Source organism: Prevotella sp. CAG:592 (assembly GCF_000436015.1).
Lineage (GTDB): Bacteria > Bacteroidota > Bacteroidia > Bacteroidales > Bacteroidaceae > Prevotella > Prevotella pectinovora.
In genome coordinates, this window is record NZ_FR892581.1 from 1 (window position 1) to 55,719 (window position 55,719).

The window sequence follows — 55,719 nt, forward strand, 5'->3', positions numbered from 1 at the left end:
TGGGGAATGAAACCCCACATTAGGGGGTGATGTTCCCCACGCTGTGGGGGAAAAATCAAGGTCAGGAAATATAGTTTGAAACTTGCCAAATGTAAGGAACAGGTTTATTCATTTCATACTATAAAACGATAACCGAAGAATGGTATATTGTGTATTTACTCACTTGTCAACAGTAAAAGATTAGGCTTAATGGAATAAAATCGCTAACTTTGCGTTTGGAAACAATAATAAGAAAGGAAACGATTATGAAGATTTTGCAGAGTTCAGTGTTCCGTGCCATCTGTGCCATTGTTGTTGGCGGAATGCTAATCAAGAATCCGGACAGTACGGTGAAAGGCATTACGATAGCCATCGGTGTGCTTTTCCTCATCTCCGGCGTCATATCATGCGTTGTGTATTTCAATGCCCGTATGCACAGTGCCGACAATGAGGTTTACGATTCCAACGGCAGACTCCTCGTCGGCGGCAGACCGGCATTCCCTATCGTTGGATTGGGCAGCGTGATTCTCGGTTTCGTATTGGCGCTTATGCCGGGAGCTTTCGTCACATCGCTGATGTATGTGCTCAGCGGCATATTGCTGCTCGGAGCCCTCAATCAGTTTCTTGTGCTTATCCAGGCCCGCAAGTTCGCACGTCTGCCGATGTGGTATTGGGTGTGCCCTTCGCTGATATTGCTCACTGGTATATTTGTTATGGTGAAGCCGATGGAGTCGGCAGGACTGCCATTGCTTATCATCGGATGGTGTCTGCTGTTTTATGGCGTGTCAGAGTGTATCAGTGCGTTCAAGATACATCAATACCGTCGTATGCTGTCGAAAAGCGACAAGGCAAGTGACGGTGAAAAAGAATAAACCCGAATCGGTCGTTAGGGCTTGCTTGGATTTTGATTTTTAGAAGAGTGGATTTAGTTTGACTTTTAATGAGTAATAGCGAGCTATTGCGAATTAAAAACAAGCAAAAGACGCCTTATAAAAAACAAAAGACTGCAAGCAGCATTAAAAAATACAATAAACGGCCTAATGACCGATTTGGGATAAATGAATACAGCGTCAGTTCTTTGCTGCCTGCTTCTTGTTTATGATCCTTGTCATCACCATATTTATGGCGATGAAGAGGATAATGTCGATAAGCACGATCAGCGAGATGCATACGTATGGAATCATTGCCAGATTGATGATGATGTATGCCAGCTGCAGTGAGAGTATCGAAACGAGAGTCTGATGCTGGTTCAGACCGATGGCAAGGAACTTGTGGTGTATGTGTCTCTTGTCAGGATTGAAAATCGGCGTGTGGTGTTTCATTCTTACGATTATCACGCGGAACACATCGAAGGTGGGCACTATCATCAGACTGTATGCAAAGGCGAGACACACTTTCTCGTATGGCATATCGCTGCAGAACAGCGTGATGTCGTATTTGCCGCATGGAATGAGGTCGGGACGGCTCATTGCAAATTTGATGGTGAAGAAGCTGAGCATGAAGCCGATGGTGAGGCTTCCCGAATCGCCCATGAAAATCTTCAGTCCCTTTTCTGGATTGCCGAAGATGTTGTAGTACATGTAGGCCAACAGGATTCCCATCAGTCCGGCGATGAGAATGCAGTAGATATACAGTTCTATGCAATAGAAACCATAGAGGAATCCTCCCAATGCTATGAATGCGAGCCCTGCTGCCAGTCCGTCGATGCCGTCGATGAGGTTCATGGCGTTGTCGATGAATGCTATGCAGAGCACCGTGAGAGGGAATCCCACGGCGAACGGGATCTCATAGATGCCGCAGAATCCGTATAGATTGTTGATATATAGGCCTGAGATTGGCAGCAGACTGGCTGCTATGATCTGGAACATGAACTTTATCTTGGCCTGTACTCCCACGATGTCGTCAACTATGCCCACGGCATATATTATCAGCAGACTTATCATGCAACTTGCCGTCCATTGGTTTATCACGATTTTCTGGTCGCCCGTGATGTTCTCGTAGGTGAGCAGCATTATGATTGCTGCCAGCAGCATGCTTGGCAGGAAGGAAATTCCGCCGAGTCGGGGGATCGCCGCATGGTGGACCTTGCGTTCGTCGGGAATGTCGTAGAGCTTGTTCCTTCTGCAGAAGTTCAGAATGAATGGTATGAAGCAGAAGCCCGTGAGCATGCTTATGAGAAATGTGCCTATTAGCAGTAATGATATCGTGTTCATTGTTATATTTAAGTCTGTATTTATCCTGTGACGCGCTTGGCCGGCAGCGAAAGCCACACTATGGCGAGCGTCAATTTTTAGTATTATAACACTGAAATTCGGTTAATATTGTATAAGTAATGTCTTTTTTCTGTACTTTGTGTTACAAATCCAATGATAGAACGTCGAAAAGATATGCACCTCAGGGTGTATTGGTATTGTAAATTACAGAATAACAACATTTTCAGAAACATTATGGATATGAAACCATTATTGCCGGCTATACTTTTTGCCGTCTCTCTCGATGCTGCTTTTGCGTCAGGTGTCAGAGACGATGAAACAAAAGTTGGCTCCGGACAGGCATATGCATCAGCTGTTGCCATTTCAGACTTGATGGAAAACGGCGACATAGTTAGGTTGAGTCAGGTGGGCGCCAAGGCTATGCCGGCAGACATCGCTCCGCTGGGCAAGCTTCCGTTCAAGATGAAACAGGTAAAACGGCCAGTGTTCAAGTCAAACCGTATGATAATCAGCGATGGCGACAAGGATTCAGCAGGCAAGGTGACCAAGGCTTTGAATGCCAAGATTGCTCAACTGTCGGCAATGGGCGGCGGACGACTCATCGTGCCTGAAGGCAGATGGCTGACGGGTAGGGTAGAGCTGCAGAGCAACGTGGAGCTTTATCTTGCCGAAGGTGCTCGTCTGGAGTTTTCGGCATCGATAGCCGATTATCAGCCAGCAGTATTCACCCGCCATGAGGGTATAGAAGTTGTGGGAGCAGGAGCTTTCATCTATGCCAACGGAGCGAAGAACATCGCTCTGACAGGACATGGCGTGGTGTCCGGTCCGCCGATGGATGTGGAGATGAGGACTCTGCGCAACGGCAACAGTGTGGTGGAGAAAGATGTGGACTATCGGCTGCCAGTGGCAGAGAGACTCTGCGACGGACTCGACGGCCGCACCTTTTACCGTCCGAAGTCGTTTGCGCCAATCAACTGCAAGAATGTGCTCGTAGAGGGAGTCACCTTTGAACGCAGCGTGTTGTGGAACATCAATCCCATATATTGTGATAATGTCATAATACGCGGTGTCACTGTGAATTCCGTGGGAGTTCCAAGTGGCGACGGCATCGACATCTCGTCGTGTAAGAACGTGCTGATAGAGTATTCCACTCTCAGTTGCGGCGACGACTGCTTCACGCTGAAGAGCGGAAGGGCAGAAGACGGCTTGAGAGTGGGCAGACCTACAGAGAACGTCGTCATCAGATATTGTCTTGCCGAGAAGGGACATGGCGGCATAACCTGTGGCAGCGAGACGGCGGCAGGAATAAAGAATGTGTATCTGCATCATTGTGTGTTCAACGGCACACGCACAGGCTTCAGATTCAAAACGAGACGCAATCGAGGCGGTGGAATATGGGACATCGCCTACGACAATGTGCGGCTCATCGACGTGGCAGAAGCATTCACATGGGACCTCCTCGGTTCGCGCATGTATATGGGGGAATTGGCACAACGCAATCCGCCTCTTGCCGTCACTGCGCTCACTCCAGTGGTGAAAGACATCACGATAAGGAATTTCATCATCGAGTCTGCCGACCGCATGATGAGTATGAACACCATACCCGAAGTGCCTACAACGGGAGTGCTGCTGGAGAATGGAGTGGTGAGGACCAACCGCATCTTCAAGACGCTCAACGATGTCGGTTCGTTGACGCTGAGAAACATCACTATACAGGCTACCGACAACAACATCAATATCGACAACAGCCGTGGCATAACCTTTGACAACGTTACATTCTACGTGCCAGGCGATTCGCTGAGATACAACATCAAAGGCGGCAAGGCAGAGAAGCCTGTATTGAAATGAAACAGATAGAAACCAATAACGTTTGAGCAATGAGAAAAATATCATCAGTAATGTTGCTTCTGTTGTTCTGTATGGCAGTGTCAGCCGGTGGTTACGACATGGCGAAGAGGGATTCCATCCTCTCCGTCATTACAGGTGCACATATGCCAAAGAAGAAAGTGAACATTTTGAAATACGGCGCTAAGGGCGACGGAAAGAAAGATTGTCTGCCTGCATTCAAAAAGGCTATGGCGCAGTCGAAGAAGAATGGCGGACTGCACATTGTGGTGCCTGCAGGCACATACTATTTGCAGGGACCTATACATTTTGAGAGCAATACCTGTCTGGAACTATCCGAAGGTGCCATATTGCGCTTTTCGCCAGATCCGCAGTTTTATCTCCCTATGGTGAAGACCAGTTGGGAGGGGACATTCCTTCAGAATTACTCTCCGTTCATATATGGCTATGGTCTGCATGACATATCCATTATCGGCAAGGGAACAATTGATGGCAATGCTTCAACCACCTTTGCCACATGGCGCAAAAAACAGAAACCAGCGCAGCAACTGTCGCGGAATATGAACCATAAGGAGACTCCCGTCCCTGAACGCAACTTCGGTGAAGGATCGTGGCTACGTCCGCAGCTGATACAGTTTTTCGGATGTACCAACATTACGCTTGCCGACTTCTTTGTCACCAATTCTCCGTTCTGGTGTATTCATCTGCTCAAGAGCGAGAACATCATATGCCGATCGCTGCGTTATGACGCCAAGCTTGTGAACAATGACGGTATAGACCCGGAGATGTCGCGAAATATACTTGTCGAAGACGTATCGTTCAATAATGGCGACGACAATGTGGCGATAAAGAGCGGACGCGACAATGACGGATGGGCGGCGGCTTCTCCGTCAGAGAACATTATTATCCGCCGCTGCCGTTTCAAGGGATTGCATGCTGTGGTGATAGGCAGCGAGATGTCGGCAGGAGTGAGAAACGTATTTGTGGAAGACTGCACCTATGCCGGATATTGCAAACGCGGCATCTTCGTGAAAACGAATCCCAACCGCGGCGGATTTGTGGAAGGGCTTTATGTCAGGAACTGTGAATTCGGCGAGGTGGAAGACCTTTTCTATGTCACGAGCATGTATGCCGGTGAGGGAATGGACGATACCCACTTCTCTGTTGTCAGAAACATCTTCGTTGACGGACTTCGATGCGACAAGGCTCGCATTGGCGGTATTATATTGCAGGGTACAGAGGCAAAGCCGATATCAGATGTCGTGTTTCGGAATGTGGATATAAAGGAAGTGAAAAACGCCCTCAGCATGGATAATACAGAGGGCGTTATGTTCGCGGGCTGTCATCTGGGCGGAAAGGCTGGTGTGCCAACACAGGTGACGGCAAAAGACAAGATTTTCAATTAGTTGACGAGTTGACGAGTAGACAAGCAGACAATGATATTGTCCTTTGATATAAATATGACAATCTGGGAATATCCTTGTTCGCTTGTCTGCTTGGTAATTCGTTTTATCAGAATCTGAACTGCAGCTGGACGTCTGCCATATTATAGTTGTGCTTGTTCAGTGTGCGGTCGTTTACGAAAACATATTCGGCGGTGACTCCAATGTTCTTAGAGAACTTGTAGTCGGCGCCGATTTCATACATGGTCTTCGACTTGTCCCATTCGCCGTTGCGGCGATACATGTTGTAGCGTGCCTTCACATGGGCTTTCTTCTTCTTGATAGGGGCGATGGCGAGTGCATACACACCATCGGCCTTGCTGCCATAGCCGTTGAGCGTAAGGTCTGCGTTCTTCTCGTTGTCGGAAGTCTTGAAACCTTCACCCGTGCTGTGGATATATTCAGAACGGAAAGTCCAGTCGCTCTTGGTCACGTATTCCGCACTCACGGCATATCGGTGTTGCGGCAGGCTTTTTGTCACGCTGTGTTTCTGTCCCGCCTCATCGGTATAGCTCCATTTGCGGGCATAAGAACCCTCCAGGCCGAACACTCCGATGCGCATTCCCTCTACAGGCATCACCCACACGCCGCCAGCCACTGTTTTCTGCTGGTCAACGTCCTTGCGGTTTATTCCCTGACCGTTGAACACTCCTGCCTGATAGTGGAACAGAGGTCTGCCTTTGCCGACATTCAGAAAATCACCCTGCAACTGTATACCGATGTCGCGACCGTTGCTCGACTGCTGTCCTGACCGGTCGGAGAATCCAGACAGGCAGCTCACATTCTGGCTGTAGCTCATAAAGCCCTGGTCGATAGGGTGCATGGGGTTCTCAAAGGTGAATGGCAATTTGAACTGTCCTGCCTTTACTCTCAGGAATGGATATTTCTGCCATTCTGCAAATAGGTCAACGAGGCGTGGCGATGTGCCGTTGTTCGTCGTGTTGCCATTTATCTGCATCTGGGCCTTCCAGTAGAAGTCACCTTTCAACCGCCCGTCAAGAGACACTCTCACCAGGCGCAGGTCGAAAGTGTTCGACTTGTTGCCCTGTTGGCCGGAGTATTGGTATTCCACGAGACCGTAGCCCGACAGTTTGATGTTACTGAACCATGGCGTTTGTTTCGTTTCTTGAGCAAACGTCGTTGCCGCCATCATAAGGGCGGCTGCCAAAGTAAGTTTTCTCATATCTTATTTTATCTTGTGTTTTTTTCTGGGTATTTCTGTTATGTATGGTCATGTTGATCTTGCCATATTTCCGCCTTTCCTGGATAGTCAAATACCAACATTATGTCACTACAAGTGCGCAAAGGTACTTCATTTTCTCTTACTGACCAAGGTTTGTCGTCTGAATTGGTTCTTTGTAAATACACTTTGTCAATCATTCTGTGTCGTCCTGACGTATGTTCAGGAATATGAAATAGCATAACCCAAAACGGTCATTAGGACGTTTACCTTTATTTTTTTATGACTGCTTGCAGTCTTTTGCTTTTTATAAGCGTCTTTTGTCTGTTTTTTAATTCGCAATAGCTCGCTATTACTCATTAAAAGTCAAACAAAATCCACTCTTCTAAAATATCAAAATACAAGCAAGCCATAATGGTCGATTTGGGATAAAGACGTCGCTTTGTGATGGTTTTGTTTTCTTTCTAAAAAGACAAGCCGGAATGATGATGGTCCTTTGATTTCCATCATCACTCCGACTCATTGTAGTTTGTTATTCAGCTCCGTATAGAAGTGTATAGACTTTTTATGCAAGAATTGCATCTGCAAGTGCTTCGAGGGCAGGGATGTCACCCTCTTTCATCACGCCGCGCAGTGTTACAAGGTCGCCCTTTATCGTGATGTTTTTCATCTCTTCGAGCATCTGCTTCATCACTCTGCCTGCACTCGGTGCCCAGCTGCCGTTCTCGATAATGGAAACCTCGCGCTTCTGCCAAGCCTTGATTTTGAGATGATGCAGGAAGTCGAACATCGGAGGGAAGAGACCGGCGTCGTAGCTAGATGCTGCGAGTATCACCTTGCCATATTTGAATGCGTCTTCGATGGCTTCAGCAAGGTCGTCGCGGCATAGATCGGTGATAGCCACCTTCTTGCAGCCCTTAGCCCGCAGTATGTCGGCGAGTTTCTCAGCTGCCGCTTTTGTGCATCCGTGTATTGAGGCGTGAGCGATAAGAACACCTTCTGCTTCCACTCCATAACTGCTCCATATGGTGTAGAGACGCAGTGCCTCCTGCATCTTCTCACCGCTGAGAAATGGTCCGTGTAGTGGCAGAATCATATTTATGTCGAGCTGCGATGCTTTCTTGAGCAGTGTGGAAACAGGACCTCCGTATTTTCCGCAGATATTGAAGTAGTAGCGGCGTGCCTCACAAGCCCAGTCGTCCGGGTCGGCATCCATGACACCGAATTTGCCGAATCCATCGGCAGCGAACAATACCTTGTCGAGAGCATCATATGTCACCATCACTTCAGGCCAGTGTACCATCGGTGCCATAACGAAATGCAATGTGTGTTTGCCAAGTTCAAGAGTGTCGCCTTCTTTGACGGCGATAACGCAGTCGTCCACATTCAGTTCCGGGAAGAAAAGCGGAATCATGGTCTTTGCTTTTGCTGAGCATACGATCTTTATTTCAGGGTACATCGCCTTCACCTCAGCTATGCCGCTAGCATGGTCTGGTTCGAGATGCTGCACTACGAGATAGTCTGGTTTGCGACCGTCGAGGCCTTCTGTCAGGTTCTTTTTCCATTCCTCCATAGTGCGCTTGTCAGAGGTGTCCATGATAGCCACTTTCTCATCCATGATGAGGAAAGAGTTGTAGCACATGCCCTCTGGTACGTTATACTGCGACTCAAAGAGTCGAATGTCGGCATCATCGCAACCGATATAATAAATGGTGTCTGTAACTTTTTTCATGTTTATATTATTATTGTTTTTATTTCTATAAGGTGGATAATATTCTTTTTGCCTCTTCTGCAGACAATCCTGTAGCGACGGTAATCATGTTTATATCTGCTCCTATGGCCTTCAGTCGCTTTACTGTTTCGATTTTTTCTTTCTCTATACCTTCCGCACGTCCTTCCGCACGTCCTTCCGCACGTCCTTCATTGGGGCAGTGGAAAATTTATTACTTCAATTTAGAAACTTCATCGAGTGACATTCCCGTCATTTCTGCAACAAGTTCAGCAGAAATACCCTTGAGAAGCATTTTTTTCGCAACCTCTACAATTCCTTCTGCACGTCCTTCTGCACGTCCTTCCGCCAATCCGTCTTGCTTGGCACCTTCAAGAACGGATAATGTGTCACGATATTTCCTGAGACCAACATCATATTTCATTCGCTCCTGTCTCGAAAGGGAGGCGACGTCAGCAATCTGTTCCAGTCTCTTGAAAACCGAACTTTTGGCTGCCCAAGGTAATCTTGTCAATGTCTCCATATTCTTCAGTACATATATCCATTTGTCAAAATCTGTATCACACTCGTCGGCTTCCTTGGTGAATAAAGGGAGCTGCATGAAAGTCATCCTCATCTTATCTGAGAATAGCTTGTTGTTTCCCTTGTCTGCCAATCCTATATCCGACCGGAACTTCTTGTCAAAGTCCATCGGGCAAAAATTCAGAAAGGCTACAAGATACACCGCATCGATGTTGTATTTCCAGTCTGTTCCCCTTTCTCCTTGTCTTGCTATGGCTTCACATACATAATAGATGCTCCGGTTCTTGAAATAAGGCTGTGACTTGTTTTGCATTTCCACGATGATGTTTTCTCCTTTTTCCGTTTGGCAGTATATGTCGTATATAAGCGAACGGTCGTCTTCGAAGAGGGCTGGTTGTTCTTTATCGAGGAATGTAATGTTTGTTATGCGTTCTTCGCCGAGCAGCAGACTGTTGAGAAAATCAATAATCAGCGGCTTGGATATCTCTTGTCCGAAAATCCTTTTGAATCCTATGTCTGTAAAAGGGTTGATGAATTTTGCCATAATGAGACATTTAATGAAGTTTATTTGCAAAGATAATGCTTTTTATTAAATCTGCAATTATCTTTGCTCTTTTATGAAAGGAATTTGTTGTTTTTTGAATGTGGCGTATTGGTCATCCACATCCTTCGCTCTTCTGGTTCCATCTTTTCTATGGCATATCGTAGAGTGGTACGAGGCATTGTCTCGTGGTGCTCAGACAGAAATCCACGTAGCACTTCGATATTCCTTTTCCCCACTTCTCTTAACATCCATCCCGTAGCTTTGTGTATGAGGTCGTGTGGATGGTGGAGCAGTTTTTTGGCAATGCGCAAGGTGTCGCCAAACTGTCCTTCCTTTATCAGAGCTGCGGTAGATACTATGGATATACGCTGTTCCCACAGGTTTGAACTTGCCGACAGCGTGTCGAGAATGTTGCGATCAGGCATCGTGCCGTCGGGTAGGGGATGGAGGAGAAACGTTCCGATGATATAGCTGCAAGATAGGTCAACAAGGTCCCAATTGTTGGCTTGTATGGCATGGAGCAGATAGAAATCGGCAATCTCTTTCCTGCGGTCAGGTTGACCAGTGCCGTTCCTTTTCGGTAATGCAGCCTTCATCTCTTCAACGAGCAGAAGGAATCCGCAGAGTCTAACCTCATGCCACTCTGAATAGAGCAACTTCTCTATTTCGCTTAGTGTCATGCTGAGTCGTGCCTCTTTCACAACGAGTCGTGTCTGCGGCACTTTCAGTCCGAGGAAGCTGTCTCCCTCTCCATATTCTCCTTTGCCGGTCTTGAAAAACCGTTGCAGAATCTCTCGTTGCTTTTCGTTCTCCATGCCGCGCATGGCTTCAATGATATCTTTGGCTGTAATCATGTTTTTTCCTTCTGTGTAAATAAAAAGAAGCCGCTGAAACTCAGCGACTTCTTGTAGTAGATAATGGAGTGGAGCTGGAGGGATTCGAACCCTCGTCCAAACAGGGAAACCATACGTTTTCTACATGCTTATCTTGGACTTCATTTTCGAGCTGTGGCAAGACCCAAGCCACCAACCGCAGCCTTATCCTCTAAAATCTCATTACGTTGGCGAGGCACAACGCAACTATTTCCGATTTAACCGCACCGCTTTACCAAAGAGCCTCGGAACAACGGCCTTTGAGCGATGTCTCGTCCTGCTACCTGGTAGCGGGATAAAGCCAGTAATCTACTGTACTTCGATTAGGCAGCGAGAGCGTAGTTGTTTTCGCCAGATAAATTGTTGACTGTCGAGATTAAGGAGCCGGCAGACTGCGCTCCGCATGCTTACGTACCATTCCTACCCGCTGTCAAATCCAGTCAACCCCTAAGTGTTGTACATTACTGAAATACAACGTTTTGTGTACTGAGAAATCCTTTTTGTGGACAATATGTGGACATAAATCCTTGATTATCATCCCCATTTCAAGTGATTTCCTTCTGCAAAGATAGCGCAAATGCCTGAAACCACAAAATATAACAGCAATAATTTGCATGTGTGTGGACAACTTTTCATTGCGATTCTTTATGAAAGATGTCGGTAAGCGTATCTGCGATGCAGTCTTGTACACGTTCATTTGTCATTATATACCTTTAACGGGTTAGAAAAGTGTCATAGTATCATTTTCCGGCTTGTCAAAGAATCTAAAGTTCACTAACTCAACGAGTTGACTTGATGATACTTTTCTGGATTCTTTACAGAAAAGTATCATTGAAGTATCATCGAAGTCTCATCGGGGCATTAATGGCTTTTTATAGAAAAAACTATGGATTTTCATCGAAACATCAATCGGTTTTTCTATCGAAAACCACTCAAATTCCACTCAAATTCCATCGACACGTCATCATAGATAAAGTGTTTTGCATATCCATTACGAGCGTATTCATTCTATTAAAGTTTTTGTTACTGTTTTTGCAGGAAACGTGCCCACTTGGGGCAAGCAGCGTGCCCCACTTGAGTAAGCAGCGTTCCCCTATTGGGCAAGCATCGTGCCCATTTTTGTGTCTTTTTGATTTGTTTTTCAGGAAGGCTCGTTGTCTCATTATTATGGCTAATCCACAAGTTGGGCGACAACCGTTCCGATATGCAGATTATGACACTTGTAATTTTCCCAAATGTGATGTTTTGTTACGGCAAGGTTGATTCCTTGCAAAAGATAAGACGCATGTTGCGCCAATTTTTAAATAAAATATAGTACCTTTGCAAAAATTATGCAATAAAAGAGCCGTTTGTCGGTTTTAAAGAAAATAAGAAATAAGTAAATAAACAAAGTGAGTAATCAAAATACAGAAGAGGTGAGCGGTTTCGAAGGCAGCCATGACGCGATGGGCTGTGTTCAGCGAACCGTCAAGCGCCTGTTTGACATAGTCTTCTCTCTTGCCGGCATGATAATCCTCTCGCCGGTCTATCTGGTGATAGCCATCATGCTGAAGAGACAGAAAAACGGTCCTGCTATATTTTCGCAGGAGCGCATCGGATATAGAGGGAAGCCGTTTACCATTTACAAGTTCCGCACCATGAGCGAGCCTGAGAAGGAGCCTCAGCTTGTGGCGAAAAGCAGCATAGGGCAGTCCACAAAGACTGAGTTGTTCTTGCGTGAGCATCATCTCGACGAATTGCCCCAGCTCTGGAATGTGCTGAAGGGCGACATGTCGTTTGTAGGTCCCCGTCCGGAGCGCCGGTTTTATATCGACAAGATTATGGCCAACGACCCCAGCTATGTGCTCATCTATGAGATGAGGCCCGGACTGACGTCGGAAGCCACCCTCTATAATGGCTATACCGATACTATGGAAAAGATGCTGATCCGTCTGCATATGGATACCGACTATCTGAAGCGCAGGTCGCTGGCTCTTGATGCCAGCATCATTGCCAAGACGTTCATCAGCATCGTGAGCGGAAAAAAGTTCTAACATAAAATACATCAGAAAAACCAAATAGAAACAAATTCTTCATTATGAAAAGATTCATCATAGCAATTTTAATGTCCGTGCTCATTCCGATGAGCATCATGGCGCAGTCGTCAATGACCGATGACCAGGTTATGAAATTCATCGTAAAGGAGCACAATGCCGGAACCCCTCAGTCTCAGATCGTTACGAAACTCATGCAGAATGGCGTTAACATCGAGCAGATACGTCGTGTGAAAAAGAAATATGAGCGTGCCGCCAAGGACCAGGGATTGGGACAGGTGTCGAGCACTACCGGAAGCAAGAACGACACAAGATTGAGGTCGAACGGCAAGAAGAAAGCCAACGGCGATGCCAAAGATGATGAATATCTTGACGACAAGAAGTCGCAGTATGACTCGCAGAACCGTTTGAAGGACGGTCGCGTTAAAGACAAGCGCAGCTATGTGTTTGACGATACCAACGATGAGTGGAACGACATGCGCGACGAGCTCGACGAGTTTGTGCCCGATACGGCAGCCCTTCTTGAGAAGCTCATGATGGAGAAGACCAAGAGAAAGGTGTTCGGACGCAACATCTTCAACAACAAGAACTTGTCTTTTGAACCGAATATGAACATTGCCACACCGCAGAACTATCGTCTCGGTCCTGGCGATGCCGTGTTCATCGATATCTACGGAGCTTCACAGAAGACCATTGAGTGCACGGTATCACCGGACGGATTCGTTACGATAGACGGATATGGACCGGTGGAAGTCAGCGGACTTACGGTGAGTCAGGCGAACGCCAAATTGCGCTCCACTTTGGGATCGAGATACAGCAGCTCGCATATCAAGCTCACCGTTGGTGAGACCCGCTCGATAATGGTCAACGTCATGGGAGAGGTGAAAGCTCCTGGCACATACACTCTGTCAGCCTTCGCCACCGTGTTCCATGCCCTTTATATGGCAGGAGGAACAAACGACCTCGGTACACTTCGTAACATCAAGGTCTATCGCAACAACCGCCTTGTCACCGTAGTGGATATCTATGACTATATGCTCAACGGCAAACTGACGGGTAATGTGCGCCTTGCCGACAACGATGTCATTGTGGTCGGTCCGTACGACTGCCTGGTGAATCTTACCGGTAAGGTGAAGCGCCCAATGTGGTATGAGATGAAGAAGAACGAAAGCGTCGGCTCATTGCTGAAATATGCCGGTGGCTTCACTGGCGATGCCTATACTAAGTCGGTTAGAGTGGTGAGAAAGACCGGAAAGGAATATTCAGTATATAATGTGGACGAGTTCGACATGAGCTCATTCCAGGTGAGCGACGAAGACTCGGTAAGCGTAGACTCAATCCTCGACAGATATTCAAACATGGTCGAGATAAAGGGTGCCGTGTTCCGTCCAGGTATGTATCAGGTAGGCGGCGAGATAAACAGCGTGCGTAGTTTGCTGGAGCATGCCGACGGTCTCAGAGAGGAGGCGTTCACCGCACGTGCCGTGATGCACCGCATGAAGAAAGACCGCTCTCTGGAAGTGGTGCCGGTTGATGTGGAAGGCATCCTTGACGGTAAGGTAGCCGATGTGCCGTTGCAGCCTAACGATGTTTTGTTCATCCCTACGAAGCAGGAGATGATGGAAGAACAGACCATAACGATACACGGAGAGGTGAACTATCCTGGCATCTATAAATACGCATCCAATGAGACGCTTGAGGACTTCGTGCTTCAGGCAGGAGGTCTGAAGAACTCCGCTTCCACTGTGAAGGTCGATGTGGCGCGCCGCGTGATGAATCCAAAGGCGCTTACCAACGACTCCATCTCAGCTTATACATACAGTTTCGCATTGAAAGACGGCTTCGTGATCGACGGTACTCCAGGCTTCCACCTTATGCCATTCGACGAGGTGTATGTGCGTAAGAGTCCGGGCTTCTCAAAACAGCAGAATGTCGTTGTTGACGGTGAGGTGATGTTCAGCGGTACATATACGTTGCAAAGAAAGAACACCCGTCTGAGCGACGTCATCAAGGCGGCAGGCGGAGTGAACGACCGCGGATATGCAGCCGGTGCTACACTCGTAAGAAAGATCAACGAGAGTGAGCGCAAGCGTCTGGAGGCAGCCCGCAAGATGGCCCTTGAGCAGTATGAGCAGGTGGCTGCCGAGGAGGCAGCAAAGACCGGCAAGAGTGTTGATATCACAAACAGTGAGCGTATCAAGAAATTCCAGATCGATGACACCTATTCAGTAGGTATCGAGCTCGACAAGGCTATTGCCAACCCAGGCAGCGATGCCGACATCGTGCTTCGCGAAGGCGACCGCATCGTTGTTCCGCAGTACACCGGAACGGTGAAGATCAACGGTGAGGTGATGTATCCAAACACCGTAGGTTTTGTTAAGGGCAAGAAGGCAAGCTATTATATTGACCAGGCCGGTGGTTTCAACAACAAGGCAAAGAGAGGCCAGACCTACATTATATATATGAATGGTATGGTGGCAAAGGTTTCCCACAACGCCAAGCCGATGCCTGGTTGTGAGATTGTGGTTCCAGCTAAGGCTACCACCAAGATGAGCATCGCCGAGACGATGACCATCGGTACGTCGGTAGCGTCTATCGCCACGATGATCGCTACTTTGGCTAACATATTATAAAGGAAATACGATGTGATACGGCCCTGTCACGATAAGTGTCAATGGGCCGTATTGCTGATATAGACAATTATGACTTAATCCACTATTGAGTGGAAGACTTCGATAGACTGAAAAGCGAATGGCAAACGATAGGAACATAGTTCTGAAGAAAAACATACTGATGTCGGCGGTGCTGAAGATGGTGGGACTGGCAACGTCTCTCCTCATAGTGCCTATTACCATCGGCTATCTCGACAAGGAAGTCTATGGAGTATGGATGACCATGACGTCGGTATTGTTCTGGATAGGAACCTTCGATATCGGTCTGGGCAACGGAATGCGAAACTATCTCACCGAGGCAATCTCGAAGCAAGACTTTTCGTTGGCCAGAAAATACATCTGCACCACATTCTCATTGCTCACCGTCATCGCCCTGGCGTTGGGAGTGATAGGACTGCTGCCCTTGTCGCAGCTTGACTATTGCAGCTTCTTCAATACCCATGCTGTGAGCGGAGAAAGTCTTCGCAATGCAACGCTCGTGGCAATAGGTTTCACGCTCGGCAATTTCGTCTTGAAGAATGTGGGCTTCATCTTCGTTGCCATGCAGAAATATGCAGTCAACGACCTCCTCACCGTGTCGGGCAACGTCATCTCGATGGTGATAATATTCATACTTACCAAGGTGACGTCGGGCAATCTCATGTATGTCGTCCTTGCATACACGGCAACGACATGTGTCGTCTTTGCCCTTGCCACAATCCCCCTGTTCTTGCGATATCCCGAACTCCGCCCCGCCGCCAACGACTTTGACAAGAGTCTCGGCAGACAGATTGTGGGCAAGGGAATGGGATTCTTTGTGATTCAGGTGAGCAGCTGTCTTGTCATTTTCGGTGCTGCCAACGTGTTCATAGCCCAGAACTGCGGACCGACGAATGTCACGACATACAACATCGCATACAAGTTTTTCAACCTTCTGATAATAGCCTATACCATCATCCTCTCACCAATGTGGAATGCCTATACCGACGCCTACGTGAAGGGAGACATGGCATGGATAAACGCCACTTTCAACAGAGCGTTGAAGTTCTGGGCGCTTTCCGTCGCCGGCGGAGCGTGCATGCTGGCAGTCAGCGGAGTGTTCTATCATCTGTGGGTTGGCGACAAAGTGGAGGTGCCGCTCTCCATCTCGCTGTGCACATTCGTATATGTGTGTGCCTTCAATCTCAACAACTGTGCAACGTATCTTATCAACGGACTCAACAAGATAAGAGTGCAGATACTGACATCCGTAGTCTTCACCATCCTTTATGTGGCGATGGTCAAGTTCACTGATATGGGACTGAGCGTAGAGAGTATAGTCCTGAGCATGGCAACATGCTATCTCGCCATGGCGCTTATACACATCTATCAGTGCCGCTTGCTGATCAGGCAGAAGGCAACGGGAATATGGGACAGATGACAATAAAAAGATAACAATAAAACAACAGATATAGTAGATGAGCAATAAGATAAGTGTAATCACCGTGGTCTACAACGATGTGAAGCACATCCGTGAGACGATGGAGAGCTTCTTCTCGCAGACGTGGGAAGAAAAGGAATATATCGTCATTGACGGTGGCAGCACTGACGGCACGGCAGAGGTGATAAAGGAGTATGCTGACCGCTTGGCATATTGGTGCTCAGAGAAAGACGCCGGTGTCTATGATGCCATGAACAAAGGCGTGCAGCATGCCAACGGCGACTGGGTGAATATCCTGAACTGCGGCGACTATTATTTCTCAGACCATTCGCTTGCCGACGCCATCCGGAATTGTGATGCCGGGAATGCCGACATCATATATGGCGACAGCATGAAACTGCGCCAGGGACACGTATTCCCTTTCCCCTCCTCAAGCAATGTGGCAGGTCTCGAATACAGACCTGTCTATCGTCACGGTTCATCACTCGTGAGAACGCAGATACACAAGGAAAACCTGTTCGCTCTTGACAAGAAGAAAGATTATGGTTTCGCTCTCGACTGGTATCTCATCTATACCCTATACAAGAAGAAATACAGGTTTGTCAGAACTGACGCCATAATAGAAGTCTTCGATGAAGAAGGAATGTCAAACCATCCCGTCAGGGGAGAATATCTGAACTACAAGATATCCATCAGCGACGGCTTCAGGATTGGCAAGCTCGTAAGCTTCCTGACAAAGGTGATGAAAATATGGCTTGTTGGAAGTCCCGTATATTCAGGAATGAGGAAATTCGTTCTCGGACCTCTCACCAATTCCATCCTGCCCAGCCTCCCGTGGTGTGTGCGCAGGTTTGCCATGAGAAAGCTCGGCATGAAGATAGGCAAAGGGACCTATGTGGACAGCCGCTGCTATATAATGAACCTCAACAAACTGTCTATAGGAAAGGATTCACATATAAACCGCATGGTGACACTCGATGCCCGTGGCGGACTGACCATCGGCGACAGCGTGTCGGTGTCGCATGGAGTGATGATTATGACAGGCAGCCATGATGTGCAGTCACGCCATTTCCCGGTGAAGTTCTATCCCATCGAGATAGGCGACTTCGTCTGGATAGGTTGTGGAGCTATGGTTCTGCAGAATGTGAAGATAGGCAAGGGGGCAGTAGTTTCGGCAGGAGCCGTAGTCACCAAGGATGTCCCGCCATATACCATCGTCGGTGGAGTGCCGGCTAAGGTAATAGGCCACAGGACCGAAGACCTGGAATACCGCTGCACGCCATAAACAGGCAGGGGGTAGGACAGTAGACAATGATTAAGAAGTAAATGAAATACAAGATAAAATGTCAGATACAAAACGCGTGAAGGAAATCGACGTGCTTTCGCTTTTGAAGAAAGTGGCGTCGAGGAAAAAGGAAATGATAATCTTCGTTTCCGTATTCTTTGTTATTGGAGTTATCGTGGCTTTGGAACAGCAGAAGAGATACACCTCTTATGTGGTGTTGGCTCCAGAGGCCACAAGTATGGGTATGTCGCAGAACCTCAGCGACATTGCCGGAGCCATAGGTATGGATATCGGTGGCGGTAAATCATCCGTCGATGCCATCTATCCCGACATCTATCCCGATGTCTTCGCATCCACAGACTTCGTGGTGAAGCTCTTCGATATTCCCGTCAAGGTGAAGGGACAGAAGAAGACATACTACAACCACATCCTGCAGGACACCAAGATACCATTCTGGGACTATCCCAAGTTGTGGCTCATCAAGATGTTCGGTAAGAAAGACACCATACCGAGCACCAATGTCGTTAACCCACATTGTCTGACAAAGATCCAGAGCGAGGTCTGCGAGGCAATAGTCGGAAGCATCGGTTGCCAGATCAACAAGGGTACCAATGTGATAACCCTTTCCGTTACCGACACCGACGCTCGTGTGGCTGCCTGCATGGCAGACTCCGTGAAGACCAGACTGCAGAACTACATCACGCTCTACCGTACGAAGAAGGCAAGACAAGACCTGGCTTACTCACAGCAGATCAATGCAGAGGCAAAGGCAGCCTATGAAAAGTCGCGTCAGAAATACGCATCATTCGCCGATGCCAACTCAGAAGTCGTGCTCATGTCGTATCAGTCTAAACTCGAGGACCTGGAGAACGATATGCAGCTGAAGTTCAACAACTATTCGCAGACCGCCCAGCAGGTGCAGAAGGCACAGGCGAAGATACAGGAGAACACTCCGGCGTTCACCGTGATTCAGAATGCCACCGTGCCATTGAAGTCGTCGAGCATGCCGCGAACGCTTATGGTCATCATATTCGTGTTTGTAGGAGTTATAGCAGACGCCCTCTGGGTGTTGGTGTTGAGTCAGGCTTTTGGCAAGAAGAAATAAAGAAAGGTAATACATATAGATGGAGTTCGCTTATCCTTATCTGCTGTTGGTCATGATCTATGGTTCTCTTGCCGTATATGCCCATTTCAACAGCGAGTCACAAATGAAGACAATGTGTGTGAACATATTGTCAGTTGTCGTATTTGTGTTCTTCTTCGGACTCAGAGGATTCGTGGCCTACGACTGGACCTCATATTATCCCGAGTATCAGAGTCTGACCGACTTGCGCACCTTGTTCACGCTTCCGTTGAACAAATGGACGTGGGAGCCGGGCTTCATGATATTCGGAGTGATATGCAAGACCATATATCCCAACTATTTCTTCTTCCAGTTTCTGTGTATCCTGATAAACGTTACATTGCTGATGATGTTCTTCAGGCGATATGTCAGCAACATACCGCTTGCGTTTATGATCATGCTGGTGATGAGCGGTTTCGAGATAAACATCAATCTGGTGCGCAACTCCATATCCATATTGCTGTTCGTCAATGCCATCGTGTTCATTGAGAAGAAGCAGTTCCTGCCCTTTTTGCTCGTTTGCTTGTTAGGCTTCACGTTCCATAGTTCGTCATTGGCATACATACCGATGTATTTCATCATCAACAGAAAGTTCAACAAATACATAATGATGGCGATATTCGCCGTTGCCAATGTGATATACCTCTTCCATATCCCCATCCTGAAGTCGTTGATACTCCTGGTGGTAGACTATATCATGCCGTCTACCAAACTCTGGGTGGAGGCATATCTCAGCATGGACCTCAGCACGGGCTCCGTGTTGAGTATCGGCTATCTTGAGCGACTGCTCACCGGAATACTTCTGTTCTGCTATATCGACAAGCTCAGAGAAGTCCGCAACGGCAACAACATCTTCGTGAACAGTATGCTCTTCTATCTGTGCACATTCCTGTTTCTCAGTGAGTTCCGCACGATAAGTCTCCGCTGTTCCTATCTTTTCATCTATGCATACTGGATAGTATGGATAGACCTGATAAAGTGTTTCACCTATCGCAACAACAAGATACTGTATCTGTCGTTCGTGGCGTTGTACAGTCTGCTGAAAGTATATTTCCTCAATACCACCGCCATGTCGGAGTATTACAATATCACCATAGAGAACAAACCATACAACGAGAGGCTCATCCATTTCAGACAACATTTCAACGACGGTAAATAAAAAGACATACCATGAAAGGAAAAGTATTGTTCATAGATTACGTATACCAGAAGGGACACGTCAACTTCAATCGTATCCATATCGACGCCATCCGCTCGGCAGGCTACGATGTGAAGATAGTGTTGCATTCAGACATAGCTTCCCAACTCGATTATCCTGACAGCGATTACGTTGCCAAGCTGCCCCGCTTCCTGAATATGCGCGGCAAGAGAGCCGTTCTCAACCGCATTATATTCACTGTCACCCTGCTGTATCTGAAATTCAAGATACGCTTCTCAGATTACACTTATGTAGTGGTGTCGAGTTGCGATGAGGTCACTTTGGGTCTGTTGCCCCTTTGCCGTAATATGTATATAATATGTCATAACACCGGCACCGTGGCATCCAGGGTGAAACTATTCTTTCTCAAGCGTCTGGCGCGCCACAACACCTTCGTTGTGTTCGACGACTATATGAAGAAACCGTTGCTTGAGAATGGCATAACAAATGTTGCCGTGGTGTCACACGGCTGCGTCAGTCCGTTTGATGAGAGCCATGCCGATACCAGCCTTCCCGAATACTTTTCCGCTTTCAGGAAAGTGGTGTTCCATCCCTCTTCAAAGGCAGACGACACCTTTGTGAATTCGCTCGTAAGCAGTAGCGAACTTGCAGATTTCCTTGCCCGGAACGATGTGCTGCTGCTCATTCATGGCGACAAGAAAGAAGGCGAGAAATATCCCGACAACGTGCGCTTCATTTCAGGCTTCCTGCCAACGGCGCTCTATCGGGAGATATTCCTCCGTTCAGACATCGTGCTCCTTGCCTATCCCTCATCCTTCCAGAATCAGGTCAGTGGAGTGAGCTTCGAGTGTGTGGCAAACAGGAAGAACATGCTTGTGCTTGAGCATCCCGCCCTGCATTACTGCCGTGACTTCTATAACTACGATCCGATATTCTCCTCTACCGGCGAACTGATAGAGAAGATGCGGGCGCTGACAGGCGACAACGGTCTGCATTGTGTGGCAACCCCGGAATCGCTGACTCCAGACTATCTTAAAATCTTTGGATAATGGAAATATCTGTTATAATACCTACATACAAGCCCAGAGAATACATCTCCGACTGCCTCCGTTCTTTGGAGGAGCAGGATTTCCCCGTTTCCGATTATGAGGTGATAATCGTACTCAATGGCTGCGACATGCCATACCGGTCGATGCTCGAAGGTATCATCACCGACAATGGTTATGTCAATGTGAGAGTCATTCAGACCGACGAGCCGGGTGTGTCGAACGCCAGAAATATCGGTATAGACAATGCAAAAGGCAAATATCTGCTCTTCATCGACGACGACGACTGGGTGGCAGGCAACGGCTATCTGTCGAGCATGCATGCCTTGACGGATTTGCATACGGTGGTTGCCTGCAATTTTTATCTCATTGATGACAAGACCCGTGAGCACCTGCCGTATTTCCTCACATCAGCCTACAAGCGATGCATGGAATACCCCAAGCTGACATTGTTCAATTCGCGGAGCTTCCTGTCCACGGTAACAGGGAAACTCATACCCAGAGATGTGATAGGAGACAGGCGGTTTGACACGAAGCACAAGCTCGGTGAAGACGCCCTGTTCATGTTCATCGTGTCCGACAGGATTTCCAGAATGGAGATTGTCCACAATGCCGACACCGTATATAACGTGAGGGCAAGAGAGAATTCCGCCACCCGTGCACGCCATCGGTATTCGGAAAGAATTGCCGTGGCGATGAGGCTTACGTGTAGCTATATGGGGGCATATCTGAAAAAGCCGCTGAAATACGACTTCCTTCTGTTTGCATCGAGGGTCTATGCCACGATAAGCAAGCTGCGTAAAAAAGTATATGAATAGAAAATAACTGATATCGTATGAAATACTGCATATTGACACCACGCTTCCCATTTCCCGAAAATGGCGGAGACGTGTTGAGAATTAACAATATAGCCAAATATCTGAAGTCTGCCGGTCATGAGCTTGTCCTTGTGTCCTTCTGTGAGGGCAATCCTGACATGGCAGCCGCAAAGACTCTGTATGACAAGATATACGTAGTAAAGCGCAAGAAGACCAACTCCATGCTATACTCGCTTGAGTATATGCTGAGCGGTCGCCCCATACAGTGTGGCTACTACTACTCTCGGGAATACTCAAAGCTGCTGGGGATGGTAATCAGCAAAGAGAAACCAGACCGTTTCGTCAGCCATCTGCTCAGGATGGTGCCATACCTCACCCGGCATGGCGTGGAGTCTCAATCCATCGTGGAGATGACCGATGCCTTGTCGAAGACCTATACTCTGTCTTCCGGTTTCAAGGGCATGTCGCTGAAGAAGGTGATTTACGCCATCGAGCGCAAGCTTATCCGAAGATATGAGCACTTTGTGATGAATAAATTCCCGAAGGTTGTACTCGTTTCACAGGCAGACATCGACTATCTCTCTGCCGGGGACGACAAGCATTCGCTGGCATTATACACCAATGGCGTGGAGTGTATGGACGAGATACCCGATTCCTACGACCATGACAAGATCTGCTTTGTAGGCAATATGCGAACCCTGCAGAACCAGGATGCGGTGTTGCATTTCGTAAACGACATCTTCCCGCTGATTCTGAAGAAGAAGCCCGGAGCCAGATTCTATATCGTAGGGGCAGAGCCGCCGAGAAACATCATGGCGCTGTCTGAAAAATCCGAGAATATCGTGGTGACGGGATTTGTAGACGTCCTTTCAGATGCCGTTAAGGATTCCTGCGTGGCTGTGGCACCGGTGCAGATTGCCGCCGGCATTCAGAACAAGGTGCTTGTGGCTATGGGTATGGGAGTGCCGGTGGTGATGTCGTCGCTCATTTCAAAGGCAATTCCCGAACTTGAAAGTGGCACCAACTGCATCATCGAAGATGCCGACCAAGCCTTTGCCGACGCTTGCCTGAGGATGATGGACAACGAAGCCGACCGCAACCGCATTTCCCGCTCAGGTTATGATACCGTAAGGAAATACTATTCATGGCAGGAGAAACTCTCCGGCTACGATCATTTGAATGCTGACTCATGACCCATAATCCCAAATCGGTCATTAGGGCTTGCTTGGATTTTGGCATTTTAGAAGGATGGATTTTGTTTGGCTTTTAATGAGTAATAGCGAGCTATTGCGAATTAAAAACAAGCAAAATACGCCTTATAAAATTCAAAAGACTGCAAGCAGTTATGAAATTACCCAATAAAACGTCCTAATGACCGTTTTGGGATAAATGGTCATCAAACTGTTACTCTTGCCTAAGCATGGCATAGAAAAATGCTCCATGTTCCGTTATTTGGAATTATGGAGCATTTTTGCAAATTATGGAGTCTTATATCGTTTTAGAATCCCTTGAATGTCAGTTTCAGCGTTTCAGATTGCAACACCATTTTACTTCCAGTCAATTTTAATACCTGGAAATTCTCCTCCAGCTTGTTTATGCCGTATGGTGCCAGCAGGGTAGGGTCGGAGAGAGGCACGTCGCCGTTTTCGCGGTCGTAGACGTATGGTGTGTGCAGCGTGAGCTGCGTGTTTGTCTGGTTGAAGCGCATCAGAATCTTCGCGAGCTTCTCGTTTTTGTCATCCGCCTGCATCAGTTTGTTTTGGAATGCCCAGAATAACTTTTCATTCTTCAGGTCGAGCACTCCGCCAGTGGCAATCGTGTCCACACGGGTCAAATGCCACATACCGTTGAAATCTCCGGCAGCCGATGAAGTCTCTATGTCGCATGAGGCGAGAGTCATCGTGGTAAGTATCGTTGTGGCGGCTATGAGGATGCCGCATATTGTCTTTCTCATTTCTTTTCTTTTTTCGTTTTTTGTTCCCCTTGTAGATTATCGGTGAAGTTATAGTGACAGTGTCTACAGGCTGAAACTGCCCCTCTTGGCGATGGTCAGCTGGAAACCGTAGTTGTTGCCCAGTATTCCACCGAAGTCCATGGCATAACCGCCTTTCACGCTCCAGTTGCGAAGCAGAGACCTTGTGAATTTGTATTCACCCTCAACGAGGAAACTGATATTGTGGCGTAAGTCGTTGTAAGGACTGCCATAGGTCCCCAATCCCTCCTGATAAGTGGCAAGCACACGGTATCGTGTGTTGTCGCTGGGACGGCCGTCGAATCCCAGATGGAAAGCCATGAAACGGTTGTCCTGCACAGAGATACTTCCGTTCTGGTTGTAGATTGGCGAGCGGAAGAGAGGGTTTCCCATCACCTGTCCCCAGTGCTGCCATCCAGGATAGATGTTGTGGTTGTAGTAATTGTCGGTGCCGCCGATATGGTCGGGAATAGTCGTCGTATGGTCGTGGTATATAGGTCCGCTTTGATATTTTGTGTAGATATATTCCACCACGATGTTTCTCAGCCATGTACCGTATTTCATGTTGAGGTCGAAACCTATCATCCAGTCTTTGAAGTCGTAGAGCACGTAGCGTCTCTTCTTCTTCACCTGCCATTCCTCACCGCTTCCGTAACCATCGTAGTCGAGTTGGAACATCGCCGAGTGGTCTTCAAAGAATTTGTCTACGTAGAGTCCCGCTTTCCAAAGGTCTTTCTCCAAGTTCAGTCGCATCATCCAGCTGCCCAGCTGGTTGCCTTCAGCATTCTTGTAGTTTTCGCCATCGGTGATGTCTTTGCCTCCCGGCACGAAAGCGTTCCAATAACCTTTCAGACTCGTGTTACCGTTTATCACCGACACCGTTCCGTCACCGTTAGGCAGATACGATTTTCCGCCGAACTGCGATGCCATCTCCAGTCCCAGTTCCAGCGAGAGAGGGTGCATATACGGGTCGTTTCCTATTCTGATGAATCCTGCCTTGGAGTGATATAACACGTTGTCGGCATATCTGCTCCGCTTGCTGGTGAATTCGTGCTGCCATGAGTCGTCGGTCATTATTCCGTAAGCCACATGACCTTTCAGCTGCACCCATCCGCCAGTGAACGGCACCTTCCAGTAGTCTTCGAGCGCCAACCTCACCTGTGGTACGGGTCGGGCGTTTATGCCCAAAGTCTGCGAACCGCTGCTGAGCCTGTTGTCCTTCAGGTTCATCGGCCTTTCCTTTGCTCCTATGGAGAGAGTGCCATGCAGCCATCGTCCCTCCACGTATGCCTGTTGCAATACCACGTTGCTCGTATAGTTGAATGGCACGGCGGCGTCAATGCCGAATCCGTATCCCCATTTCTTTTCCATGTCGTTGCCGATGTTTCTCTGCAGCGATCCTCTGATGTAGCCGTTATTCTCGTCGAGCGACGACAATCCGTATTTGTTGGCGTTCAGCCATAGTGGGGTCTTGCCGTGTGAGAAGCTTCCCTGGGCCTCAGCCGAATATTCAAATTCCCCTTTCTTCTGTAGCGTGGTGGCTTGTTCGTCGTAAGTGTCGTTGTCTTGAGCCGTAGCGTTTAGTGTCGCTGCGGAAATCAAGGCAAGTAGAAATACCTTCTTCTGATTCATAAATGTTTTGATGTTTGTGTCTATTGTTGCATCAGTCTTTCGATGAATTTGCACACCATGTCGATACCCTTCACGTTCTCTCCGCCCTGAGGGATGATTACGTCGGCATACCTCTTTGTGGGTTCAATGAACTGTTCGTGCATAGGTTTAAGCACTTCGAGATAACGGTCTACCACCATCTTCACGTCGCGTCCACGCTCCACGATGTCCCTTTGTATGTTGCGTATCAGTCGCTCGTCGGAGTCGGCGTCAACGAATATCTTCAGGTCCATCATGTCTCTCAGCTTCTTGTTCAGCAGCGTCATGATGCCCTCGATGATTATCACAGGCTTTGGTTCCACATGGATGGTCTCAGGCAGACGGTTGCATTTGATATACGAGTATGTGGGCTGTTCGATGGCGTTTCCCTTGCGCAGTTCGTTCACCTGCTTGATGAGCAGTTTCCAGTCGAAGGCGTCGGGATGGTCGAAGTTTATGGCATGTCGTTCCTCCTCCGTCATCTCCGTCGTATCGTTGTAATATGAGTCAAGCGGTACCACCGCAACATAGTGTGGAGGCAGAGCTTCCACGATTTTCTTTACCACGGTGGTCTTGCCAGAGCCCGTACCACCAGCTATGCCGATTATTGTCATATATTCTGTTTTGATGTTTACTTTTTTCTTATCAGGACCTTGCGGTATTGTTCCGCTTTCTTCTCCAGTTTCATGGGGTAGGCTCTCGAACTGCTTGGCATGCGGAAGAGAGTCATCCTCTTGCCGTTGTTCAGAAACTCCACCGATGTGCCAACTTTAGGGACGGGGCAGCCGAAATGCGTGGCGAATACCGTAGTGGCCTTCTCTCCTGTCGTCACCACCGTGGTGCAGTGGGGGAGTCTTTCCAGAAGCGAGTCGAGATCAGTTGGTGTCACAATCTCCAGATCCTTGTCAGAAGCCGTGTTCTTCGTGCGTCTCACGGCACACGCCGTGTCGTATAGCGCCACGCCCTCTTTGGTGAGGAATTCCACTATCTGCTCTTTTCTGAACCTCTTCCTCTCCGTGTCCACGAAATGGTCTTTGTCGTCGAAAAACAGTAGCCCAAAGATTCTCCACATGTCGTTTATGAAGTTAGGATAGAAGAAATCCATGCTCCATCGCTGTTGTGATGGCGGAAAACTTCCAAGCATCAGCAGCCAGGCATTCTTGGGCAGGAAAGGCTCGAGTGGATGGCATTCTACAGGAATGTTGGCGGATGATGCCCCGGTGTCGGCACCCGCCAATCCGCCAGTCCCTCCGTTCTTCCCCATGGTAGTGGACAGGCTTGTTTTGCTTTCAGTTTCTTCGTTTGATTTCATAAAGACTTACTGTGATATAGTCTTGAACCTCGGTATTACCCATTTTGCCTTGGTTCCCTCAAATTAAGATCTATTCCATATCCCTATTTCTGCTCTTTCACCAGATACACGACTACCGGCAGGTGGTCGCTGTATCCGTCGAGCCATACGCCACCGGCATGAGTACGCTTTGGAGCACCCTTGTATTTCCCTTCGGTCTGGAACAGGTAGTCGCGGCGGAAAATCTGGTTCTTGAAGAATTTCAGTGTAGAGAAATCCTTTGCTCCCTTTTTGTTCAGCAGGTTAGGAGTCATTACAATCTGGTCGAAGAGATTCCACGAACCGCCATAGGTCAGTGTTCCCAATCCCTCTTTCACCAGTATGTTGTACCATGGGTTATACATCTCGCCTTTGCCCACCTCGTCGATGTCTGGTTTGCATCCCAGAGCCTCCGTCATGCTGGCGTTTGTGGGGTCGTCGTTCATGTCGCCCATCACGAATACCTTCACCTTCGGGTCTTCTCTGAGCAGCGAGTCCTTCAGCGCTCTCACCTGGCGGCCGCCCGATTCACGATAGAAAGGTTTAGCCGCCCGGCTCGGCCAGTGACACACCACGAATGCCACATGCTCGCCGGCCATCTCTCCGCTCACGGTCAGGAATCCGCGGGTCAGAAACGCACTGTCCTTCTCCAGTTCCTGCACGTATGGCACGAGCTTCGTGTTCCAAACCTTGAAGAGCTGCGGATTGTAGAGCAGCGCACAGTCGATGCCACGGCGGTCCGGACCCTCTATATGTACGTATTTATAGCCACGTGCCTTCAGCGGTTCCTGTGCCGTGAGGTCGTCGAGCGCCTTGCTGTTCTCCACCTCGCTCAGTCCAATCACGGCGCATCCCACGTTCTTAGGCAGCACGTCGGTGCCCATGTCGGCAAGAGCCCTCGCCATGTTCTTCAGCTTGTGAGAATATTTCAGCCCGTTCCAACGGTAAGACCCCGTAGGAAGGAAGTCGTAGTCTCTTTTGCCTTCGTCGTGGCAAGTATCGAAGAGATTCTCCTGGTTGTAGAATCCCACTCCGTAGCACAAATACTTTTTCTCATTTTGCGACATTGCGCCGATAGACACCATGCACAGCGCTAATATCAGCAAGAAACTGATTCTTTTCATTTTCATATTGTTTTAAATATTTTGTTTTTCTATACTGCCTGTCTGACAATTATCCACGTCTTTGTAATCAAAGACAAAGGTATGAATTATTTTCCATTATTTTGGCATTGCAATATTAAATGTTTGTAACATCCCGTGTTTTTATCTTGTAATGTTTGTCGCTTAGTCAAAAAAGCGTTAACTTTGTGGCATACAAACATAACACTTATTTATGAAGCAGAAGAATCTGAAATTAGCCGTGATGGCATTGTGCTCCGCTTCTATGGCCCAGGCCCAGACTGTAGGTACTGACTCCATAGGACAGCGTGGCGCCGCTCTCAGCGAGTCGGCTTTCACGTTTACGGAGGCACAGCTCGGAGAAGACGATGATATGTCGCAGAACGTTACCATCGTCAATTCCAACTCCAACATGTATGCGAGTGAGGTTGGATTCCTCTTCTCGCCGGTGCGTTTCCGTTATCGTGCGTTCGACCAGAAGTATAACGATGTTTATATCAACGGACTGCCGATGAACGACATGGAGACGGGGCAGTTCCGCTATTCCCTCGTTGGCGGACTCAACCAGCAGACAAAGAACCAGGAGTTCGCCCTTCCGTTTGAAACCAACAATTTTGCCATGACGGGGATGGCAGGTTCAAACAACTATAACTTCCGTCCGGCAAGCATGCCGGCAGGCCACAGGATAACGCTCTCCGGGGCCAACCGCAGTTATACGTTGCGAGGCATGTACACCTTCAATACCGGACTCAGCAACCGTGGTTGGGCATTCTCAGGAAACCTCACATACCGTTGGGCGAACGAAGGATACGTGGAGGGAACGTTCTATAACTCCCTCTCTTACTTCCTCGGAGTGCAGAAGGTGTTCGGCGACGGAAGCCACTCCCTCTCGCTCACCACATGGGGCAACCCTACGGAGCGCGCCTCTCAGGGAGCCGGTACTGACGAGATGTACTGGATGGCAAACGACAGATACTACAACCCATACTGGGGATACCAGAACGGCAAAAAGCGCAACTCACGAGTAGTCAACGACTTTGCGCCGACAGCTCTGCTCACATGGGACTGGAAAATCTCCGACAACGACAAGCTGACGACTTCGCTCATGGGCAAGTACAGCATGTATAAGAGCACGAAGCTGAACTACAACAACGCCGACAACCCTCATCCAAACTACTGGAAGAATATGCCGAGCAGCTATTTCGATGTATGGGACGACACCAATACCTCATACCGGAACAGCGATGCGCTCGCCAACTGGCAGTCGGCATACGATTTCTGGAGCGGACCTAAGGCAAACCGCCAGATAAACTGGGACCAGCTGTATTATGCCAACAAACAGGCTTCGGCACAGGGACAGGATGCCATGTATTATCTGCAGGCAAAGCACAATGATGCGCTGACAATCGCATTGGCTTCAACTTTCAACAAGCAGATAGACAAAGACAAGGCATGGAACATCGGCATTGTGGGAGCTACCAACAAGGGCATGCACTACCAGACGATGGAGGATATGCTCGGAGCAACGACATTCCACAACGTGAACACCTATGCCATCGGCACCTATTCGCCAGATGCCGACGAGGTGCAGTATGACCTCAACAACCGCAACGGCCTCGTGGGAAAAGACGACAAGTTCGGTTACAACTACAACCTGCTCGTGAACAACGGCAAACTGTGGACGAGCTACTCGGAGAATTTCGGCAACCTGCACTATGTAATCGCCGGTAAACTGGGATATACATCCATGCAGCGCGACGGAAAGATGCGCAACGGTCTCGCCAAGGACAACTCTTACGGCAAGAGCCACACGGCACAGTTCATTGACGGCGGAATGAAATTCGGAGCCAACGTTAATCTGGGCCGTGGCAACACCTTTACCCTCGGACTCGGATATGAGCACCGTGCTCCGCAGGCAAAGGCGGCCTTCATATCACCGGAGATAAACAACGACTTCGTGCGCAACCTCAAGAACGAGCGCGTGTTCAGTTCAGAAATCGGATACCAGTTCCAGACCTCTTGGCTGCACGCCAACATCAACGCATACTACAGCTACCTCACCAACGTGAGCGACTGGCAGAACTTCTATATGGACGACGTGAACTCATTCACATACGTGTCGCTCACAAACATGAAGAAGGCATACTATGGCGTTGAGGCAGGATTGAAATTCCGTGTTACAAGCGCCTTCGACGTGAAACTTGTCGGACAGATAAGCGACGCCAAGATTCTCAACGACGCCAATCTCGAGTATATGCGCTCGCAGAATGCCATGGTATATGGTGATGTGGCAGACGGACTCGTTGAAGACCATATATATAATAAAGGTATGCGCGACAACGGCACACCGCTCACGGCAGCAAGCCTCGGACTCAGCTATCACAGCGGCGGATGGTTCATCGACCTCAATGCCAACTACTACGACCGCATCTATCTCTCATACTCTCCTAACTACAGATATGAGTCAGCATGCAAGGTGCGTGGCGACATCCTCAACAACCAGCCGGTGCGCAGCAAACTCTCACAGGCTAAGGGACACGGCGGATTCATGATAGACGGTTCTATCGGAAGAAGCATATACCTGAAGCGCGGATCGCTCTCAATCAACCTCACCGTGACGAACATTCTGAACAATACCAACATCGTGACCGGAGGATACGAACAGAGCAGAAGCGACTACAGCACACCGAAGGCCGACGGAACGGCAACGACACGTGCATACAAGTTCTCTAAGAATCCAATGAAGTTCTATGCCTATGGCACCAACGGACTCCTCAATATCGCGTATAAATTCTAAAAAACTCTCATGACAATGAAAAAGACGAAATATATAAAATTCCTCGTTGCGGCAATGCTCCTCGGCGGACTTGCCACTTCTTGCATGGACGACGACTGGAACGACCCGACCGGCGAGGTGGCTCCATATGGCAACAACGACATCGTGGAGGACGATGCCAAGATGATATCCATAAAAGAACTGAAGGCAAAGACAGTAGACCTCATCCCCTCATCACAGGCAAACGACACCGTGCGCATCACGGAAGACTGGCAGTTGAAGGTGCGTGTGACCGGAAACGACATTCAGGGAAACATCTATAACCAGATTGCCGTGCAGGACGAGAGCGGAGAGGGACTCCTCATCTGCATACAGAAGGGCGGACTCTTCGGATTCCTGCCTGTAGGACAGGAAATTCTCGTAAACCTCAAGGGACTCTATATCGGCATCTATGGCAACAACGTGCAGATTGGTGTGCCATATACGAATACCAGCGGCAGGACATTCCCAAGCCGTATGAACATCAACGTGTGGAACGAGCACTTCAAGATTCTCGGTGCGGCAGACGCTTCAAAGGTGGTGCCTGAGAAATTCGATGTGTCAAAGCTGAAAGACGTGGCATACGTGAAATCTCATCGTGGAAAGCTGATGACACTGGAAAACGTGGAGATGGATGGCGCTGACGGCAAACTGGCATGGGCACCGGAGGCTGACAAGGACGCCGGAAACGGAGTGAGCCGCACGGTGAAAATCAACGGCAAGGCACAGAGTCTGATGGTAGTGCGCAGCAGCACATACGCCGACTTCGCTGCCAAGGCGATGCCTACGGGAAAGGTGAACCTCACCGGTATCTTCACCGTATATGCCACAAATCCTTCAAAATATGGCTACACCTGGCAGATTCTCCTTCGTTCAGACAGCGACATCGAGGAGGTGAAATAAGCAAGGCTGAGAATTCAATAAAAAGTAACAAAACTATAAAAAAGAAATACAATGAAAAAGATATTATATTCAGTAATGGCGATGGCTGCCCTGACATTCTCATTCGCATCGCTGACAAGCTGTGAAGACGTTCCTGCACCGTATGAAATGCCGGACGTAACACCTGATGAACCTTCAAGTCCGGAAATGGAGCCGGCAGGTACCGGTACACAGGCAGATCCGTACAACGTGGCTGCTGCCATCAAGTATATTGACAATGGTGGTGCCGAGGACAAGGACGTCTATGTAAAGGGTAAGGTAGTGTCAGTACAGTCTGGCAGTTTCGACCCGAGCTACGGCAGTCTCAAATACTACATCTCCGACGACGGTACAGCAACAAACCAGTTCCTCGTTTTCAACGGATATGCAGGGCCAAACCGAACCAAGTTCTCTGGCGAGGACGCTCTCAAGCCAGGCGATGAGGTAGTGATATGCGGTAAGCTTGTGAACTACAACGGAACAAAGGAATTCACTACCGGAAACTATATCGTTTCAATCAATGGCAACGGTGGCGGCGGTTCAGACCAGCCGGCAGCAGGTCAGCCAACCGGCGACGGTACAAAGGCAAACCCATTCAACAGCGTGGCTGCAAACCAGTATGCATCGTCTCTCGCTGCCGGCGTGGAGTCAGACAAGGACGTATATATCAAGGGAAAGGTGGTTTCAGTCAAGGAGCAGTATGGCACCCAGTTTGGCAATGCCACATTCTACATCTCCGACGATGGCAAGGCAGACAATCAGTTCTATGTGTTCCGTGCTCTTTATCTGAACAATGAGAAATACACCTCAGGCGCAACTCTCAATGTTGGTGACGAAGTGGTAGTATGCGGCAAGGTTGTCAACTATATGGGCAACACCCCAGAGACCGTTCAGGGCAAGGCTTATCTCGTTTCGCTCAAGAGCAACGGCGGCAGCGGTTCTGAAGGCGGCACTACCGGTGATGCAAGCGCTTCGAATGGCGACTTTGAGAACTGGACAAACGGTTTGCCAAATAACTGGAAGACTGCTTCTTCTGCAGGAAATGCAACACTCAGCCAGAGTACAGATGCTCACAGCGGAAAGTATTCTGTAAAGGTTGGTGGATCAAGTTCTGCCAACAAGCGCCTTGGTTACAAGGAGATAACTCTGAAGCCAGGTGAATATACTGTTACGTTCTATGCAAAAGCTGCTACATCTACAGGTGCCTCTGTTCGTCCTGGATATGTTCCGGTGAAAGATGGAGCAAACCCAACCGGAAGCGATTATAAATATGGTGACTATGTAAACGACATAACAGCCACGAAATGGGTGAAAGTCACATATACATTCACAATCGAAACTGAAGGTACTTACAGCCTTCTTGTAATGAATGCCAAAAAGCCAGGCGGAGATGTGTTGATTGACGATTACACTTTGACAATGGGCTCTACCGTTATCATTAAATAAAACATTGACCTTATATATTCAGAATCCCATCATCCCTCCAGATGATGGGATTTTTCTAAGCACTCCTAAATCTAACAATACATAAAATGGAAAACGACAAGGAGTTTATTCCGCAGAAAGGAGGCTATCGTGATTTGATAGCATTTCAGAAGGCAACTTGCATATATGACATCACATATTATTTCGCACACAAATTCTTGGACAGGACTGACCGTACCGTAGACCAGATGATACAGGCTGCGCGCAGCGGCAGACAGAATATTGCCGAGGGCAGTGCGGCGGCAACCACCTCACGAGAAACGGAGCTGAAACTGACCAATGTGGCGAAAGCAAGTCTGCAAGAACTATTGCTGGATTATGAGGACTATCTCAGGCAAAACGGACTGGTACAGTGGGGAATATCAGATGTAAGAACTGTAAAGACGAGGGATATTTGTAAAAGACATAACGATACGGAATTTTATATGAAACAGATTCCGAGCCGTTCGGCTGAAACCATCGCAAATATTGCAATAATACTGATTCATCAAGCAGACACTCTCCTCAGACTGTTGATAGAGAGGCAAAAGGCGGATTTCCTGAAAAACGGTGGAATCAGGGAGGAAATGACGAGGGGCAGAATTGCTTATCGGCAACAGAATGGATGGAAGAAGTGAGAAAGTGAGAAATCTTTATGGGACAGATAGGACAGATAGGACTTATAGGATTAATAGCAAGGCTGTATTTGTCCTATTTGTCCTATAAGTCCTATCTGTCTTATAAGTCCTAAAACGTCCTATTTGTCTTAAAAAAGGCGTAGCCCCCTCATTTAGCCTGCTGGTTCAACATTTTTCCAAAATTTCTTGTCCATTCCACAAAAAAGCCTTACCTTTGCAGCCAAATGCTGAAAAGCATCGAAAATAATAAACAAATAAACAAACAATTTTAGATTAAAATGAAAAAAGGTATCCATCCAGAAAACTATCGCCCCGTCGTATTCAAGGATATGTCCAACGGCGATATGTTCCTTACACGTTCTACATGCAAGACTAACGATACAGTAGAATTTGAAGGAGAGACTTACCCAGTGGTAAAGGTCGAAATTTCAAGCACATCTCACCCGTTCTATACTGGTAAGAGCAAGCTCGTTGACTCCGCAGGTCGTGTGGACAAGTTCATGAGCCGCTATGGAAAAGCCCGCAAATAATATATACTAAGATATATAATTATTCAGGAAGATATTAAAGTGTGTTCAAGCGTAGTTGCATATGCGCATGAACGCACTTTTTGTTTGTATCCCAATCTGTCTTGCCCCCGAAACGGGCGTTACGCTGTTTTATGAGATGGGTTAAACCCATTTTGGGGAATAATCCTCTTGCTGCCGACAGTCAGCCAGAGGAAAAGCAAACTAAGACAATTCAAATCATTATGAAATTCATTATGAAGAACAGATTTCTTATTCGTGCTATGTATGCTGCGGCAGTTGCCCTTTTCTTCACGGCATGCGGCAGCGACAATGATGGTGGCGGTTCTTCACCGGCAAAAGAACCCAACGTAAACAGAAACACCGACTATACCGATGCTGCCGCGACAAGAACCGAAGTGCCGCATCTGCAGGGAGGCAACAGCCAGTTCATAGCCTATAGGGTGAGCGACAAGGCGTTCGACAAAGACGGAGTGAACTACTGTGTGGAGTGGGACCGCACTCTGAAGTCAAACCGCTGGACATGCTATGTGATGACCAAGCAGAACATAAAGAAGAATGTGCAGCGATGGTATGCCGCCGAAGGCGAGATGCAGTATCCTTTCGACGTTGTAAACCTGACAACTGACGATTATCACACTAAGAGCAACGGACAGGATTTGATATACGGATCAGGATTCGACCATGGACATCTCTGTCCGTCGAACGACCGTCTGTACAGCCTTGCCATAAACAAGCAGACGTTCTATCTTACCAATATGCAGCCGCAGTACAAGGTGTTCAACGGAAGCGACAAGAACTATAAGTACAAGGGTCTGTGGATAAACATGGAGCAGTTCCTGTATAACTTCGTGTCAGGAACAAAGTTCTCCTCCGCTGACTCCCTCTTCGTCTGCAAGGGCGGTACGATAGACAGCGAGAACCATATCCTGCAGCGTATCGGCGGCAAGATGATAGTTCCGAAGTATTTCTATGCAGCCGTGGTGTGGAAGCGTGCCAAACTCAACGTGTATTCCGGCCTCGCTTTCTGGTTTGAGCACACCAACGTATATCATGGCGACGATGCGCTGAAGGGATATGTCGTTTCCATCTCCGAACTGCAGAACAAACTTGGCAACAAGATAGACTTCTTCTGCAATCTGCCGGACAAGACAGAGGCGCAGGTAGAGAAAGTGGCTGCGACAATGGACTTCGGTTTATAAAAAATCGCAAATATTCCGCATTTATTTGGTGCCTTTTCATCAGAAATGCCTATTTTTGCAAATAGATTGGCGAGAATGCTTCTTCTGAAGCCTCTGCAATGGAGATATTATAATTCTGTAATCGTGGATTATCAATCTGTGGTAAGAGGATTGTCAGCCTGTAGGGGTATGGATTCCTCAACCTGTAATGCGCAGGGTATATCCTTGGCGCAGATGGTTCCGTGGCAAGAAGCGTCATTCTGCAAGAGAACAGGTTATTAAATCGGAAATATATTTTAAAACAAAAAACAAGAATAGAAATGAATACAGTATTTGACTTTTCGGTTAAGGACAGAAAAGGAAAGATGGTAGCTCTCAAGGAGTATGCCAACGAGGTATTACTGATTGTCAACACAGCCACTAAATGCGGATTCACTCCACAGTATGAAGAGCTGGAGAAGCTCTACGAGAAATATCACAGCCAGGGTTTTGAAATCCTCGACTTCCCCTGCAACCAGTTCGGACAGCAGGCACCAGGAACCGATGAGTCTATCCATGAGTTCTGCAAATTGAACTTCGGCACGGAGTTCCCACGCTTCAAGAAGGTGAAGGTGAACGGTCCTGATGCCGATCCTCTATATAAATTCCTCACTTCGCAGAAGGGCTTCGCCGGATGGGACGAAAGTCATCCGTTGACAAAGGTTCTCGACGAGATGCTCTCACAGGCCGATCCCGACTACAAGTCAAAGGCAGACATCAAGTGGAACTTCACCAAATTCCTCGTAAACAAATACGGAATGGTGGTAGAGCGCTTCGAACCGACAGAGAATATGGAGAACGTCGAGAAGAAGATAGAAGAACTGTTGTAAAACAGAATAACGACTTTAAATACTAAATTATAATATGGAACACGTAAAATGCTTGATTATCGGTAGTGGTCCTGCAGGATACACTGCTGCTATTTATGCTTCAAGAGCAAACTTGAAGCCAGTTGAATATTGCGGTCTGCTCACCGGTGGCCAGCTCACACAGACCACTATGGTGGAGAACTTCCCCGGTTATCCTCAAGGAGTGCTTGGCGGACAGATGATGAACGACATCCGCGAGCAGGCAGAACGCTTCGGCGCTGACATCCGCGACGGCATCATCACTAAGGTGGACTTCAGCAAGGCTCCCTACAAGCTGACAACCGAAGAGGGCGTTGAGATTGAGGCGGACACCGTGATCATCGCCACAGGAGCGTCTGCAAAGTATCTCGGACTTGACGACGAGAAGAAATACAACGGTATGGGAGTGTCAGCATGTGCCACATGCGACGGATTCTTCTATCGCAAGAAGACCGTTGCTGTTGTGGGCGGTGGCGACACAGCCTGTGAGGATGCCCTCTATCTTGCCGGTCTGGCAAAGAAGGTATATCTCATCGTGCGCAAGCCATTCCTCAGAGCCTCTAAGGTGATGCAGGAGAGAGTGATGAACGCTGAGAACATCGAGGTGCTCTTTGAGCACAACACCATCGGACTCTACGGTGAGAACGGTGTAGAAGGCGCACATCTCGTGAAGCGTCGCGGCGAGGCAGACGAGGAGAAGGTTGACATCCAGATCGACGGATTCTTCCTCGCTATCGGCCATAAGCCAAACTCTGACGTATTCAAGGAGTGGCTCGAGACCGACGAGGTGGGTTATATCAAGACCATCGACGGCACACCACGCACCAAGATTCCTGGAGTGTTCGTTGCCGGCGACGTTGCCGACCCAGTATACCGTCAGGCTATCACGGCTGCAGCAAGCGGTTGCAAGGCTGCGCTTGAGGCAGAGAGATATCTCTTGAACAAGTAATTCTCTCTTTGAGAGTTTCGTGAATATGCAGCCCGTAATGGTGGGCTCGCAATAGGGTAGGAGGAAGATGAAATATTTTTCCTCCTATTTTTATGTCCTTCTGTCTGGGATTATAAGAATAAAGCAGAAGGAGCGAAGAATCAGATTCCTCACTCCTTTCTTAGGTCTGCATTACCTTAATATATCCTGATGTCTTTTATTCTTCAAAATCCTTTTACCTATCGTTTCTTTAATATAGTATGTTTAATCCTTCTTTCCAGTCAGTCTTGTGTTGTATATATGATATAAGTCTTCTTTCTTTTAACCTTTTATCTTCCGAATCTTCCACCGCCACCGGAACGTCCGCCGCCTCTTGATGAACTGTTGCCGCTGCCGACAGACCTGTTGTTCGACGAACTGCTGCGGCTCGGTGTGAAGGTGTTGGCTGGGCGGGAAGAACCGCCTGCCGGACGATATATCCTCGTAGGGCTGTTGTTGAAGCTGTTGCCCCTTGATGATCTGCCTATCTCTTGGCTCACTGTCGTGCGAGAGCTGCTCAGATTCGTTGTGCCGTTGCCGGTGCCTCTCCTCGGTGTAGTGCCTCTGTAGCCGCTGTTGTTGTCGCGTCTGTTGTTGCCGCGGTCATAGCGTCCGCTGTTGTTGTCGTCGCGTCTGTTGTTTCGGTCGTAGCGTCCGCTGTTGTTGTCGTTGCGTCTGTTGTTTCGGTCATAGCGTCCGTTGTCATGTCTGCGGTCATGGCCTCTTTGTCCGCGGAAATCGCCACGGTCATATCTGTCTCTCATTCCAAAGCGGCTCTCTCCTGGGCGAGGTCCGAAGGTGCGTCCGTGATACCAGCTGCGTCCGCCGTTTCTGTGCCAGCTGTGTCCGCCGTAGTATGTGGCATAGAATGCCGGTCTGCCGAAATAGAAATATGTGCGGTTCGGGTAGCGTGCATAGATGCTGAATCGCCACACGCCGTCGGTCCATACCAGCGGGCGGTAGAAATATGCCGCTGAGCAGAAGGCGTTATACTGCCAGTCGAAGAGGATATAGCTGAGATCCATGTTTCTTCTCGTCCAGTATGTGCCGTAGAGGTCATCATAGGTGCTTATGCTCATCAGATAGTCGAGGTTCACCTCGTATGCTGCCTCATACTGCTCATCGTTCAGGTTCAGCTCGTAAGCCATCTTGTCGGTCAGGAAGAGTGCTCTGTCCCTTGCCTGCTCGTAGCTCATCGCCATTGTGGATAGTGCCACGGTGAGAAGCAATGCCATTGATAATATAAACCTTTTCATGATCATTGTGTTTTATGTTCGTAATGTTCTTTTCTCTGGTGCAAAGAAACAACAATTCCCGGTGCTGCCAAAGGGTTTTTCCCTAAAGTGGGAGGGAAAATCCCTATAAGTGTTTTCTCTTTTTTGAAGTGTTAGTTTATTGTTGTACTTTTGCGGTCTCCTTGTTTACTTGTATCTTGCCTGCTTGTCAACTAGCAGATCAAGTTGAAAACTTGCGGAATATATAATATAAGGTGTATGGCAACAGTGAATGAAACCAAATGGCTGGCCAAGTATCAGCAGCTAAAGGACTATGTGGAGCAGCATCATCAGCTGCCCGACAAGAAGAAGGTGGAGAACCGGGGACTGCTCAACTGGTGGAAATACAACAAGAAACTGGCCAAGCTGGACAAACTCTCAGAAGAGAAGCTACGGATGCTGCAGGATTTGTCTGACAGCAGGATAATAAAATCTGACAAAAAGGCATTGTTTTTGTAAATATTATGTACATAATGTCATGCGTTTGTCATATATTTGTATATATTTCCGCTTGTTTTATGTCAATTATCTAACTATTAATATATGCCTTCTTTGACCGATATCAATAAAAAGCGTATGAAACGACTATATCCCCTCCGTTTGTTGTGTGCGAACACAAAAGGCATTAACTTTGCAACTGAAAAGATAAAGATATAGATAAAAGCTGCAATAAGAGCAGCAGGTAAGAAGATTGTTTAACGATAACTAAAAAGAGAAAGGAAATTGATTATGTTGACATTTATGTTAGTAACAGCATGTGTAGTAGCTTTTGCAGTATTGGCAAGTGTTGGAATGAACATCGGCATGAAGCTCTACAAGTAAATTTTCTGAAGTATTTGAATTTTAGAAAGTATTAGAGAGAATCAGTTTATTTGTATACCCGCTCGTATGAGAGGGTGTAACCGGAGCGGTTGAATGGCGACTTCCATGTCGTTGTTCAACCGCTTTTCGTTGTTTTTGGCCCGCAGATTTAGACAAGAACCTGGATAAACCCAAGGTGGATGATTTTCCTGCCAACATCAGCCCCCACCTGGTCTCAAACCCATCCTAACCTTCCCAAAGGGAAGGAACAGATTAAGAAGGAACTAGTTACTCTGCTTACCGACTTTAGCCCCACCTAGCCTCCCCCGAAGGGGAGGGACAGATACCATTGGCTGTTGAATATTGTCTGATTATCATTTGTAGTTGTCTGATTATCAATCGTTTATCAATAGCGATAGTAACTTTTGTTGAAAATATTCTGCTATGTATATAAAAACAAAAGGAGAGTGTGTAGACACACACCCTCCTCCTATGCTTAGCGCTAAGAGCAGTGCTGATTTGCAGGTGGTGTAACATCATTACCGCAGTGGTGTAACGTCATTACCGCGGTGCTGTAACATCGTTACCGCGCAACGGTAACAACGTTACCACGCCACGGGAACAGCATTGTTGCGGTTCTTTCGCAAGAAAAACGCTCAACTTCTTTTCTTTATTCTTTATGTTTTTCCGTTTTTTGCTTAACTTTGCGTATCTTAACATAAGCGGATGCGCATCCGCAGAGAAAGATACGATTAATATATACCAGAAGAGTTATGTTATATTTGTTACAGTTTGCATGTCTGATATTCATGTTTATCTGCGCATTCTTCATTGCCGTCACGCGACTTCACGTGAGATGGATAAACCGGCGGTATGAGTGGTCGCGCTGGATGATATTCGCAGTCCTGCTTTTTATGGCGGTACACTTCTTCCTGCAGATGTACTTCGGCTTCCGCGCCACGGACGAAGATGTGGGAGCCGTCATCAATGTGCTGGTCTACCTGCCTTGCTTCACGCTTTTCTCGATGGCTATCTACAACATTGAGGCTACCCACACCAAGCGCCGTAAGATGAACCTTATCTGCGCCGCCGTATACGCCGCCATGCTTGCCGCCTTCGCTGTGGGCTACAGCTTTAGCGGCTCCCTGAACATTGGCGCATGGCTTTACGTGATGCTTGCTCTCTTTTTTGGCAATATTGTCTACTGCATATACATGATAATAATAGAGATGAACAAGCGGAAGAAACTCCTTGAGACGATGACAGCCACGGATATGCTGCCTTTTATAAGATATGCCCACGCGAGCATCGCGATGCTTTCCCTCATAGCCATATCCATGCCGTTCGCCATCCTCTCCACCAAGTCGTTGTACATAATAGGTCCGGTCGGTCTCCTCGTACTGCTTTTCTTCATCGTGAACTTTGTGGCGTTCGGCAACTGTTACGTACCTACCGAGGAGCTGCTGGATAGGGAAAGAGGCAACGGCGAAACCGACGACGACGAACAGACGACGGCAGAGAACTGCGCCTCGCAGTCGGCGGCTGACTGTGAGCAGTCCGCGCAGCGCCTCTCAGCCGAACGCAGCGCCTTCATCCAGGCGGCGCTCGACAAGTGGTGTGCAGACATGGGCTATAAGGACAGTTCGGTCAATATGCTTACATTGTCACATTCGCTGGACATCAACAAAAACGAACTGAGCCAATTCTTCAGCCAATGCCAGAACACGACGTTCCGTATATGGCTCAGCGAGATACGTTTCAATGCTGCCAAAAAGATGATGAAGGAGTTTCCCGACTACAACAACGACATCATTTCTGCCGAATGCGGTTTCTCTTCAAGGTCATATCTTTATAGGATTTTTAAGGAAAAGGAGGGATGCACTCCTGTTGAATGGAGAGCCAAAAACTCATAAAAAACTACTGAGAAACCCTCTGTAAGGTGTCTACTTCGCAGGAAGTGGACACCTTTTTTATATGAATTGGACATTTACGCACACGAATCAGACACTTAATTTTAATGAAAAACATTAAATTTGCCCTATGAAAGAAACGTACCTATAACTCTATTGCATAAAGATAAGATCAAATCAAATCATATACAATAATCAAAACATCTGAAAATGAAAAAAAGAAGACAACAGCAACATCCTCCATATTTGGACGGGCGGGTTGCAAGCAATTCTGTTTCTACGCGGCGTTCCATGCGAACGTCCGCGGGAAGGTTCATGCAGTTCTTCCTTTGTGTCATGATGCTGATGGCGTTCTCAGTGCAGAAGGCGTCGGCGTATGACGATTGGCAGGACAGCTGGATAAGTCAATGGTACGATGCGGAAAATGCCACTATCGTACTCGACATCCGCGTTTACCAATCGTGGGGTGGAGCAGGATCCGGCCATTGCGGATTCTGTCGTGATGACGGTTGGCTTGATGTCAGTGTGGCTGGATACGAATCCATCTCAAAGGTCCGAAAGACCAGTGGACAAGCTATGACCCTAACTCAGATCAGGTCACGGGAATCGACAAGAAATACGTACAATGGCTTGGTTTCAGAAAAACAGATGGCGACAAGGGATCTTATTTCATTAAGATCACCATTCCGCTGATACAGGACCGAATCGGAAAAGACGTATTTGTAAAATACAAGGGAGTATGGTGGCGCGAATTGAAAACGGCGACGGATCAGGACGTTGATTTCACTGCAACCGTAGACACCCATTTCGGCTGTACGCCGACTATAATCACAAATGCCTATTATGGCGTAAAGGGGAATAAGCCTGGCTATGTCATCGCATGGAAAAAAGACGGAACGGCAAAGCAGAACTCCATTGACAAAAAGGGACATTTCAGACTCTGCTATTCAAACGGTGACCCCGTGCCAAACATCTCCACTATCGATGCGAGTCTTTATAGCAGTGGAGAGTTCTTTATCCCAGTGGAGAGTCTGAATCTTGACAATCCGTCTGAATACAAGATTATACAGCACTACGAGCCGACTTATAACAATAAGGTAATTTACGAGACATCAAGCTCTGCCAATAACACCCGTCCTGCCTATCCGCAGGTGAAGGAAATCAGCGCCAACTATGATCAGGTGACGCTCAAGGCGAAGGTGAACTGGAATCTCAGTGCGGCTCCGACGCAGAACTGCATTGAGGACAATATGGTGCTCACAATCAAGAGTACGAATAGGGCGACAAATGCTGTGGAGACAACCACACAGAATATCAAGTATATGGCTGGTAAGACAGCATATAGCTATGAGTTTGACGTACCTTTAGGCGAGAGCCTGAATTATGAATTCAGCATTAAGCGTTCGCATACAGGCAACTCTGATGTATGGAACAACGCTTTCAGCAAGCAGACCTCTCTCTCGGCTTCTGCAAAGCACAGCAATGTTACGGCAGGTTCTGTACATGCTAAGCTTAGTGAAGACGACCAGACTGCCACTATCACTTGGCAGACTGAGGGCGACATCTGGAGTTCGGGCACCAAAGCGGTGCTTACACGTGTGAACGTTACGACCAATACTACTGACAACATTGAGCTGTCGAAGGAAGAATTCCTCAGCGGCAAGTATGTTGACGACATGATAATGGTGTGCAACGAATATCGTTACCGCCTTACTGTGAAGCCTGCCGAGGCTTACGGCACTCTGCCTACGGTGGCTGCTCCGGAGTCAATCATGCCCACAAGCATAGGCAATCTTGTTGCGTTCACAGCCGGCAAGGGATATTATTCTGATCGCGTGGAACTGGCATGGAGCAGCAAGGGCAACTTTGAGCGCTTCGTAATCAACCGCAAGGAGCATGGCGCTCCTGATACAGACTATAAGCAGATAGCCGTTACTGAGGGCAACGAGGCTCAGAACGACTATTACTATAACGACGTGAACGCCATTCCCGGCATTGTCTACGACTATCGTATCAAGGGACAGGTGATGTGCTCTGGCAATCTGCTTGAGAGCGACGAGGAACTTACTGACGTTGGTTTCCGCACACCTACGGGCGACATCTACGGCCGCGTAACATTCGAAAACGGACAGGCAGTGGCTGGAGCAAAGGTTACAGCTGAGCCTACCGAAGGCTCTGGCGTTCCCGGCAAGTCGTACGTTTTCAGCGGTGCGTCAAAGCTTACCGTCGACAACGAGTCGCTCTTGAAGGACGCTACGAAGGCTGCAACACTCCAGGCATGGGTACGAGCAGACAAGGAAGGTACTATCATCGAGAAGCCGGGCATGTACAAGCTGGCATACAACAACCAGTATATTGAGTTCACGGTAGGCTCTCAGACACTGAAGACTTCGAAGAAACTCAAGGACTACGCTTCTTCGGCACAGTTCGTGCATCTCTCAGCCGTGGCAAGTGCTACACACCTTATTGTATATATAAACGGTAAGGCAGTGGCAGAAGCCAAGCGTACGGCTCAGATTACGGGCAACGACAATAAGGTGGTGATTGGTGAAGGCTTCACCGGAGCCATCGACGAAGTTCGTATCTGGAACAAGGCGCTCAATGCTGACACCCTCGCCAACGACTACGACCGCTATATCGTAGGTAATGAGGACGGCCTGCAGGCTTACTACACCTTCGACTATTCGGTAGACAACGCCTTCTACGACATATCGTACAAGGGCACCAAGTACAACATGAACCATGGTGTGGCTACGGATGTTACTATCAGTTCGAAAGACATTCCTACTTCTGCACAGCTCGGCTACAGCAGCTACACAGCTGTAGACGGTTCATACCAGATTCGTTCGCTGCCCTACACCGGCAACGGAACCACTTATATGATTGTGCCTACTCTTGGCATACATCAGTTTGCGTCGGCTAAGGAGCTGCGCCTCATCAACTCGCAGTCACAGAGCCACACCGTGAACTTCACGGATAAGTCGTCGTTCAACATTTCGGGTAAGGTGATGTATAAGGGTGGCAACGTGCCCGTTGAGGGCGTGTCGTTCGCCGTGGATGGCGTCACCGTAATGGACGGCAAGAGCAACATTGTGAAGACCGACTCGCACGGACAGTTCACTATCAGCGTGCCCGTAGGACAGCACGAGGTGAAGGCTGTGCTTGCCAACCATACGTTCGAGAACGGCGGCAAGCTGACCAACCCCGACGGCACCGACCGCAACTATCAGGACGACGACGGCGGCTTCGAAATCTTTGACGTTACAACCGTACGCTACATCGGACGCGTAGCTGGTGGTAAGAAGCAGGAGGCGCTCCCCGTGGGTCACTCGCTCTCGAAGAACAACCTCGCTGACGACGTACGCATCGAACTCACCTATCCGAACGATAATTACAAGATGACAACTGAAGCTCGCGAGACTACACTCAATCACGTCAAGGGCGCATACGTAAGCAAGCAGCACCAGAACCGCGTAGCTTACAATGGCAACAAGATTACTATCTATCCTGACGCAGAAACGGGTGAGTTCTATGCCGACCTCATTCCTGAGAAGTATAAGATTAATGTAGTAGTGCCTGGTCATGACAAAATCCCGGGCAGTGGCGACGACCTCAACTTGAGCAACGAGTTTGCAAAGCAGAGCGAGGTGAATGCTTATGTCGACTCTATCTCTACGCAGGGCAAGTATGTCAATTGCAGCGACACTGTATATTACAACAAGAAGCAGCAGTTCATCAAGCGCTACACTCCGTCAATCATCGTGAAGGAGAAGGTGAAGGGTAAGCTTCAGGACTTCTTCGGAAAGGAAGAACTCAGCATCGCTACCCTCGACCAAACAAAGGCTATAAAGGTAAAGACCTACAATCCTGATAATGCTGCACAGCCTTACACACTCGGCGTGCCGGTGTATGAGCAGGGACAATACGTCACTTATCACATCACCACAGCGGAGGTGTACGAATATAAGGATAAGGACGGCAGACGTAAGGATGGCGTTAAGGAGGACATCGTGCCAACGCCTGAGGCTAAACTGTCATTCAGTAGAGGCGACATTGCGTACGGAACGCAAGAAGACATCACTACTGACGAGAACGGTGAGGCTGAATGGACTTTCCAGGTTAACAACCCGGAAATGACTTCGGCTCTGCGCTCAGCAGCTATGGATATGACCTACAGCGAAAACAGCGAAAGCACATCTTCTACAACAATCAACTGGAAGGGTGGCTTTGACGGCAAGGGAAATACTAAGGCTATCGTAATTGGTGCAAAGACTCTGGGATCGGACTTCGTTACGAACGGACCCGACAAGGTGCTCTTCGTGCTGCGCGACCCACCGGGAAGCAACTCTTATGCTTATCTTGAGAAGGGTGTGACAGTTACTTCTACAAGTACATATGAGGGAAATGTCACTAACGAGGGAGTATTGAACAACGAGGCAAAGGTTGGTGCCAAGGTCATCACCTTCACCGGTCTTGGTGCCGGAGTGGTGAACGAGAACGACGTGAAGAACGAATTCTCATTCGGTGCTTCTCACAGTGAGACAATCGGTGGTACAGACTCTGACACTAAGACGATGACCACTACCACACGCTTCGAGACAAGTAGCGACCCGCAGTATGTAGGAAGCGACGGCGACCTCTTCGTTGGCTATTCTACCAATATCGGTGTAGGCAAGACCGAAAACATCGCCGTTACTACACGTGAGATGTATCAGGCCAATCCTTCAGAATACGAACTGTTCAGCAATGTTACTCCCGAAAACAGTGAATATCTGCTTGTGAAGACTACTGGTCTGGGACTTTCGCAGAAGTATGGCACTATGTTCACCTATCCGCAGGTGCACATCGAGCAGGTGCTGTTGCCCAAACTTGAGGATGTACGCAACAAGTTGCTGCATCAGCCAGCTGAAGGTATCGACTTCCAGGCAATGGCTGACAACACCAAACTCCCAGTATACGTTTCGAAGTTGGCAGCTGACGATCCTAACTTCGGCAAGAGCAACAACGACAAGGTGTTTAAGGGTGCCAATGCCACCGACCCGATTGACGGACCAAGTTACAAGATCTACACTCCGGCAGGACAGCCGTTGAAGGAGGATACTATCATGTTCCTCAATCAGTCGATTGACAACTGGAAGATGCAGCTTCGCAATAACGAGGAACAGAAGGTGAAGGCAGAACTCATGCAGAACCATTCGTTCCAGGGCGGTGCTTCTTACGAATACTCTGAGGAGTATGAGGTTGGACGCTCGGAGACTCAACGCTTCTCTATCTTGATTGGCGCTCAGTTCACCAACAACTTCGGATGGACACTCAATGGCACTGGTATGGTGCTCACTGTAGACGAGAGCCTTACCACCGAACACGGCGGCGAGTTCTCAACTGAGGAAACTGCACGCCACTGCAAGGGCTACGTGCTCGCAGAGGAAGGCTCTGACTACATCTCTGTAGACGTATGCCGCGAGGCAGGATACAAGAACGGCGACCAGTACATCAAGTACAAGGACATGAAGGATGAAAAGGGACAGACCTTCTCTACATTCATCTTCAAGACCCGTGGCGGTGCTACGTCTTGTCCGTTCGAGGGCGAATACAAGACCAAGTATTACGAACCGGGACAGCACGTCATCAATGAGGCTACCGTTCAGATGGAAGTTCCGGAGATAACCGTTGAAAAGGACTTCATCGATAATGTTCCTTCTGGCAAGTCGGCTTACTTCACGCTCTATCTGCGCAACAACTCTGAGTCGCAGGACGACAACTGGTATAACCTCGTTATTGACGATGCCAGCAATCCTAACGGAGCACAGCTGCTCATCGATGGCGCACCGATCGGCAACGGCAGAGCATTGCTCGTACCGGCAGGCGGAACACTCACCAAGACACTCGAGGTGCGCAAGGGTTCGGTGATGAACTACGACAATCTCCGACTGATGCTTCAGTCGCAGTGTCAGTGTGACCCCACCGACTTCCAGGATGAAATATATGACGACGTGACGTTCAGCGTACACTTCACTCCCTCGGCTACTGACGTGAACCTGAAGAAGCCTACCGACAACTGGACATACAACACCAAGTTGGCAACAGCGGAGGTGAACGGCGTGCAGAAGCATTACATGGACGTAGTGATTGACGGATTCGATGTGAACTATGACAACTTCCATCGCATCATGCTTCAGTTCAAGCCGTCGTCGGGCAGCGACAACGACTGGACAACGCTCATGAGCTACTACAACGACCAGACTCTCTTCGACCAGGCAGTGAAGAATGGTATGAATGCAGAGATGATCAAGGCTGCTGATGCCGGTACTATCAAGTATCGCTGGTTTATGGACGACCAGCAGGATCAGCGTTACGACCTGCGCACTGTAGGTACGAGCATGATCAACAATGAAGAGGTATACAACTATTCTGCCGTACACAGCGGCATCAAGGATATGTATAACCCGCGCCTATTCGGTAGCGCTCAGCCAGCTAATGGTGTACTGACGGTCAACGACGAGGTGAAGCTCACATTCAACGAGCCTATAGCCGACGGACTCCTCACCGACAACAACTTCTCGGTGACAGGTATACGCAACGGCGCACAGACCGACCATAGCGTAAGCGTACGTCTTGACGGAAAGAACGACGAACTCGTGTCTGAGTTCCAGCGCAACTGGAGTGGCAAGAACCTCACCATCGAGATGTGGACTCTTGCAGACAAGCCTCAGGACGCTGTGCTCTTCAGCCAGGGCAACGCCAACAGTGCGATAGAGCTTGCAACGACGAGCGACAACCGCTTGAAGGTGAAGGTGGCTGATAAGACCATCGTCAGCGACAAGGCGTTCGACTACGAGCAGGGCACATGGGCACACGTGGCTCTTGTATATAATAATGAAGGAAACGTGTCGGCTTACTATAACTACGAACAGCTTATCAGCGCAGCTGAGGTGGGCGAGTACAATGGCGAGGGCGCTTACGTGTTCGGAGCCAGCGTAGACGGAAGCGGACACTTCGCAGGCAAGATGCACGGCGCCCGTATTTGGGACAAGGTAGTCACACCAGCACGACTGCAGACCAACTCGCTGACAATGCTCTCAGGAGCCGAAAGCAATCTCATTGCTTACTATCCTATGTCAGAAGCTAAGGGCAGCGTTCTTGCCGACAAGGCACACGGTGCTAACCTTGAGATGCGAGGCGGCGAATGGGCTAACCCCGAGGGACGCGCAGCAGCGTTCAACGGTAAGGACCAGTATCTGAAGCTCTCTTCGGGCAGTTCATGTGTCGTAGACAACAGCATGGACTACACCATCGAGACATGGTTCAAGGCCGACGAGGCTCAGCAGACGGCTACCATCATCTCTAACGGACGCGGCGACGGCGAGGACATGGGCGGTTCGCTCAATCTCTTCGCTCTCAATCTGGAGGAAGGCCGTCTGGTGTTCCACAACAACGGTGTGCGTGTGGCGTGCGACGGTAGCTACGCCGACAACGACTGGCACCACGTAGCTGTAGCTGTCAACCGTACAAGCGGACGCGGACAGATATACGTGGACGGCAAGCTGAACACTTACTTCGAGGCAGCCGACCTTGGTGGCATAGCTGCGGCTTACATACATCTCGGCGCTCGTGTGTGGACTCCTGCCGACAACCTGCAGCAGGAGAAGGCAGACAACTTCTTCAAGGGCGAGATTGACGAGGTGCGTGTATGGAATCTCTACAAGAGCGAAACGCTCGTGGAGAACGGCAACAGCAACCGTCTTGACGGCACTGAGAAGGGACTCTTGGCTTACTATCCGTTTGAGACATACATCGAATGGCAGGGCGTGAAGGAACTGCAGTTCTCTCTGAAAGACCAGAAGCAGCAGGCTGACCCGACGCAGCAGGTGCCTGACGCAGTTGCGGTAGGCGGCGATGTCGAGACCAAGACCTCTGCACCCGTCAAGGCAAAGGGACCGGAGAGCAAGCTGCTCTACGACTTCGTAGTGAACAACGACGCGCTCATCATCAATCTGAAGGAGCCTTACGAGCGCATAGAGAAGACTATCGTGAAGTTCACGGTGGACGGCGTGCGCGACAAGAACGGCAACGAGATTCTCTCGCCGATAACATGGAGCGCATTCATCGACCGCAACCAGCTGAAGTGGAGCGACCGGGCTCTCACCGTAGTGAAGAAGCTCAACGAGGAGAAGACCATCAAGGTGAAGGCACTCAACAACGGCGGTTCAATCGAACACTTCACCGTAGAGAACCTTCCTTCATGGCTTGAGGCAGAACCGGCAAGCGGCACCATCGACCCGACAGCGTCGCAGGACATCGTGCTGACTATCGACCCGAGTCTGAACATCGGCACATACGACGAGACGCTCTATCTGCGTGGCGACAACAACGTGGTGGAGGCTCTGCAGCTCACGGTGAAGGTAGAGGGCGAGAAGCCCGACTGGACGGTGAACGCCGCCGACTTCAAGTATAATATGTCTGTCTTCGGCAAGCTGTATATCAATAAGGTATACTCTTCTGACGACGAGGACATGCTTGCTGCGTTCAGCGGCGGAAAGTGCGTAGGCGTATGCAACAACCGCTACTACAAGCAGAACGACATGTACTACGCCATGCTCACGGTCTACTCTAACAACGTAAGCAGCGACAACCTCGAGTTCCGCATCTGGGACGCAAGCACCGGACAGACCTACATAGCCGAGAGCGAGAAGCCGATAAGCTTCGAGAATAACGCCGTAGTGGGCAGTCCGTCGCAGCCAGTGCTCTTCACGGCGAAGGACTATCGTGTGCAGAACATCACGCTGAACGAGGGATGGACGTGGATATCGACGAACATCGCATCCGACAAACTCTCCGATCTTAACAAGCTGCTTGCCGACGGCAAGTGGACATCAGACGACCAGGTGAAGAACGAGCAGTACGGCTTCGCATCGTGGACAAAGCGCAACGGATGGATGGGACAGCTCACCGCCATCGACAACGACCAGATGTATCTCGTACACAGTTCGCAGCCGCAGAGCCTGCATATCTCAGGACCGGCGGTTGACCCCACCTCGCACAAGCTCACCATACGCGGAGCAAAGGCAGACGGCACAGCGCGCTGGAACTACATCTCGTATCTGCCTTCAGACAACTTCACGCTGAAGGAGGCTCTCGCCGGCTACGACGCCAAGGAAGGCGACATCGTGAAGTCGCAGACGCAGATGGCTATGTACAGCGGCAATCTGGGATGGATAGGCAGTCTGACGTACATGGAGAACGGCAAGGGATACATGCTCCTGCGCCAGTCGCAGGACGACGCTCAGCTGCAGTATCCGTCGAAGACTTCTGTAGGACGCAAGACTAAGGCTGCGATGGCAGCTGCCAAGAACGCTGACGGCACAAACGCTTACTTCCCCTACTCAGCCAACATGACGGCAGTGGTAGAGGTGGAAGGCGTAGAGCTGCAGCAGGGCGACCGCCTTGTGAGCTACGTAGCAGGCGAGCCGCGCGGCTATGCCGAGGCTATAGCTCTGCCCGACGGCAGAACCGTCTTCATGCTCACCATCGGTGGCGACAAGCCCGAGGCTGTTGACGTCACTGTAGAGCGCGACGGCGACGTCGTAGCCAAGGCACCGAGCGCTGTAAGCTATGCTGCCAACAGCAATGTGGGCACCCTCAGCGAGCCGATGCGCATCAGCTTCCTCGGCACCGAGGGCGGACTCTACATCTATCCGTCGCCGTTCTACTCGCAGCTGAAGATACGTGCCACTGTCGACCGCGACGCCAATACAGATGTATACGTCAGCGACATGAGCGGCAAGCGTATCGTGGCATGGAACGACTGCAACGCTGGCGGCAATGTAGACATCACATGGAACGCCGGCAACACGGTTCCGGCTGGTGTGTATATCGTCAGCATCGCCGTAGACGGCAACGTTTATTCGATGAAGGCTATCAAGAAGTAATATTTTAAAAAGAAAGACTATATGAAATATATAAAGTATTCGTTTCTCGCCGCATTGGGCTTACTCTTCGCACAATGCACCGAAGAGGGCGACAAGACTTATCCGCAACAACCCGCTCCCCAGTGGAGCGTGGTTGAGGAGGACTTCGTAAGCGAGACTCCAACATGGCAGGTGGCGTCTGCCACTCCTGCTTCCGCCCCGATGTGGCGAGCCGACTTCAGCGGCAACGATCAGGCGCCGTTGTGGAGCGACCCCGACAAGAGTGTCTATCCGATGAGCATGACTGCCGTAGTGCGTCTCTCGCCGGTGCTCGAAACGCTTGCCACCGACGGCGACAAGATGGCTGCCTTCATTGGCGGCGAGTGTCGCGGTGTGGCTAAGACGGTGATGAACGACGGCGTGCGCCTCTTCTTCATCCACGTGAAGGCGCCGTCGAGCGAGAACGGCAATGTGGAGTTCCGCTATTACAGTGCTGCCGCCAAGCGCACGTATGTCTCCGTAGCGTCAGACGTCAGATATGAGGTCGACAAGATTTACGGCACAGCCGACGCGCCCGCCTATCCCGACTTCGAGCAGTCGGGACCCTTCCCCGTACCTACCAAGGTATGGGTGAAGGTGGACAAGGCGAAGCTGCCCTTCAACGTAGCTGCAGGCGACGAGCTGCAGGCGTTTGTGGGCGACGAGTGTCGCGGCATAAAGCACGTGGAGAGCGAGGCTGATATGCTCTACTGGTACGACATCCTCGGACGTGCCGAGGGCGAGCAGGTGATATTCCGCTATTACAGCGCGGAGAAGAAGCAGGTGTTCGTTTCCGAGCAGTCCTTCGTTATCGGCAAGCGCGGTTCGGTGGTTGGTTCTGAGGAACAGCCGCAGACTCTCAGCTTCGTGCCGCAAGGCAGCATGACCGCTTATCTCACCCTTGACGCCGTTACAGGCAGCTATGCCGACAAGAGCGGCGACAAGCTGGCGGCGTTCATTGGCAATGTGTGCGCCGGCGTGGGCGAACTTGTGGGCGAGCAGGACGGCAGACCGGTATACAAGATGGTGGTCAACGGCGTCAGCTCACAGGCGGCGTCTGTAGACATACGCTATTACAGCCATCGCAACAGCTACGTGTTCACGGCTCCTGCATGCCTCGCCTTCGCCGACGGCAAGGTGGAGGCTTCGCCCGAGCAGCCGCTCACCCTGCCTCTCGTTCTCGCCGGCAAGCATCCGCTCAAGATGACAGCTTGTGTGGCATTGCCTCAGAACATCGTGCGCCAGGCAACGGCAGACGACCTGATGGCTGCATTCGTGGGCGCAGAATGTCGCGGCATGGCAAAGGCAGAACAGGCGGAGAACGGCGAGTATGTCTTCCGCATGGAGATAAACGGCAGCATGGGAGCGGAGGAACCCGTTACGCTGAAGTATTATGCCGCACGCAACAAGTATCTCTATCAGGCTGTCTCGGCTTTCACGTTTGCCGGCGGCGCAAGCTACGGCACAGCTGGCGAGCCCAGCAGACCTGCTTTCCTCATTGTTGAATAAGCTTAAAACCTATCTGTATATATGAATAAGAAAACTATAATAAGCATGGTGCTGGGGTGCATGTCGCTGCTCCCGGCATCTGCGCAGAACGGATGGTTCGTTGAGGCGGGCGGAGGCGTGCAGACTATCTTCTCGAGCGATGCCGGCAAGCTGCACTTCGGCAAGCGTCTCACTCCTTCATACCACGTCGGCGTCGGCAAGTGGATCACTCCTGCTTACGCCCTGCGCCTGCAGATTGGCGGCTATGCGCTCAACGGCATGTCCACATCCGAAGGACTCTATCTGCGCGACCCGCAGACCGAAGGCCCTATATACGGCCCTCACGACCCCGTTATCGACAATGTGACGGTCCGCCCCGACGGCACCTATCGCCATTATCTGCGTTACGTCAACGCTCATGCCGACTTCATGGTGAGCCTCTCGCGTCTGCTCTTCCGCAGCGAGGGCCGCTTCGATGTGCTTCCGGCTGTAGGATTGGGCTACGCCCGCACCTTCGCCTATCGCGGCACGGCGGACGCCAACTCGCTCACAGCCAACTTCTCTATAGCCGCCAAGTACAGCGTGCTGAAGTGCATGGATGTAAACCTTGAGATAGCTTCGGCTCTCATGCCCGACCATTTCGACGGTCGCATCACTGGTCGCAAGTACGAGCCGACGCTCGGTGCAACGCTCGGACTGACCTATCGCTTCAACGCCTCAAAGCCTTGCGCCAAGAAGCAGCGCTGCCATAAGCTTCGTCGTGAAGCCGTGGTCGACACGGTGTACGTGAAGGAGCGGATAGTGGAGCGTCCCGTCTTTAAGGACCGCATAGTGGAGAAGCCGGTTGCGAAGAAACAGGAAGCGTTCCGTCTCGCCTCGGTCAGCTTCGCTTGCGCTTCCGCCAAGCCAGAGAAGAAGCAGGACATAGTGTTTGAGAACATCGTCGAATATCTCAAGCAGAACCCTTCTGCCCGCATCCGTCTCGACGGCTATGCCGACAAAGCCACAGGCAAGGCGCGCACCAACTTGATGCTTTCCATACGCCGCACCGACAGCGTGCGTAATATCCTCATAGAGCGTTACGGCATCGCTCCGTCGCGCATCGAGGCGCAAGGCATCGGCAGCAATGCGCAGCCATACGAAGATAACGATCTTAATCGCGTAGTGATTGTAACAGCACTGCCCGAGTGATGCGTGTTTAGTAAAAAGAAAAAGGGGATATTTCTTCAGCCCCAAGCACATTACCGCAGCGTGGTACTTCTGTTTCCGCAATGCGGTAATGATATTTTCGCTACGCGGTAATCTTGTTTCCAGTCTGCGTTAATCGCATTGACAGGCTGGCAGATGGCTTGTTAAGGCTGGGGGATAGGCTGGTAGATAACCCGATTATCGAGTTATCTGCCAGCCTTTATTTTGCTAATATACAACGAGTTATGTCGAAACTGGAAGATATGGCAGATTTTTTCACGTACATACAACTATTTTGAAACAACAATCCATTGCCCATTTTTATCACTTCCGTTACGTGTAATGTAACCTTCCTTTCTTAACGAAGTAAGTTCTCTTTTTAACGTTGCAAGCGAAATACCCAGTTTGTTTGCCAAATTTTCTCTTATTATAGATGGATTTTGTTTCATGATAGATAGTATAGTTTGTTGCCGTTCATTTACAGGCTCATTTACAGGCTCATTTGTAGGCTCGTTATGAATATGGAGAGTCAATTTTACCTGCATAAGTTCGGGTTGCTCCTGAAACTCAAGCTTTATCTGATGCTTTTCATTCTCTTATATAGTTTTTTACAATTTATCTATTATCACACATTCTTCCAACTTATCGAAAGTCGTATCAACAAACGTGTGGACTATCATCTTTGTTGTGTCTATTGGTTGGAATTCTGCATATTGCTTGCGAACATACCGAAGTTCAAAAGCCAGGCGGAGAGCCTTGCTGTCGGCATCATCTTCATCCGTTTGTTTTGCCTCTTTGCCAGTGATAGTCCGCACCTTGACAATCTCATACACATCACGTATTCCTTTTCCTTTGATGTATGGCATGAAGAAGTGAAGATCTTGCAAGGCGATGGTTGTTGGAAACTGTTTTCCTGAATAATACAAGGTTGCAGTTCCGTCCATAAATGCTTGAAACAGCCTGTTGTCTTCTTTCACCAATCCAATAAGTACACGATTGCCCACCTCTACATACGCACCCTTTTGTGGTATGACATGAGCAATGGTCTCGTATGATTTGGTATGTATAAGTTCATCAATGGTATTTGTAAATCGCATTATATCAATTACTTGTACTTTAAACGATAGAAAAGTGATTGCCTAGATTCTAAAGATTGGGGAAAAGACGAACATTTAACGTTTTTAACTTTTTTGAACCCCAAAGTAACTATTCAGCGGTAGGGCATGGCGGGGTTTCAAGCCTCAAATAAGGCTTGAATTGCATTGAACGGAGTCTTGTTGTGTTTCTTGGCAGTTTCAACGATTGAATGTAATTCAAGAAATGCATCTGCCCCAAAATCAGAACGGAATGTGCAGGAGTTCTTCAACTTGATTTTCAACTTACGTATTCCACGCTCACTTCCATTATTGTCAGATGGTATCATTGGGTCTTCAAGGAAATTGAATATGTAGTCACGACATTTTATCAATCCTTTCTTGAGTGTTTCAAACTTCTTGCCAAAATTGCAGATATTCAGTTTGAGAAGGTTGTCTAAGCGTTCCAGCCACGATGCCTTGGGTATTATCGCAGATGGGTTCGAGTTTCTCTCATGTATGGCTTCACGGAACAAGCTTGCTATCTTGTCGGACCAATCCTGCTTGTCGTTCAATTCTGACAAATACTGCAACTCTCGCAGCAGGTGTGCCATGCAAACTTGATGGTTGAGGAATTGAAGTGCAAAGTATGCGCTATGACGGTCCGTTACGGCTGTCATTCGTTCCAGGCTGTCGCCGAACTT

At 49.0% G+C, this 55,719-nt stretch carries 39 protein-coding genes and 1 other RNA gene; 25 read left to right on the top strand and 15 right to left on the bottom strand.

Annotation, left to right across the window (positions count from 1 at the left end; genetic code table 11):
* The first annotated feature begins 245 nt into the window (after nt 1-245).
* On the top strand, nt 246-851 hold the full coding sequence (locus QVO99_RS06170) for an HdeD family acid-resistance protein (RefSeq protein WP_022316730.1): 606 nt from the start codon (nt 246-248) through the stop codon (nt 849-851).
* Nucleotides 852-1,049: 198 nt separating this feature from the next.
* Here QVO99_RS06170 and QVO99_RS06175 read toward each other — a convergent pair whose 3' ends face one another.
* Nucleotides 1,050-2,192, bottom strand: coding sequence for an MraY family glycosyltransferase (locus tag QVO99_RS06175; protein WP_022316731.1), 1,143 nt, complete (start codon nt 2,190-2,192; stop codon nt 1,050-1,052).
* A 240-nt stretch (nt 2,193-2,432) separates the two neighbouring features.
* Here QVO99_RS06175 and QVO99_RS06180 point away from each other — a divergent pair, with 240 nt between their 5' ends.
* Both QVO99_RS06180 and QVO99_RS06185 read left to right on the top strand, forming a co-directional pair.
* Complete coding sequence (locus QVO99_RS06180; RefSeq protein ID WP_288177003.1) at nt 2,433-4,040, top strand: glycoside hydrolase family 28 protein; 1,608 nt, start codon at nt 2,433-2,435, stop codon at nt 4,038-4,040.
* Nucleotides 4,041-4,090: 50 nt separating this feature from the next.
* Entirely contained in the window at nt 4,091-5,443 is a 1,353-nt protein-coding gene (locus QVO99_RS06185) for a glycoside hydrolase family 28 protein (protein WP_022316733.1), read from the top strand.
* A gap of 106 nt (nt 5,444-5,549) precedes the next feature.
* On the opposite strand, the gene QVO99_RS06190 is transcribed toward QVO99_RS06185, so the two are convergent.
* The 5 genes from QVO99_RS06190 to ssrA all read right to left on the bottom strand — a co-directional run bounded on the left by QVO99_RS06190 (nt 5,550) and on the right by ssrA (nt 10,774).
* On the bottom strand, nt 5,550-6,662 hold the full coding sequence (locus tag QVO99_RS06190) for a porin (protein WP_022316734.1): 1,113 nt from the start codon (nt 6,660-6,662) through the stop codon (nt 5,550-5,552).
* A 562-nt stretch (nt 6,663-7,224) separates the two neighbouring features.
* The gene (locus tag QVO99_RS06195; protein WP_022316735.1) at nt 7,225-8,391 is read right to left on the bottom strand and encodes an FprA family A-type flavoprotein; all 1,167 of its coding nucleotides are present in this window, start codon (nt 8,389-8,391) and stop codon (nt 7,225-7,227) included.
* Nucleotides 8,392-8,602: 211 nt separating this feature from the next.
* Nucleotides 8,603-9,454, bottom strand: coding sequence for an Rpn family recombination-promoting nuclease/putative transposase (locus tag QVO99_RS06200; protein ID WP_022316736.1), 852 nt, complete (start codon nt 9,452-9,454; stop codon nt 8,603-8,605).
* A gap of 71 nt (nt 9,455-9,525) precedes the next feature.
* The gene (locus QVO99_RS06205; protein WP_022316737.1) at nt 9,526-10,308 is read right to left on the bottom strand and encodes a DNA alkylation repair protein; all 783 of its coding nucleotides are present in this window, start codon (nt 10,306-10,308) and stop codon (nt 9,526-9,528) included.
* 66 nt (nt 10,309-10,374) lie between these two features.
* Nucleotides 10,375-10,774: a transfer-messenger RNA gene (gene ssrA, locus QVO99_RS06210) on the bottom strand.
* A 997-nt stretch (nt 10,775-11,771) separates the two neighbouring features.
* Between ssrA and QVO99_RS06215 the strand changes: the two genes are divergently transcribed.
* From QVO99_RS06215 to QVO99_RS06255, 9 genes are all read left to right on the top strand, one after another.
* Entirely contained in the window at nt 11,772-12,359 is a 588-nt protein-coding gene (locus QVO99_RS06215) for a sugar transferase (RefSeq protein ID WP_042519065.1), read from the top strand.
* Nucleotides 12,360-12,403: 44 nt separating this feature from the next.
* Nucleotides 12,404-14,992 carry an SLBB domain-containing protein gene (locus QVO99_RS06220; protein ID WP_022316742.1) on the top strand — a complete coding sequence of 863 codons (2,589 nt, stop codon included), beginning with the start codon at nt 12,404-12,406 and terminating at the stop codon, nt 14,990-14,992.
* A 118-nt stretch (nt 14,993-15,110) separates the two neighbouring features.
* On the top strand, nt 15,111-16,430 hold the full coding sequence (locus QVO99_RS06225) for a lipopolysaccharide biosynthesis protein (RefSeq protein ID WP_022316743.1): 1,320 nt from the start codon (nt 15,111-15,113) through the stop codon (nt 16,428-16,430).
* Between the two features lie 37 nt (nt 16,431-16,467).
* Nucleotides 16,468-17,715 (top strand): glycosyltransferase, encoded by a 1,248-nt coding sequence (locus QVO99_RS06230; RefSeq protein ID WP_022316744.1) that lies wholly within the window; start codon nt 16,468-16,470, stop codon nt 17,713-17,715.
* A 58-nt stretch (nt 17,716-17,773) separates the two neighbouring features.
* Nucleotides 17,774-18,820 (top strand): Wzz/FepE/Etk N-terminal domain-containing protein, encoded by a 1,047-nt coding sequence (locus QVO99_RS06235; RefSeq protein ID WP_022316745.1) that lies wholly within the window; start codon nt 17,774-17,776, stop codon nt 18,818-18,820.
* Nucleotides 18,821-18,839: 19 nt separating this feature from the next.
* Nucleotides 18,840-19,997 carry an EpsG family protein gene (locus tag QVO99_RS06240; protein WP_022316746.1) on the top strand — a complete coding sequence of 386 codons (1,158 nt, stop codon included), beginning with the start codon at nt 18,840-18,842 and terminating at the stop codon, nt 19,995-19,997.
* 11 nt (nt 19,998-20,008) lie between these two features.
* Nucleotides 20,009-21,046 carry a hypothetical protein gene (locus tag QVO99_RS06245; protein ID WP_022316747.1) on the top strand — a complete coding sequence of 346 codons (1,038 nt, stop codon included), beginning with the start codon at nt 20,009-20,011 and terminating at the stop codon, nt 21,044-21,046.
* Nucleotides 21,046-21,861 carry a glycosyltransferase family 2 protein gene (locus tag QVO99_RS06250; protein ID WP_022316748.1) on the top strand — a complete coding sequence of 272 codons (816 nt, stop codon included), beginning with the start codon at nt 21,046-21,048 and terminating at the stop codon, nt 21,859-21,861. The genes QVO99_RS06245 and QVO99_RS06250 overlap by 1 nt, the downstream gene beginning before the upstream one ends.
* Nucleotides 21,862-21,878: 17 nt before the next feature.
* Complete coding sequence (locus QVO99_RS06255; RefSeq protein WP_022316749.1) at nt 21,879-23,054, top strand: glycosyltransferase family 4 protein; 1,176 nt, start codon at nt 21,879-21,881, stop codon at nt 23,052-23,054.
* A 305-nt stretch (nt 23,055-23,359) separates the two neighbouring features.
* On the opposite strand, the gene QVO99_RS06260 is transcribed toward QVO99_RS06255, so the two are convergent.
* The 5 genes from QVO99_RS06260 to QVO99_RS06280 form a co-directional block, all read right to left on the bottom strand.
* Entirely contained in the window at nt 23,360-23,815 is a 456-nt protein-coding gene (locus tag QVO99_RS06260) for a lipocalin-like domain-containing protein (protein ID WP_022316750.1), read from the bottom strand.
* Nucleotides 23,816-23,878: 63 nt separating this feature from the next.
* Nucleotides 23,879-25,465: a capsule assembly Wzi family protein gene (locus QVO99_RS06265; RefSeq protein ID WP_022316751.1), complete on the bottom strand. Its 1,587-nt coding sequence runs from the start codon at nt 25,463-25,465 to the stop codon at nt 23,879-23,881.
* A 20-nt stretch (nt 25,466-25,485) separates the two neighbouring features.
* On the bottom strand, nt 25,486-26,097 hold the full coding sequence (gene udk, locus QVO99_RS06270) for a uridine kinase (protein WP_022316752.1): 612 nt from the start codon (nt 26,095-26,097) through the stop codon (nt 25,486-25,488).
* A 17-nt stretch (nt 26,098-26,114) separates the two neighbouring features.
* Nucleotides 26,115-26,684 carry a uracil-DNA glycosylase family protein gene (locus QVO99_RS06275; protein WP_044079523.1) on the bottom strand — a complete coding sequence of 190 codons (570 nt, stop codon included), beginning with the start codon at nt 26,682-26,684 and terminating at the stop codon, nt 26,115-26,117.
* 194 nt (nt 26,685-26,878) lie between these two features.
* Nucleotides 26,879-27,937, bottom strand: a complete 1,059-nt coding sequence (locus tag QVO99_RS06280; RefSeq protein ID WP_022316754.1) for an endonuclease/exonuclease/phosphatase family protein — start codon at nt 27,935-27,937, stop codon at nt 26,879-26,881.
* A gap of 211 nt (nt 27,938-28,148) precedes the next feature.
* On the opposite strand from QVO99_RS06280, the gene QVO99_RS06285 reads away from it, so the two are divergent.
* The 8 genes from QVO99_RS06285 (at nt 28,149) to trxB (ending at nt 37,316) form a co-directional block, all read left to right on the top strand.
* Nucleotides 28,149-30,731: a TonB-dependent receptor gene (locus QVO99_RS06285; RefSeq protein ID WP_022316755.1), complete on the top strand. Its 2,583-nt coding sequence runs from the start codon at nt 28,149-28,151 to the stop codon at nt 30,729-30,731.
* A 15-nt stretch (nt 30,732-30,746) separates the two neighbouring features.
* Entirely contained in the window at nt 30,747-31,652 is a 906-nt protein-coding gene (locus QVO99_RS06290) for a DUF5689 domain-containing protein (protein WP_022316756.1), read from the top strand.
* A gap of 51 nt (nt 31,653-31,703) precedes the next feature.
* Entirely contained in the window at nt 31,704-33,116 is a 1,413-nt protein-coding gene (locus QVO99_RS06295; protein ID WP_022316757.1) for a nucleic acid-binding protein, read from the top strand.
* 86 nt (nt 33,117-33,202) lie between these two features.
* On the top strand, nt 33,203-33,772 hold the full coding sequence (locus QVO99_RS06300) for a four helix bundle suffix domain-containing protein (RefSeq protein WP_022316758.1): 570 nt from the start codon (nt 33,203-33,205) through the stop codon (nt 33,770-33,772).
* A gap of 278 nt (nt 33,773-34,050) precedes the next feature.
* The gene (locus QVO99_RS06305; RefSeq protein WP_022316759.1) at nt 34,051-34,302 is read left to right on the top strand and encodes a type B 50S ribosomal protein L31; all 252 of its coding nucleotides are present in this window, start codon (nt 34,051-34,053) and stop codon (nt 34,300-34,302) included.
* A gap of 233 nt (nt 34,303-34,535) precedes the next feature.
* Complete coding sequence (locus QVO99_RS06310) at nt 34,536-35,501, top strand: DNA/RNA non-specific endonuclease (protein ID WP_288177004.1); 966 nt, start codon at nt 34,536-34,538, stop codon at nt 35,499-35,501.
* A 299-nt stretch (nt 35,502-35,800) separates the two neighbouring features.
* Entirely contained in the window at nt 35,801-36,349 is a 549-nt protein-coding gene (locus tag QVO99_RS06315) for a glutathione peroxidase (protein WP_022316761.1), read from the top strand.
* Between the two features lie 34 nt (nt 36,350-36,383).
* Nucleotides 36,384-37,316, top strand: a complete 933-nt coding sequence (gene trxB / locus QVO99_RS06320; protein ID WP_022316762.1) for a thioredoxin-disulfide reductase — start codon at nt 36,384-36,386, stop codon at nt 37,314-37,316.
* Between the two features lie 308 nt (nt 37,317-37,624).
* Here trxB and QVO99_RS06325 read toward each other — a convergent pair whose 3' ends face one another.
* Nucleotides 37,625-38,590 (bottom strand): hypothetical protein, encoded by a 966-nt coding sequence (locus QVO99_RS06325; protein WP_022316763.1) that lies wholly within the window; start codon nt 38,588-38,590, stop codon nt 37,625-37,627.
* A gap of 237 nt (nt 38,591-38,827) precedes the next feature.
* On the opposite strand from QVO99_RS06325, the gene QVO99_RS06330 reads away from it, so the two are divergent.
* The 5 genes from QVO99_RS06330 to QVO99_RS06350 all read left to right on the top strand — a co-directional run bounded on the left by QVO99_RS06330 (nt 38,828) and on the right by QVO99_RS06350 (nt 53,945).
* Entirely contained in the window at nt 38,828-39,067 is a 240-nt protein-coding gene (locus QVO99_RS06330) for a helicase associated domain-containing protein (protein ID WP_022316764.1), read from the top strand.
* A 1,115-nt stretch (nt 39,068-40,182) separates the two neighbouring features.
* Nucleotides 40,183-41,322 (top strand): AraC family transcriptional regulator, encoded by a 1,140-nt coding sequence (locus QVO99_RS06335; RefSeq protein ID WP_022316766.1) that lies wholly within the window; start codon nt 40,183-40,185, stop codon nt 41,320-41,322.
* A gap of 749 nt (nt 41,323-42,071) precedes the next feature.
* Nucleotides 42,072-51,248, top strand: a complete 9,177-nt coding sequence (locus tag QVO99_RS06340) for a LamG-like jellyroll fold domain-containing protein (RefSeq protein WP_022316768.1) — start codon at nt 42,072-42,074, stop codon at nt 51,246-51,248.
* A gap of 21 nt (nt 51,249-51,269) precedes the next feature.
* Nucleotides 51,270-52,775 carry a hypothetical protein gene (locus tag QVO99_RS06345; RefSeq protein ID WP_022316769.1) on the top strand — a complete coding sequence of 502 codons (1,506 nt, stop codon included), beginning with the start codon at nt 51,270-51,272 and terminating at the stop codon, nt 52,773-52,775.
* Between the two features lie 21 nt (nt 52,776-52,796).
* Nucleotides 52,797-53,945 (top strand): OmpA family protein, encoded by a 1,149-nt coding sequence (locus QVO99_RS06350; RefSeq protein ID WP_022316770.1) that lies wholly within the window; start codon nt 52,797-52,799, stop codon nt 53,943-53,945.
* A gap of 287 nt (nt 53,946-54,232) precedes the next feature.
* On the opposite strand, the gene QVO99_RS06355 is transcribed toward QVO99_RS06350, so the two are convergent.
* The 3 genes from QVO99_RS06355 to QVO99_RS06365 form a co-directional block, all read right to left on the bottom strand.
* Nucleotides 54,233-54,487 (bottom strand): winged helix-turn-helix transcriptional regulator, encoded by a 255-nt coding sequence (locus QVO99_RS06355; RefSeq protein WP_288177005.1) that lies wholly within the window; start codon nt 54,485-54,487, stop codon nt 54,233-54,235.
* Between the two features lie 63 nt (nt 54,488-54,550).
* Nucleotides 54,551-55,039 (bottom strand): hypothetical protein, encoded by a 489-nt coding sequence (locus QVO99_RS06360; protein WP_022316771.1) that lies wholly within the window; start codon nt 55,037-55,039, stop codon nt 54,551-54,553.
* Nucleotides 55,040-55,176: 137 nt separating this feature from the next.
* Nucleotides 55,177-55,719 (bottom strand): IS66 family transposase (locus QVO99_RS06365; RefSeq protein WP_288177006.1); only part of this gene is annotated, 543 nt, incomplete at its 5' end.

Bases quoted from the DNA above. Each gene is read 5' to 3' on its own strand.
- QVO99_RS06255 (WP_022316749.1), top strand. From the start codon at position 21,879: ATGAAATACTGCATATTGACACCACGCTTCCCATTTCCCGAAAATGGC.
- QVO99_RS06175 (WP_022316731.1), bottom strand. From the start codon at position 2,192: ATGAACACGATATCATTACTGCTAATAGGCACATTTCTCATAAGCATG.
- QVO99_RS06350 (WP_022316770.1), top strand. From the start codon at position 52,797: ATGAATAAGAAAACTATAATAAGCATGGTGCTGGGGTGCATGTCGCTG.
- QVO99_RS06300 (WP_022316758.1), top strand. From the start codon at position 33,203: ATGGAAAACGACAAGGAGTTTATTCCGCAGAAAGGAGGCTATCGTGAT.
- QVO99_RS06280 (WP_022316754.1), bottom strand. From the start codon at position 27,937: ATGAAAAGAATCAGTTTCTTGCTGATATTAGCGCTGTGCATGGTGTCT.
- QVO99_RS06190 (WP_022316734.1), bottom strand. From the start codon at position 6,662: ATGAGAAAACTTACTTTGGCAGCCGCCCTTATGATGGCGGCAACGACG.
- QVO99_RS06200 (WP_022316736.1), bottom strand. From the start codon at position 9,454: ATGGCAAAATTCATCAACCCTTTTACAGACATAGGATTCAAAAGGATT.
- QVO99_RS06250 (WP_022316748.1), top strand. From the start codon at position 21,046: ATGGAAATATCTGTTATAATACCTACATACAAGCCCAGAGAATACATC.
- QVO99_RS06360 (WP_022316771.1), bottom strand. From the start codon at position 55,039: ATGCGATTTACAAATACCATTGATGAACTTATACATACCAAATCATAC.
- QVO99_RS06225 (WP_022316743.1), top strand. From the start codon at position 15,111: ATGGCAAACGATAGGAACATAGTTCTGAAGAAAAACATACTGATGTCG.
- QVO99_RS06260 (WP_022316750.1), bottom strand. From the start codon at position 23,815: ATGAGAAAGACAATATGCGGCATCCTCATAGCCGCCACAACGATACTT.
- QVO99_RS06170 (WP_022316730.1), top strand. From the start codon at position 246: ATGAAGATTTTGCAGAGTTCAGTGTTCCGTGCCATCTGTGCCATTGTT.
- QVO99_RS06325 (WP_022316763.1), bottom strand. From the start codon at position 38,590: ATGAAAAGGTTTATATTATCAATGGCATTGCTTCTCACCGTGGCACTA.
- QVO99_RS06205 (WP_022316737.1), bottom strand. From the start codon at position 10,308: ATGATTACAGCCAAAGATATCATTGAAGCCATGCGCGGCATGGAGAAC.
- QVO99_RS06240 (WP_022316746.1), top strand. From the start codon at position 18,840: ATGGAGTTCGCTTATCCTTATCTGCTGTTGGTCATGATCTATGGTTCT.
- QVO99_RS06230 (WP_022316744.1), top strand. From the start codon at position 16,468: ATGAGCAATAAGATAAGTGTAATCACCGTGGTCTACAACGATGTGAAG.
- QVO99_RS06185 (WP_022316733.1), top strand. From the start codon at position 4,091: ATGTTGCTTCTGTTGTTCTGTATGGCAGTGTCAGCCGGTGGTTACGAC.
- QVO99_RS06265 (WP_022316751.1), bottom strand. From the start codon at position 25,465: ATGAATCAGAAGAAGGTATTTCTACTTGCCTTGATTTCCGCAGCGACA.
- QVO99_RS06220 (WP_022316742.1), top strand. From the start codon at position 12,404: ATGAAAAGATTCATCATAGCAATTTTAATGTCCGTGCTCATTCCGATG.
- udk (WP_022316752.1), bottom strand. From the start codon at position 26,097: ATGACAATAATCGGCATAGCTGGTGGTACGGGCTCTGGCAAGACCACC.
- QVO99_RS06285 (WP_022316755.1), top strand. From the start codon at position 28,149: ATGAAGCAGAAGAATCTGAAATTAGCCGTGATGGCATTGTGCTCCGCT.
- QVO99_RS06355 (WP_288177005.1), bottom strand. From the start codon at position 54,487: ATGCAGGTAAAATTGACTCTCCATATTCATAACGAGCCTACAAATGAG.
- QVO99_RS06235 (WP_022316745.1), top strand. From the start codon at position 17,774: ATGTCAGATACAAAACGCGTGAAGGAAATCGACGTGCTTTCGCTTTTG.
- QVO99_RS06315 (WP_022316761.1), top strand. From the start codon at position 35,801: ATGAATACAGTATTTGACTTTTCGGTTAAGGACAGAAAAGGAAAGATG.
- QVO99_RS06310 (WP_288177004.1), top strand. From the start codon at position 34,536: ATGAAGAACAGATTTCTTATTCGTGCTATGTATGCTGCGGCAGTTGCC.
- QVO99_RS06290 (WP_022316756.1), top strand. From the start codon at position 30,747: ATGAAAAAGACGAAATATATAAAATTCCTCGTTGCGGCAATGCTCCTC.
- QVO99_RS06215 (WP_042519065.1), top strand. From the start codon at position 11,772: ATGGGCTGTGTTCAGCGAACCGTCAAGCGCCTGTTTGACATAGTCTTC.
- trxB (WP_022316762.1), top strand. From the start codon at position 36,384: ATGGAACACGTAAAATGCTTGATTATCGGTAGTGGTCCTGCAGGATAC.
- QVO99_RS06245 (WP_022316747.1), top strand. From the start codon at position 20,009: ATGAAAGGAAAAGTATTGTTCATAGATTACGTATACCAGAAGGGACAC.
- QVO99_RS06345 (WP_022316769.1), top strand. From the start codon at position 51,270: ATGAAATATATAAAGTATTCGTTTCTCGCCGCATTGGGCTTACTCTTC.
- QVO99_RS06195 (WP_022316735.1), bottom strand. From the start codon at position 8,391: ATGAAAAAAGTTACAGACACCATTTATTATATCGGTTGCGATGATGCC.
- QVO99_RS06180 (WP_288177003.1), top strand. From the start codon at position 2,433: ATGAAACCATTATTGCCGGCTATACTTTTTGCCGTCTCTCTCGATGCT.
- QVO99_RS06295 (WP_022316757.1), top strand. From the start codon at position 31,704: ATGAAAAAGATATTATATTCAGTAATGGCGATGGCTGCCCTGACATTC.
- QVO99_RS06330 (WP_022316764.1), top strand. From the start codon at position 38,828: ATGGCAACAGTGAATGAAACCAAATGGCTGGCCAAGTATCAGCAGCTA.
- QVO99_RS06305 (WP_022316759.1), top strand. From the start codon at position 34,051: ATGAAAAAAGGTATCCATCCAGAAAACTATCGCCCCGTCGTATTCAAG.
- QVO99_RS06335 (WP_022316766.1), top strand. From the start codon at position 40,183: ATGTTATATTTGTTACAGTTTGCATGTCTGATATTCATGTTTATCTGC.